Origin of the sequence: Photobacterium sanguinicancri (genome assembly GCF_024346675.1) — a bacterium.
In the GTDB taxonomy this organism is placed as follows: domain Bacteria; phylum Pseudomonadota; class Gammaproteobacteria; order Enterobacterales; family Vibrionaceae; genus Photobacterium; species Photobacterium sanguinicancri.
In genome coordinates, this window is record NZ_AP024850.1 from 1,211,102 (window position 1) to 1,268,772 (window position 57,671).

Consider the following 57,671-nt stretch of genomic DNA (forward strand, 5'->3'; position numbering starts at 1 on the left):
GCGTGCATCGTTGGCGCGTTTTACTACGTTTTCAATATTAATACGCAGCTGAATACCTTCAAGACGCGCATTTTCTGCTACAAAAGCTTGTGTCGCAAAGCGGCCCTTGCTGTGTTCGTTCTTCACTACTGTCTTCAAGCGCTTCACTAATTGCAGCATGCCTAACGCTTGCTTATCTGTCGTTGGCGTTTTGAATGGTGCTACATCAGCATTAGAGTAGTTTTGTTGAAGATGTTGTATTTGCTGAGTGACATTAGTGATACGTGAAGGGAGTGATTTATCTGAAGTATCGGCTTCATGCATACTTTGCAAAGCGTACATAATCCGTTGGTTCAAACAAACCAGTAGCTCTTTGCTATATGGCATATGATGAGCATTACCGATTAAGTCTTCGGTCGCATCAATAATGGCAATATGCTTGGCAAGCTCTTGGTGTTTTGCACTTTCAACACGTTGGCGATACTGAATGATGATGTTATACCCAACGATCAAAATCAGTAATAAGGAAACCAAGCCTATTACTAAAGGTAAGCTCATAAGATAATCAGTTTTCCGTTGCATTTATCATAAGGCTATAAGATACACCAAGTGGCAGTATGGTGATAGCGAGAAGCCTAAAAATGCGCGGTTTATATAACTAATTTAGGCTTTTTGGAAGTTGATCTATTGTGCCTGAAGATGAATGGTCGATTGGATGAAATTTTTGGGATGAATGACTTAATGATTTTTTACAAAAAGCACTATGTCAAATTACCAAAAGCTATAAGAAATGCTATGAAAACGTAACGAAACGATATATAACAATACGAAATGCATGGTTGCACTGATAAGATGTAACGGACTATAGGTTAGGCGGTACCATGAAATTACAACAACTACGCTACATTGTTGAAGTTGTGAATCACAATTTGAATGTGTCAGCAACAGCAGAAAATTTATATACCTCACAACCCGGTATCAGTAAGCAGGTTCGCTTGCTTGAAGATGAATTGGGTATTCAAATATTTGAACGCAGCGGTAAGCACCTTACAAAGGTGACAACGGCTGGTGAAGAAATTGTACGTATTTCACGCGATATTTTATCTCGGGTTGAGAGCATCAAAGCCGTGGCGGGTGAGCATACCCATCCTGAAATGGGGACGCTGAATATCGCTACAACGCATACACAAGCACGTTATGCGTTACCACAAGTTATTCAAGGCTTTACCGCACGTTACCCTAAAGTGTCTTTACATATGCACCAAGGGACGCCGTCGCAAATTGCCGATGCAGTTGGGAAAGGAACGACCGACTTTGCTATCGCTACCGAAGCACTTCATCTGTATCAGGATATGATCATGTTACCGTGCTACCACTGGAATCGCTCCATTGTGGTTAAAGCTGATCACCCTCTAGCTCAAAAAGACAATATCACTATTCATGATTTGGCCGCATACTCATTAGTGACTTATGTATTTGGTTTTACAGGCCGTTCTGAACTAGATAGCGCGTTTAATCGCTCTGGTCTAACACCACGTATCGTCTTTACGGCAACAGATGCTGATGTAATAAAAACATATGTTCGATTAGGTATTGGTGTTGGTGTGATTGCCAGTATGGCGATGGATCCTGTGACGGACACTGATTTGGTCGCTATTGATGCTAGCCACATCTTTGAAGCGAGTACCACCAAGATAGGTTTCAAGAAAGGCACTTTCCTTCGTTCTTACATGTACGATTTCGTGGAGCGCTTTGCCCCCCATTTAACGCGTAATGTCGTTGATCAAGCGGTGGCACTGAAAACGAATACTGAAATCGAAAGCATGTTTGCCACCATGGAATTACCGGTACGTTAGACTCCAGAGTCTGAAGAGCCAGAGGCTACTCACTATATAGTGCGTAGCCTTTTTTATTTCCATGGTTCAGGTAGACTATGCGCCCGGTGTTTTCCTCTAAAGAATTGCTTTATGCCTAGCTACTCCTCTTTGCTTCAACAGCTTGATACGGCGCTATCAAATACACGTACATTCTGGCAATTTATGCCATTTGCTGAAACAGAGTTAGCTTGGCAGCAATCTCACCCTGAGTTATGTCAATGGCTAATGTCGCTTAATGATGAGCAAATAGAGGCTCTGACACAAGATCCCATCGCTTTGGCGAACGCATTAGTACCTTGGATCCCACAAGCGCATCAATTGATCTCTGTGTCAGAAACCCACCCTTTAACGGTTAGAACCACAACAGCGCTGCCGAAAGGGCTTGATGTCGGTATTCCAGGTCGGAAGTGGACGCAAATTACCGCTTTCAATGCTGTGCTGCCACAGCATAATCTGCCTTGGTTAGAATGGTGTGCAGGTAAAGGCCATCTTGGTCGAGTGTTAGCAACGTCGCATCACACCCCTGTGGTGAGCCTAGAGTGGCAAGAGCAGTTATGTATTGATGGTGCAGCTGCTGTGAAGCAATTGGGTTTACCCATTTCATTTGTTCAAGGTGATGCTTTTTCGAGTGAGAGTGAACAGTATATTGAGGCAGAGCAGCATGCTGTTGCGCTTCATGCTTGCGGTGATTTACATGTATCGCTATTACAGCGAGTCGCTAATAAACAAGGCCGCGCGGTTAGCGTTTCACCGTGCTGCTATCACTTAATCCGTGATAAGTATTACCAAGCGTTATCGAAAATCGCTAAATGCAGTGATATCGAACTATCAAAACATGATCTCCGTTTGCCGCTACAAGAAACAGTTACAGCTGGACAGCGGGTACGCCGTCAACGATTTGTTGAAGTGAGCTATCGGCTAGGATTTGATTCATTACAGCGTCATGTATTAGGTAGTAATACGTATTTGCCTGTACCTAATATTCAAAAAGCATTATTGAATGAAGGTTTTATGGCATTTTGTATATGGGCTGCAGAAAAGAAAGGCGTGACTTTACCAAGTAATATCGATTTTAGTCATTGGCAAGCAGAAGGTGAGCAACGCTTCGCCAGCGTAGAACGTATGGAGTTAGTTCGTCAGCTATTTCGCCGCCCACTTGAGATGTGGCTGGTTTATGATCGTGCCTGTTTTATGGAGGAAGCTGGTTATCAAGTTAATGTAGGTACATTTTGTGATAAACCGACAACGCCGCGTAATTTATTGATTCATGCTGAGTATTTACGTTCAAAGGGCTGAATAGATTGCGACTGCGCCTGAAAGGGAGCACATGACTAAAGAAATGGTACGAATGGTTTGTTTATCGATTTTATCAACGTAAACCATCGCGCACTTATAACCGAGATAAGAGGCGGGAATAAATGGCAGTGATAAGTACAGGTGATGTAGGCTCATATGGCCAACCGGCACTTGAACTATCAAAGACAGTAGACTGCTGACTACAAAGAATGCGGAGAGGTTAGCTCGGATCAAATTGGCTTCTTGGTGCTGAAGTAGTAGCGCCATCGGTGGTCCGCCAATACCTGAACTGGTACCAAATAGGCCCGAAAAAAAACCAGCAATGGCGAGGCGCGTACTGTTAGGCTGAATACGGATTGGTAACAAGCTAATGATCACTGCAAGAATAACAATCCCACCAATCCATAACGATAAGACTTTTGGTTCAACAAAGTAGAGTAATGCACCACCGGCGATTGAACCTGGAATTCGTCCTATAAACGCCATCCATAACCCGTCTAACGAAATGTTTGCTTTAAACTTATAGGCATTCACTAAAGATAAGAATAAGGCGGTAAGGGTAATAGGGGCGGGGACATAGTCAGGTGAGATTTGAAATAGAATAGGGGCGGTAATAATCGCTAAACCAAAACCAATAGAGCTTTGCACAAACGACCCAATAAAAATCATGGTCAAGGCGAGTAACAGGCTGGTATCCATTTCAAATCCTACTCATAAGCACGCAAAAAGCACGATAGTACAGTGTGACATTCGATAAAAGAAAAGGCTCTAAAGAGCCTTTAGACTAAAGCATGATTCGTTTAATTGGAACGGCATTTAAGAGGCTGAAGTTTCGCGCTTCCAGTTCATGCGGTGGCATAGGTCTCCCTAAATAGTAACCCTGACAGTAATCGAAGTTACAGTTTTGCAGGTACTCTAGCTGAGATATGGTTTCAACCCCTTCAGCAACAACCTTTAAATCTAACTTTTCACAGATAGCCTGCGTTGCTTCAATAATGGCTTGGCTGCCTTTGTGTTCACCTTGAACAAAACTGCGGTCAAGTTTTACTGTGCTGATCGGTAGATCTTGCAGTTGGGAAAGTGATGAATAGCCTGTGCCAAAATCATCAAGATGAAGCTCGATCCCCAGTGCATCAAGATCTTCTAAGCATTGCTTAGCATCGTCATATTCTTGCAGCATGGTAGACTCTGTGAGCTCTAATGCCAACGATGATGGTTCAAGTTGATACAGTTCCAGCATTTCGGCAACATTGCCTGCTAGGCTGGCTTGCAGTTGAGCGCGTGATAAATTGACACTAATGATGAACTTGCGTTGGTATTTTTTCTGCCATGCAGCTAGCTGTTTGCAAGCGCTTTCTAAAATCCACCGTCCCATCGGAACAATTTGGCCAGTTTCTTCTGCTAAAGGGATAAATTCGGCAGGTGATACTTGTCCTAATTCTTCATCGTGCCAGCGAATTAAGGCTTCAAATCCTTTTAGGTGGCGGCTTTTTAAATCAACTATCGGTTGGTAGTAGAGCTCAAAGGCTTCTTCTTCCATTGCCACGGTTAAGTGGTGGCGCAGGGTCATTTTTCGGTATAGCGCATCGGCCATTTCTGGTGAAAAATGATGGCTGCGATTACGTCCACGTAATTTTGCACGGTGCATCGCCATATCAGCTTGTGTAACCAAGGTTTCAATGTCGATAGCATCGTCAGGGTAGTGGGTAATACCAATACTACAACCAATTGATAGTTCACCGACTTCTTTCAGATGGAAAGGTCGGTTGAGTACTGCGATTATCTCTTTTGCAAACAGGCTACTGTCCGTGATGAAACGGCGTTCCATTTGAATAATAAACTCATCGCCACCAAAGCGAGCCAATAAGCCTTTTTGCTGCAAAGTATCGTTTAAGCGAATTGCGATTGCGCGCAATAATTTATCACCAATAGCGTGGCCATAGGTGTCGTTAACCAGCTTGAATCCATCAATATCTAAAAAGAGTAAACTATAAGGTTGGCGATCATGATGGGATTTTTTTATAGCGTTAGTAATACCGCGCCGATTCAATAATCCGGTAAGGAAATCGTGTTCTGCGTTGTACTTAGCTTTACGTAATTTCTCTTTTTCAGGACTGATATTGGTAAGGTGCAACAACAGCTGTTGTTTATCTTGTAGCCATTTCCCCTCGATATCAAACCAAAGGTGCTGTTTACCTGTCCAACAAAGCTTTTGTCGGTGAATGACGCTGTTTGCTTGAGCCTCAGTCAACCAGGCATTTGCAAGTTGTCGGTCACCTAAAAAGTGCGCTAAATCTTGGAGTAGAGAACCAAATTCATGTGCGTACACATCGTTGGCACTGATTAAGTCGCCTTGGCACTCGAACAGTAGTGCAAGGTTTGAACATTCAGCAAAAGCGAGTTCACGACGTAACGTTGATTCATCGGCAATTACTTCGACTAACATCGCTGTTCTACCATCTTCTAATGTGAAGCCAGAGAAACAGCAAAGTGCTTTCTTTTGTTTTTGTTTAGGGTTGAAGTTCCACCATGTCTTTATATGTTCACCCCGATGAAAATGCTGTTGGTATTCATCAAGAATCGCGTGGACAGCTTGTGACATATCCTTCGCTAAGTCACGGGAGACTAACTCCTCGATCGACGAAGATTCCCATAATGGTAGTGAAGCCTGATTGGCCCAAATAATACGTTTATGATCAATGTCGAATATCCAGACTGGGGACTGAAGGCGATCAAAAAGAGAAAAATGTTGGCTCATTACCAAAGTTTATAATTAGTATCAAGGAATAAGACGTTCAGACTAGCCCAAAACACCTATTAACAATATGAATTTTATGAGGAATCGTGATATCTGTTCATTAATTACAATATCGTAAAGGTTAATTCATTGATTCTTTAGAAGAATTGTTGGTGAGAATGTACCGAAAACGGTTGTTTTTGACTAGAAGGGTTAAGATGCTAATTAAATGCAATTTAAGCGTGCCACGCCTAAGGGGGGGGCTTTTAGGATGAAGGGTTTAATAAAAAGCCACTCTAACTTATCGAAGCTAAAGTGGCTATGCATTTATTTATCCGACTGCTGGAATAACGCCTGCCATTTGGAGAAATTGAGCACTGATAATAATGATACCGCTCAGGGTAACGGCAGCAAGAGCAGGCTTACCACCGCGAACTTGGTAGCCGTTTAAGTCTTCATCCATTTCATGATGTTTTTTACGTTGTGCATTGACCATAGCAACGGGCAAGAACAGTGCTAATACAACCAGTGCAATCGCAGCATAACCGAGTGCCATAATAAAGCCTTGTGGGTAGAACAAGGCGAAGCATAGTGGTGGAACAAAGGTAATCAATGCGGTTTGCACTCGTCCGCCCACTTTATCACCACGGTTGAAGCTGTCTGATAGAAAATCAAAGAGCCCTAAGCTAACGCCTAGGAATGACGTCGCTAAGGCAAGATCAGCAAAGATTGAAACAGATTGGCTCACCATAGGGTTATGGAGCATGTCGCTAAGGCTGCTGATGAACATACCAAGGTTAGAGCTACTCATGAGATCAGGTTGGCTTAAAACGCCTTGGCTAGCGATTTGCCATAAAATGTATACTGTTAGCGGGACTGCAGAACCAATCACCATCACCTTTCGGAGCGAGCGAATATCAATGCCTACGTAGCGCACAATTGAAGGAATACTACCGTGAAAGCCAAATGAGGTAAAAACGACAGGCAGTGCTGAAATGACTAACCCTTTCTCTAACGGCATATTAATAAGGTGATCACCTTGTACATGTGGAACAAGCAGACCGAGCATTGTCGCCAAAGCCACAATTTTTAAGCTAAATAATATGCGGTTAATTATATCGACAGAGTGTGTACCAATCGATACCACTGCAGCAATTACCACGGTAAAGCCAATCGTACCGACTTGAGGTGCGACATCCAGATCAAACCAATGAACAAGTTTGTCGTTCATTTGCGCACCACCACCTGCTATGTAGGCTGCACACAGTGCGTAAAATAGAAATAGCATTGCAAAACTAGCAATCACTTGCCCTTTACGGCCGAGTAGGTCACGCGCGAGTGTATGTAAGGTTGCACTAGGACTTGCATATTGATGAACCTCTAGCATCAATAGCGCGGTGTAGGTCATTAGTGCCCAAATGCCCACCATAATCATAATTGCAGTAGAAAAGCCTAATCCCGCAGAAGCAAGGGGGAGGGCAAGCATGCCTGCGCCAATCGTGGTGCCAGCAATAATAAGCATACTGCCAAAGGTTTTGTTCATTGTCATTAGAGGGTCGCTCCCGAAAGTTATCTTGGCGATTTAACGTTTTAGTTATTTGCTAAATCAGTAGGTTGTCACGAGCTTTGCTGCATCGTGATAGCTTTGGGATGGCCACAGTAGAGTGTGTAATTTAATCTTTACACTTTCTGTTCTACTGCGGCTAGCGATAGTAAGTTGGCTGGTGGCGTGTTATCACAGTTTTGACTCTTTCATTGCTATTATTATTGGTATTCCAGTGTTTGACTAGAATATCTTGGCTGAAAGCTACCTTAAAGCTAGCGAGCTAAACTGTCAACGGTGAATTACTCAGTGTAAAGCAATCTTTACGGTTTATTTTGGGGGGATTCACTCAGTTTGGTATTTGACCTTTTATCTACTTTTTATCGCTATAGAGTGTTAGCGTTAGGTTTGATTATTTTTCAGTAGGTTGAGGCGTAGGCAAGCGACATAGAGCAAGCTAAGATACTCAATGAGCGTGGACTAACGGCGATGGCCGTTTGTTCTATGAATTAGAGATCACACAAGTGTAAAGGTGAACAGATGCTACACATCGCAATGATCAGTACAGGGGAAGAAGTGTTGCATGGCGACATCGTTGATACCAATGCTGCTTGGCTTTCTCGTTTGTTATTCGAGCAAGGGTTTGCTATGACTCGTAGAATAACTGTTGGTGATCAACTAGAGGTGTTGGCTGAAGAGTTAGTGAGTACGAGTTTACGTAACGACATTGTGATTGTGAATGGTGGGTTAGGGCCAACAACGGATGATTTGACTGCCCAAGCAGCTGCGGTTGCTGCCAACCTTGGCTTGGAGCAATCAGACTACTGGGTCGAACAGATGCTGTTGAAGTATCAAAAACTCGGTCGTGAGATGCCTCAATCAAACCTTAAGCAAGCCATGTTACCTGAAGGTGCCGAACTACTTGAAAACCCAGTTGGGACGGCGTGTGGCTTTGCGATGAAGCTCAATAGAGCTATTTTGTATTTTACTCCTGGTGTGCCGAGTGAGTTCAAGCAAATGATCCATGATGAAATTTTGCCAAGAATGAAGCAGCAATACCCTGAAAATACTGCGTTGCGTTGTCATCGTTTCCATACCTTTGGTTTATCTGAATCGGGTATAGGTGAGAGTTTAACTGCACTGAGTTTGCCTCAAGGATGTGAAATCGGTTATCGCTCGTCATTGCCGTTTATTGAAGTGAAGTTATTTGCAGAGAAAGCGCACCAGCAAGCACAGCACTTTCATCAGCAAATGATAGATGTGCTGGCTGATCATGTGGTATCGGTTGAACAGTCTCTGATAGAGAATATTGGCCAGCGTCTAGCTGCGGATAAGCTGACACTCACTGTGGCAGAGCAGTTTACCAGTGGTTATGTGACAAACTGGATGCAAGAAACGCCAGAGTCTCGTGCCCAGTGTCAGCAAGGTTGGGTATTGGCTGGTCAAGTTGATGAGAGTAATAGTGATCAGCTTGCTGCGGTGTTAGCGATGGCGTCAGGAGCACGTGAACGTAGCCAAACGAATGTCGCTCTAGCTTCTGGTATGTGTATCGATGGCAGTGTGGCTATTGCACTGGCGACCCCACAAGGTGACTGGGCACAAACCGTGAAAACGAAACGAGAATATAGCCATAATGCACATCGCACTATGATTGCGACTGTAATGCTAGACATGCTGCGCCGTTGGCTGGAACATAAAGATGTACTGGGTGAGTATGGTTCGTTGGAGCGAACGGGTGAGATCTTTCTTGCTGCGCATCATTAAATAACCACGATTTTCGTGGATGAATCAGTGGCAAAGAAGTGGTGTTGGTTCTAGTGAAGTAAGGGGGATGAGAGGTTAATGAAATAGCTAACCTTGAAATACAATGTTAGCTATTTGATACTTCTGCGAGTGTTTCTGGCACGACGTGATAATCAAATTCAACATTGATGTCTGATTTAGGCACAGAGCAACAACTCAGAATTTCATTCTGACCTACAAATGCCATTGAATCTTGCTGATCGACTGCACCGGTTTGAAGTTTGCAGCGACAAGCGCCACACATACCATTGCGGCATTGGTATTCTGGTTGAATTCCCACTTTTTCGAGCTGTACGAGTAAAGGTTCACGGCTATTGCCGTAAACCTTAATGCCGTTAACCATAATGGTTAATTGACTCATAGTTCAAAATCACCAAGATCGTCAGCGCTTACATCATTATCGATTTGGCCAACAAGGTATGAACTGATTTCCGCTTCTTGTGGAGCAACTTGCACGTTATCAGAAGATAACCATGAGTTAATCCAAGGAATTGGGTTTTGGGTCGCTTCAGGGTATGCCTGACCTAGACCAACAGTACTCATACGCAAGTTCGTAATGTACTCAACATATTGGCAAAGAATGTCTTTGTTCAAGCCAATCATAGAGCCATCTTTGAACAGGTATTCAGCCCATTCTTTTTCTTGTTCTGCAGCATCGTGGAAAATGTCGAAACATTCTTGCTGGCACTCTTTTGCAATCTCAGCCATTTCCGGATCATCTTGGCCTGTGCGTAGCAAGTTCAAAATATGCTGAGTACCCGTAAGGTGAAGTGCTTCATCACGGGCAATTAGCTTGATGATTTTCGCGTTACCTTCCATCAGTTCACGTTCAGCAAACGCAAATGAACAAGCAAAGCTCACGTAGAAACGAATCGCTTCTAGCGCGTTGACTGACATCATGCAAAGGTAAAGTGTTTTTTTGATTTCGCGAAGATTAACAACAACTTTTTCACCGTTAACAACATGTGTACCTTCGCCGAGGCGGTGGTAGTTGTTGGTTTGGTTGATCAGGTTATCGTAGTACTTAGAGATATCACCAGCACGCTTGATGATGTGCTCGTTATCCACGATGTCATCAAACACAATCGACGGGTCTTTTACGATATTACGGATAATATGCGTGTAAGAGCGAGAGTGGATTGTTTCAGAGAACGACCAAGTTTCAATCCAAGTTTCAAGCTCAGGAATGGAAACAATAGGCAGTAGCGCGACGTTAGGGCTTCGGCCTTGGATCGAATCAAGCAGCGTTTGATATTTCAAGTTGCTGATGAAAATGTGTTTCTCGTGCTCTGGCAGATTGTTGTAGTCGATACGATCGCCTGAGACATCCACTTCTTCAGGACGCCAGAAGAAAGAAAGTTGCTTTTCGATCAGTTTTTCAAAAATTTCGAATTTTTGTTGATCGTAACGGGCAACATTGACTGGCTGACCGAAAAACATCGGTTCTTTTAGTTGATCGTTATTTGTTTGACAAAAAGTGCTATATGCCATGATTTCCTCGACATTAAAGGGAGCCGAAGCTCCCATTCAATTCTTTAAATTTTACAACTTGTGCAATCGTCTGCACCTACATCGCCTTGAGCGTCTGAAGCACCATCGCGCGTATTATGGTAGTAAAGCGTTTTCACGCCGAGTTTATACGCGTTAAGCAGGTCTTTTAGCAAGAGTTTCATTGGAACTTTGCCACCAGCTTGCTTGCTTGGGTCGTAGTTAGTGTTCGCTGAAATCGCCTGATCGATGAATTTCTGCATAATACCAACAAGTTGTAAGTAGCCATCATTGCTACCGATGTTCCACAGTAGTTCGTAGTTATCTTTGTACTTACTGTATTCAGGAACAACTTGCTTCAAGATACCGTCTTTCGATGCTTTTACCGATACGAAGCCACGTGGTGGCTCGATGCCGTTAGTTGCATTCGAAATTTGTGAAGACGTCTCAGAAGGCATCAGTGCTGATAGCGTTGAGTTACGTAAACCGTGCGTTTTGATTTCTTCACGCAGTGTTTCCCAATCGTATTTCAGCTCTGCATCACAGATCTTATCGATGTCTTTTTTATAAGTATCGATAGGTAGAATGCCTTGTGCGTAAGTCGTTTCATTGAATGAAGGACATGCGCCTTGTTCTTTTGCTAAGCCAAGCGATGCTTTCAATAGGTAGTATTGAATCGCTTCAAATGCTTCATGCGTTAAGTTGTTTGCACTACCGTCAGAGTAACGAACACCATTTTTCGCTAAGTAGTAAGCAAAGTTGATTACACCAACACCCAGTGTACGACGGTTCATGGTTGAACGGCGTGCTGCTGGTAATGGGTAATCTTGGTAATCAAGTAGGGCATCAAGTGCACGTACTGTTAATTCTGCAAGTTCTTCAAGATCATCAAGTGACTCAATAGCACCAAGGTTAAACGCAGATAGCGTACATAGTGCAATCTCACCGTTTTCATCTTCAACGTTGTTTAGTGGCTTGGTTGGTAGGGCAATTTCAAGACACAAGTTTGATTGACGAATTGGTGCAACAGCTGGGTCAAATGGGCTATGCGTATTACAGTGGTCAACGTTCTGAATGTAGATACGGCCCGTTGATGCACGTTCTTGCATGAGTAGCGAGAATAGGTCGAGCGCTTTTACTGATGTTTTCTTAATGCTATCGTCTTGCTCGTATTTTACGTATAAACGTTCAAATTCAACTTGGTCTGCGAAGAATGCATCGTATAGCCCTGGTACGTCAGAAGGAGAGAATAAAGAAATATTCTCGCCCTTGATCAAACGGGTGTACATCAGTTTATTGAGTTGTACGCCGTAATCCATGTGACGAACACGGTTCTCTTCAACACCACGGTTGTTTTTCAGTACCAGTAAAGATTCTACTTCACCGTGCCACATTGGGTAGAACAATGTCGCAGCACCGCCACGCACCCCACCTTGTGAACAACACTTAACAGCAGTCTGGAAGTATTTGTAGAACGGAATACAACCAGTATGGAATGCTTCACCACCACGGATTTCAGAACCTAGCGCACGGATACGACCAGCATTGATACCAATACCTGCACGTTGAGAAACGTAACGTACGATTGCGCTTGATGTTGCATTGATTGAATCAAGGCTATCGTCACACTCGATCAATACACATGAGCTGAATTGACGGGTAGGGGTACGCACACCAGACATAATCGGTGTTGGTAGTGAAATTTTGAACTGTGATGACGCATCGTAGAAACGCTTGATGTAATCAAGGCGTGTTTCTTTTGGATATTTAGCGAACAAGCACGCAGCAATTAGTATGTATAGGAATTGCGCACTTTCAAAGATCTCACCGGATACTCGGTTTTGAACGAGGTATTTACCTTCAAGTTGCTTAACCGCAGCGTATGAGAAGTTCATATCGCGCCAGTGATCGATAAAGCCATCCATCACTGCAAATTCTTCAGGGGTGTAATCTTCGAGCAAATGTTGGTCGTACTTACCTTTTTCAATAAGGTTAGTTACGTGGTCATAAAGTGTTGGTGGCTCGAATTTACCATACGCTTTTTTACGTAGGTGGAAAATCGCAAGGCGTGCAGCCAGATATTGGTAATCTGGCGTTTCTTCCGAAATGAGATCAGCCGCTGATTTGATGATGGTTTCGTGGATATCTTCCGTTTTGATGCCATCGTAAAACTGGATGTGTGATTTCAATTCTACTTGAGAGACAGAAACGTTTTCCAGTCCTTCGGCAGCCCAAGTAATCACTCGGTGAAGTTTGTCCAGTTCGATAGTCTCTTTGCGGCCATCACGTTTAGTAACAGTTAGCTGTTGATTCATTTTTGGCTGTATTCCATTGAACCCCGTGTTTTTTGCAATTTTTAGTAATTTGCTAGCAAAGAGTGTGATCTTTGTAACAATTATGTGTTTGCACTGAAAACACTATATATTGGGGTGTTGAGCTTAATGCGTTACAAGATAGTGTTGATGGCGGCGTTTTGCAAGTTGACAAAAAACGACCATCTGTGGATAACTTGGGGATGTGTTATAAATAGTTAGTGCCTACTAACTCACTCAAGCAGATACATAAGTATTAAAGAAAATTGCAACTGATCTTGAGTGAGTTTTTTTGAAAAAAAAAATTTTTTTTACTTGATTTTTTAGTCAATAAAACCATGGTTGTCAGACGAAAAAGACGCTCAAAAAGTGTCTGTTTTGGTGGTATTTATTTAAGCAATAAAGTGAGTATATCTTGCGGAGTCGGCAGAATACCTGCCGCGTTCCATTGTTCAGGGAAATGGTGCTCTCCGATATAACCCCAACTTGCAACAAAGCCCTGCATGTTGGCGGCGTTGGCGGCAATCATGTCTTTTTCAATATCCCCGATATAAGCACACTGTGTATGAGGGGTTGCTATTAACTCGCTGGCGTACAGTAAGGGTTCTGGATGCGGTTTCGCAAGCGGGAGAGTATCGCCACAGACAACGGCCTTGGCGCGTTGAAGTAACGGGAAAAAGGGGAGTAACATCTCTGTTAGAAAGGCCGGTTTATTGGTCATGATGCCCCAAGGAATACCATGATGCTCCAAACTGCAAAGTAGATGTTCAATTCCATGATAAAAACGGGTGTTGATGCAAATGCTTTGCTGATAATAGTCGAGGAATTCTTGACGGAGCGAAAGGAAATCGAGGTGGTCAGGAATTCCATCAAATCCGGCTTCTAGCAGGCCTTTAGCACCGAAACTGGTGTTTGCTTGAATTTGATGATTACGGAGCGGAGGTATGCCATGCTTCGCAAGGACTTTATTGGCCGCAAGTGCCATATCTGGCGCGGTATCGAGTAATGTACCGTCAAGATCGAAGAGTACACCTTCAATAGGTTGGGGCATAGCAATATCCTTATCAAAGTAAACCAGCTACTCACCCTTATTCGCGTAATAGAAAAAGTAAGGCGCTAAGGGAGGCGAACCAACGCTGATAAACATGAAAGGCGTAAGTGAATAGGCAGCGTCGCTTTAATAAGAATAGCTAGCTTTAGAATAAGTGGGGTAAGTATCTGATCACTTTAACAATGATTAAGTGATCAGATAATGATCTTGTTATACTGAAACTACAGTGGTTTCACTGTATGCACGATGTAGTTCACATCGACATTACTGCCCAACCAATAGTTGTTGGTTAGTGGGTTATAGTGCAGGCCGATAATATGGCGATCTTGCAGCGGTGTTTGATCTATCATTGCCATCATTTCTGAAGGGCGAATGAATTTGCTGTGATCGTGTGTGCCTTTCGGAACAACCTTAAGTAACTGCTCTGCACCGACAATGGCAAACAAATATGATTTAGCATTACGGTTTAATGTCGAGAAAAAGACATGGCCGCCGGGTTTAACCATTTTTGCACAGGCTGCAATCACTGAGGCCGGATCTGGTACATGCTCTAACATTTCCATGCAAGTGACGACATCGTAAGTTTCTGGATTTTGTTCTGCATGTTCTTCTGCGGTGCATTGCACATACTCGAGCTTAGAGCCTGTTTCTAAGGCGTGCAGACGAGCAACAGTAAGCGGTTCTTTACCCATATCAAGGCCAGTAACCTCACCACCTTCGACAGCCATGCTCTCAGCTAAAATACCGCCACCGCAGCCAACATCGAGCACTTTCTTACCAAACAAGCCATCAGCGTGATCAATCACGTAATTTAATCGTAGTGGATTGATTTCGTGAAGGGGTTTGAATTCACCTTCCAGATCCCACCAGCGTGAGGCCATATCTTCAAATTTACTGATTTCTGCCGGATCGACATTTAACGGTTTGGTCATGCTTCGTGCCATTTGTCCATAATCGGTGGCCGCATTATAGCTAATTGTTAGCGACTTGAAATAGTTAGATGCGAGATGGGGGATAGAAGTGGAATTAAATAGGGGAAGTCACAATGTGGCTTCCCGATGAAGGTGAAACAGAAAGCAGAAACCGGCACTGATACCGATATAAAAATGGTTACTGCGATATTTCTGCCATAACAAATGAAAAGGCATCGGGATTGATCGATCCTGAAAATGCAGTCATAGCGGCAAGAATGAGCATTAAAATGTATTTACCACCAATGATGCAAAGCCCAATAGTATTAATTGCAGATCCCAACATAACAACCTCACTCAATAATTAACGTGAACATTACGTAGAGCACGCATTACCAGTCAGGCTGTATACCAACGGATTATGACTGGGTGATTATAACGAAGTGTTTCTCACCAAGTGACTATCGGGTTATTCACCTTGTTTGGTATTGCCTGGTTGATTCTACTGGGCTTAATTATTTTGATGGTGACAGCGATCTTATTTTTGCTTATTAAAAAAGTGACAAGTGAATGTTTTTGTATAAAAAGCGAGCGCATCTCAATTTTACAATTGGTATCACTTTCTTTTATATTTTGAGGTTGAGGTGGGTTTGTAAAATGTGTTTTTACGTTGAAGCATGAGTTTGTTAACTAATCGATTGATATTTACTCGCTCTTTTAGACTAAACTGCTCCATTACTCACAACATAAAGTGTGAAAGGTATGCCTATTTTTACGGAAATATGCTATATTCTCGCACCTTGCACGTATAAAAATACGACAGAAATTACCTGAGGGATATTGGCTCAATGAGCGATCTTGCAAAAGAGATCACGCCCGTAAACATTGAAGAGGAGCTGAAAGGCTCATACCTCGACTATGCGATGTCAGTTATCGTTGGTCGTGCTCTTCCGGATGTGCGTGATGGCCTAAAGCCTGTGCACCGTCGCGTATTATTCGCGATGAATGTGCTAGGCAATGACTGGAACAAAGCATATAAAAAATCTGCCCGTGTGGTAGGTGACGTAATCGGTAAATATCACCCACACGGTGATAGCGCTGTATACGACACTATCGTACGTATGGCTCAACCATTCTCACTGCGATACATGTTAGTCGACGGTCAAGGTAACTTCGGTTCCGTTGATGGTGACTCCGCAGCGGCAATGCGTTACACCGAAATTCGTATGGCAAAAATTGCCCACGAACTTTTGGCAGATCTAGATAAAGACACTGTTGACTATGTACCGAACTACGATGGTACAGAGCAAATCCCAGCTGTTCTTCCAACTCGAGTACCTAACTTATTGGTGAATGGTTCATCGGGTATTGCCGTGGGTATGGCTACAAACATACCACCGCATAATCTGGGTGAAGTGATCAACGGCTGTCTTGCTTATATCGATAATGAAGACATCACTATCGATCAGCTAATGGATTACATCCCTGGTCCTGATTTCCCAACAGCAGCATTGATTAATGGCCGTAAAGGCATTATCGATGGTTACCATACTGGCCGCGGTAAAGTTTACATGCGCGCCAAGGCTACAATCGAAGCTGAAAAGAACGGTAAAGAAACTATTATCGTTACTGAAATCCCTTATCAAGTTAACAAAGCACGTTTGATCGAAAAGATCGCAGAGCTTGTTAAAGATAAGAAGGTTGAAGGTATCAGCGCACTACGTGATGAGTCTGATAAAGACGGCATGCGTATTGTTATTGAATGTAAGCGCGATGCTGTGGGCGAAGTTATTTTGAATAACTTGTACTCACAAACTCAGCTACAAACAACATTCGGTATCAACATGGTTGCTCTAGACCATGGTCAGCCTAAGCTGTTTAACTTAAAAGATATGCTGAAGTGCTTCGTGAATCACCGCCGTGAAGTGGTGACACGCCGTACAATTTTTGAATTGCGTAAAGCGCGTGAGCGTGCCCACCTTCTTGAAGGTTTAGCTATTGCTTTGGTTAATATCGATGAAATTATTGAATTAATCAAAAAAGCACCAACACCACAAGTTGCACGTGAAGGCCTTCTGGCTCAACCTTGGCAGCTTGGTGATGTGTCTGCAATGCTTGAACGTGCTGGTAGTGATGCTGCACGTCCTGAGTGGTTAGCACCTCAGTATGGTATTCATGGTGGTCAATACTTCTTAACTGAACAGCAAGCACAAGCGATCCTTGAGCTTCGTCTGCACCGTTTGACCGGCCTTGAGCATGAGAAGATCCTTGATGAATACAAAGGTCTTCTAGACATTATTGAAGAACTACTCCTAATTTTGGGTAGCTCTGAACGTCTAATGGAAGTTATTCGTGAAGAACTACACGCTGTTAAAGAGCAGTTTAACGATGAACGTCGTACAGAAATTACAGCGGCAAGCCACGACATCGATCTTGAAGATTTAATTACACAAGAAGATGTAGTCGTAACACTATCTCACGAAGGTTACGTTAAGTACCAAGTGCTAAATGATTACGAAGCGCAACGTCGTGGTGGTAAAGGTAAAGCTGCAACACGCATGAAAGATGAAGATTTCATCGAGCGTCTTCTAGTAGCCAATACCCATGATACGATTCTGTGCTTCTCTAGCCGTGGTCGTATGTACTGGCTAAAAGTTTACCAGTTACCATTAGCGAGCCGTACTGCACGTGGTAAGCCAATTGTTAACATTCTTCCATTAGAAGAAGGTGAACGCATTACCGCTATCTTGCCTGTTAAAGAATACGAAGCTGATAAGTTTGTATTCATGGCAACAGCAGACGGTACAGTTAAGAAAACGCCACTGACTGACTTCAGTCGTCCTCGTAGTGCCGGCATCATTGCGGTTAACCTACGTGATGGTGATTCACTGATTGGCGTTGATGTAACTAACAGCACAGACCAAATCATGCTGTTCTCTGAAGCAGGCAAAGTTGTTCGCTTCTCTGAAGAACAAGTACGTGGTATGGGTCGTACAGCTGCGGGTGTTCGTGGTATGAAACTAGCGAATGGCGACAAAGTTGTCTCGCTAATCGTACCGCACAATGAAGGTGACGTATTAACAGTAACTGAAAACGGTTATGGTAAGCGTACTGCATTGGATGAATACCCAGCGAAGAGCCGTGCAACACAAGGTGTTGTATCGATTAAAGTCTCTGAGCGTAACGGTAAAGTAGTTGGTGCCGTTCAAGCTGAAGACGGTGATGAATTCATGATGATCACCAATGGTGGTACTCTGGTTCGTACACGTGTTTCTGAAGTGAGCCGTGTTGGCCGTAACACTCAAGGTGTAACGCTGATCCGAACTGCGGAAGATGAGCTTGTTGTTGGTCTACAACGTATCGATGAGCCTGAAGAAGTATTGCTGGATGACGACGCTGTTATTGACGGTGAAGCAACAGTGGTTGAAGGTGAAGTAGCAGCAGACCAAGCGTCTGATGCTGAACAGCCACAACAACCTGAATCTGATTCAGAGCAAGATGAATCAACTGACGAAGAGTAATCTTCTTAGTTCGAATCACTAATAAAAGCGCAGCCTACGGGTTGCGTTTTTTTATATCTAAATAAAATTCGCTATGAGATGAAAGGCTTATGGTGAGTTTTTTCGTGAAATTACTGGGGTAGGGCTTTTCAGCGCTGTCGCAAAGGTGTAAAACGAAGATATTGATCTTTATCACACTCAACCAAATCCTAGTGTGAGTAATAATATAACCGATAGCAGGAGCACACTTTTCATCATGGAAAAAGTCTATAACTTTTGCGCTGGCCCAGCGATGATCCCAGCGGAAGTTTTAAAAAAGGTTCAGGAAGAACTCATTAATTGGAATGGTTTAGGCACGTCTGTGATGGAGATTAGCCACCGCAGCAAAGAGTTTCTTGCTGTGGCGGAACAGTCAGAAAAAGATCTACGTGATTTACTAGCAATTCCTGCAAACTACCATGTGTTATTTTGCCATGGCGGTGCACGTGGTCAGTTTGCGGCGGTACCGATGAACTTGCTGGGTGATGCAACATCAGCAGACTATATGGATGGCGGCTATTGGGCTCACAGTGCTGTCGCTGAAGCAAAGAAATACTGCTCACCGAATAATGTTGATATCACGTGTGTGCGCGATGGTAAGAAAGCGATCTTACCAGCATCAGAGTGGCCAATGTCTGACGATGCTGCGTTTGTGCATTTCTGCCCGAATGAAACCATCGATGGGATTGAAATCCGTGACTTGCCTGAAACAGATAAGCCGATTGTCGCAGATATGTCATCTACCATTTTGTCTCGTGAAATCGACGTGTCCAAATACGGTGTGATTTACGCTGGCGCACAAAAGAATATTGGTCCCGCTGGATTAACACTGGTGATTGTGCGTGACGATTTACTGGGCAAGGCGAAAACAATTTTACCTAGCATTTTAGATTACTCGGTGCTGGTGGATAAAGAATCAATGTTTAATACTCCACCTACGTTTGCCTGGTATTTGGCAGGTGAAGTCTTCAAGTGGCTCAAAAGCATTGGCGGTGTAGCTGAAATGCAGCAGCGTAACGAAGCCAAAGCTAAAGTGCTGTATGGCTTTATTGATCACTCGGATTTCTACCGTAACGAGGTTCACGCCGATAACCGTTCTTTAATGAACGTGCCATTTCAGCTTAAGAATCCAGAACTGGATGCGCTATTTTTACAGCAAGCAGATGCGGCGGGTTTAGTGGCATTGAAAGGTCACCGTGCCGTGGGTGGCATGCGTGCTTCAATTTATAACGCAATGCCGATGGATGGTGTGCAAGCTCTTGTCGCTTTCATGACGAAATTTGAGCAAGAGAACGCTTAATTTCTATCGTCTACTCCTACTTGGTTGGTAATTTTGTTGTTCTCTAATGAGCCTGATAGATAAAACACAATGTAGACCGACCACTATTAAGGCAGCCTCGCTGCCTTTTTTATTGCCCTTACACCAAGCCTATTGGTTCTCGTTCTATGCGGTTGGTAAATTTCACACTGACGATAAAGTGATCTGGGCCATTTTTGATATCCAGTATCCAACCCATTCGTTCGCAAATACGACGAATGATGACCAAACCATAGCCATAGCTATTAGGCTGACTGCATTCTGACTCATTGGCTGCCTTCACGTTTTGTATGTTAAGTGTGTCATTATTGAGTGTAATGTCGACGGTTCCACTGCCATGTTCAAGAGCATTCTTAATCAGGTTATTCATAACAACAGTGACAAAGCTAGTTGGAGCATCGACTGTGTATTGGCTGTTCGATGTTAAGGTTAGCGCTGTTTGGTGTCGGCTGAATAAGGATGATAACAAATGCGCTTGTTTTTCGAGCGCTAGGGGTAATGACTGGGATTGATAATGGTGTGGCTCTATCTGTTTAACACCCAGCAACAGTAAGGTGTCCGTCATTAATTCCATATCATGGCTGGCTTGTTGAAGCCGAACGACGGCCTTTTGGCCAACGGTAGGGAGGACATCCATCCGAGCGAGTAACTCGATTGATCCCGACATAACCATTAACGGTGTTCGCAATTCGTGCGAAGCAAATTGATTGAACTCTTGCTCGCGTTTAAAGTAAGCGTCTGTAGTGAGCTGGCTTTGTAGCAGGCTTTCTTCGATTCGGCGTAACTCTTTATATCGAGCGGTTACGGTAACACCAGGGTTATCTGGGGTCAGGCGCTCAATTTTTTCTTCTATTTGACTCAAGGGTTTTGCGAGTAATCGAACAAAATATAAGCCGTAGCAAAGTGTTAATAGCGTGGCGACACCACCAAGAAGTAGCGTGTACAAGTGAAGGCTGTCTTCGTAATCATCGAGATAATCATCAGCATGATCATTGAATACGATATAATAATAACCCACACCAGATGGATGCTCGATCGCGACTAAGTGTTTATCATCATTCTCGATAAAGTGTTTAAAGTATCCTGGTTTTTGGTAACTATTGAGCCATGCAGGGTGCGGCCTTTCACTCCAGTAACTTGAAAACTCGGCTGTATTAGGTGGGATAGTTTCTTCACCAAAAAAGACGTAATCACGTTGATAACGTTTCGCTTCGGTATCGAGCCAATGATGTAGGCTAATAATTTCCATCTGCTCTTCAGCTTTATAAATAACAGTCCAAAAAATGGAAACGAGCACCAAGGTTAAGACGCTGAATGTCAGCACTAGCTTGCGATACAAACTTGGGTAAACCTTATGCTTTGAGTCGGTAGCCTTTGCCATGAATAGTCTCTAACCGCGAGGTTGAAAAGAGTTTGTCGATGGCATTACGGACACCATAAACATGGCTGCGCAGTGCATCGCTTGATGGTGGTTCATCGCCCCATACGGTATCGATGAGTTCTTGTTTACTGATGATTGTTGTGGCTTTTTTGACCAAAGCTTGCAAGATCAAAAATTGAATGCGGCTGAGCTTGATTGGGTGCGAATCCCGAGTAACGACTTGAGTCTGAGTATTGATGATGATATCAGCAAAGCATATCTCGCCAATATCCTGACGTGGCCCGCGATTGGCGAGTGCTTGAATACGTAGATAGAGCTCTTGTAAAGCAAAAGGTTTAACGAGGTAGTCATCACCACCTGCAGAGAACGCCGCGACTTTATCTTCCAGCGTGTCTTTGGCCGTTAGAAATAGGATCGGGGTATCGCAGTGGGCCTGTGTACGCAGGTAGCTTGCCGTTGAAATACCGTCCCGTTTAGGCATCATGATATCCATCACAATTACATCTTACTGCTGCGTTTTCAGTAGTGTTATCGCTCCCTCACCGTGATAAGCGCAGTCAACCGTAATGTTTTCCAAGCTTAAATAATCTGAAATTGTTTCGATTATCTGCGGATTGTCTTCAACAATAAGTATTTTCATAACATAAGGATAATACGGAATCAAAAATGTGACTGATACGAGCAGTTATTTAATCCGACAATCATACGCTAATTTTCACGAATCCTTCACGAATCAAAATCTATACTGCGCCAAAATTTTGTTACTTTTTATTAGTGGTAGGACATTATGAAGTTAAAAGCCCTTGTAACGGTTATTTCTTTAGCGCTTGTAGGCTGTGGTGGAAGTGATAGCTCAGACAGTTCGGTTAAAAAATAAGGTACGTTAGACGGTAAAATTCAATCTTTAAATGCACCTACGCAATCGTTGTCGTTATACGGCGAGCAGTTATCAGCTGCCAACGCAAAAATCTCTTATGAAGATAAAGCACTTCAGTTCAGTAATCTTGATGAGGGGATGCGTGTTAAGTTGACCGCGAACAACGGCGATACGAATGACATTAAACTTAACCCAACACTCGTGGGTAAAGTGACAAAAATCGATGGCACTAAAGTGACTGTTGACGGTGTGACGTTTGAATACAAACTTGATGACGATATCGAGGTTGGCGATTGGGTGTTGGTAACGGGTTATACCCAAGCGGATGGTTCAATCAAAATTGTATCGGTAAAAGAAATCGCTGATCTAGATGACGATCAGCATGAATTTGAAGGTGCTGTTACTGATCTTGATACTAATAACCAGACGTTCAAAATTGGCCCTGTAGAGGTTGCTTACAGCGGTGCTTCTATTGATAAAGATGATGACCAGACGCTCGAAAATGGTAGCTGGGTTGAAGTCTACGGTCGTTTTGAAAATTCTGTTTTCAATGCAGTGAAAGTAGAGCTTGAAGATGATAATGACTATAAAGATACCGAAGTTGAGGGTGTGCTGACTTGGGTAAACCAAGATAAGACTCAAATTGAAATCAATGGTCGTATTCGCGCTGAAGTGACCGCAAAGACTGAATTTGATGATGGTGAAAAATCAGATTTAAAAATGGGCCGTTGGGTCGAAGTTGATTTGCAGGCTCAAGGTGACACGCTGTGGGCGAAAGACATTGAGTTCGATGATGAGCAAGGTGAAAAGGCTGAAGATTTTGAATTAAAAGGCAATGCTTCCAGTGTTGACCAAGTAAAGAGCCAATTCGAACTTGATGGCAAAACAATTATTGTTAATGCAAAAACAGAGTTTGATGATGACTTAACGATGGATAAGCTTGATGGTGAAGCGATTGACGTTGAAGGCGTGATCATTAATAGTGAATACGTTGCGAAAGAAATCGAGCGACAAGACTAGTCTTCTGTGTTTTAAACGATCAAATAGAGCGCTTTAGGCGCTTTATTTGTTTTTGACGAACACGAATATCACTTTGTCTTAAGGGCGATAGCACATATACACAAAATGTTTATCTTCCCCTGTTTGAACAAAACCCATACGCTGGTAAAGCGTACCAACACGATTGCTTTGTAAGTAACTCAGGGTTAAAGGGAGTTGCTGTTGCTGGGCTTGTCTAATTGCCATATCCAGGATTTGAGAGCCAATACCGAACCCTTGATAGGACGGTAAAATAAAGAATCGGCAGAAATAGAGTTTATCGCCTTGGTGCTGCACTAAGTAACTACCAATCGCTTTGCCATTTGACTCAATGATTAAAGGGCGCTCTTCGAGCCACTCTTCTGCATGAATCTTTCGTTGTATAGATTCATCCCAGCCAAAGACTGCCTTAATAGGTTCGAACTCAGACTGTTTTTTTAAATCAAACAGGAATTCATAATCATCCTCAACGGCTGGACGAACCGTAAATTGGCGAGACGTTGGCATGGGCATTGTTTAGGCGCTGAGACAAATGACGTTATTTAAATAACAAGCGATAGACTGTTCGCTCGCATCGAAGTGAGGTTGGGGAAGGGCTGTAGGGTCCACCCAGATCCAACCATCGCACTTATCAGGCTCTTTTAATTCAGGATCGCCAGTATATTCAGTCGCTAATAAAGCGATACTGATGTAATGCAGTCCAGATTCTTGATAGGTCTTTAAGTTATTAGTGACCGCGATAACTTGTGGGTTGTGAATGTGAACGCCCGTTTCTTCAATCATCTCACGCGTGGCACATTGTTCAAAAGTTTCGCCTATTTCTAAGTGACCACCAGGAATAGAATAGTACGGTGAATGACTATTTTTGCGCTTACCAACCAGCACTTGCCCTTTATTATTTACCAGAATAATCCCTATGCCCACTTTAGGTGTTTCTGTTGTCATATAAAGCCTTTAACTCTAATAAGTGCGTTTTAAGAGTATATATACAATGAAGTTACTGAGGTGCCAATCTAATTCGTGAGCAATTGATTTAAAGAAGCGCTATTGCAATAAAAACTGCGATGAATGTTATTGTTAACTTCAATAATAGGCAGTAATGAATTGAATAAGCAGAGCAATAATAGGTTTAGAGGCTCTGCGATGAACGTTGTACTAGTTAGGTGATGCATTGGTGCTGGTATCTCGTCACATTATTCGCTAATCTGCAAGAACGCATAATATTTAGGATGATCAGAGAAGCAATGGAAAGTTTAACGTTACAGCCAATTCAACGGATTAATGGTGTAGTGAACCTACCTGGTTCTAAAAGTGTCTCGAACCGAGCTTTGTTATTGGCAGCGTTAGCACAGGGACAAACTCGCTTAACTAACTTGCTGGATAGCGATGACATTCGTCATATGCTTAATGCTCTTGAATCTCTGGGTGTGCAATATCAATTATCTGCAGATAAAACTGAATGTATTGTTGACGGCTTAGGTCACGCTTTTCAGCCAGAAAAAGCCCTTGAACTATATTTAGGCAATGCAGGTACAGCAATGCGACCATTAGCTGCTGCATTATGCTTAGGTGGCGGGGAGTTTGTTCTCACAGGTGAGCCCCGCATGAAAGAGCGTCCAATTGGTCACCTTGTTGATGCACTGCGTGCTGCTGGTGCTGATGTTCACTACTTGGAAAATGAAAATTACCCACCACTAGCCATTAAAGGTAGTGGCTTAAAGGGTGGAGAAGTTGAAATCGATGGTTCGATTTCTAGCCAGTTCTTAACTGCATTTTTAATGGCAGCACCAATGGCGGAACAAGACACGGTTATTCGTATTAAAGGTGATCTTGTTTCTAAGCCTTATATTGATATTACACTGCAAATTATGGCGCAATTTGGCGTGTCGGTTGAAAACCGCGATTATCAAGAATTTGTAGTGTCCGCAGGGCAGACTTATCAAGCACCTGGTGACTTTTTAGTTGAAGGTGATGCATCATCTGCTTCTTATTTTCTAGCTGCCGCTGCCATTAAAGGCGGTGAAGTTAAAGTGACAGGGATAGGTAAAAAAAGCATTCAAGGTGATGTGCAGTTTGCTGACGCACTTGCCGCAATGGGTGCTGAAATTGAGTGGGGTGATGACTATGTTATTGCTCGCCGCGGTGAACTTAAGGCTGTAGATCTTGATTTTAACCATATTCCAGATGCCGCGATGACGATTGCAATAGCCGCGCTATTTGCCGATGGCACAACGTCGATCCGTAATGTGTACAACTGGCGTGTGAAAGAGACTGACCGCTTAGCAGCAATGGCAACAGAACTCCGTAAAGTGGGTGCTGAAGTCGAAGAAGGGCATGATTACATTACTATTACGCCACCTCAGCAGTTGACCCATGCAACGATTGATACTTACGACGATCACCGCATGGCTATGTGTTTTTCATTGGTGGCACTAAGTGATACGGCAGTGACGATCAATGATCCTAAGTGCACATCTAAAACCTTCCCTGATTACTTTGATAAGTTAGAAGGTCTAGCCAATCAATAATTGCATAAAATAAGCATAAGAAAATAATCAATAATTACACCCATGCCGCAAGATATGGGTGTTTTTTCTTCAGCTGACATTTTCCTCTTCTAAAGCGACTGTTTTCTTCTGCCCCTTTACAAAAAAATCACGTATAATCTTCGCCCGTTTGATTGATGGCTTAACTTTGTTGTTGCTGCTTTTTTGCTATGCAAAATTAAGCGATTAATATTAACGATTGTGAAAATATTCGGAGATACTCTATGTCTACACATTCACCAGTAATCACGGTTGATGGCCCCAGCGGTGCAGGTAAAGGCACACTATGTATGCTTTTAGCTGACAAGTTAGGTTGGAATCTTTTAGATTCTGGCGCTATTTATCGCGTACTAGCGCTTGCTGCTCTGCACCATGGTGTTGATCTTGAGTCAGAAGAAGCGTTAGTTGTGCTGGCTGCCCACTTAGATGTGCAGTTTGTCGCTGAAGGTGACTTGGTGAAAGTGATCTTAGAAGGTGAGGATGTATCCCCCACTTTGCGCACGCAAGATGTTGCAAATGCAGCATCAAAAATTGCAGCACTTCCACGTGTACGTGAAGCATTGTTACGTCGCCAACGTGCATTTAGTGAAGCGCCAGGTCTAGTGGCTGATGGCCGCGATATGGGCACGGTTGTTTTCCCTCAAGCGGAGGTGAAAATCTTCCTTGATGCGAGTGCGGAAGAACGTGCTAATCGTCGTATGAATCAGTTGCAAAATAAAGGCATAGATGTTAACTTTGTCACCCTTTTAGGCGAGATTCAAGAACGCGATTATAGAGATCGTAACCGTGCGGTTGCTCCTCTGCGTCCCGCTGATGATGCTTTAGTGCTAGACTCTACTGAACTTTCGATAGAGGAAGTGACAGCACAAGCTCTCGCTTATATTGAACAAAAATTGTCTTGTTGAATAATCAGCAAGGCGGCGTCGGTGTCAAGGAAGATAACTGACTTTTATATCAACCCCATGCGGTAGGATACCCATGGTTGTTTATCAAATTGAAGATTAAATAATGACTGAATCTTTTGCTTTACTCTTTGAAGAGTCTCTAAACGAAATCGAAACACGCCCAGGCGCGATCGTTAAAGGTACTGTAGTAGCTATCGAGAACGGTTACGTTCTTGTTGATGCTGGCCTTAAGTCTGAGTCATCTATCCCTGCTGAAGAATTCAAGAACGCTGCTGGCGAACTTGAAATCGAAGTTGGCGCACAAGTAGATGTTGCTCTTGACGCGATCGAAGATGGTTTCGGTGAGACTAAACTTTCTCGTGAGAAAGCTAAGCGTCACGAAGCTTGGATCCAGCTTGAGAAAGCTTACGAAGAAGCTGAAACTGTTGTTGGTATCATCAACGGTAAAGTTAAGGGCGGCTTCACAGTTGAACTTAACGGCATCCGTGCGTTCCTACCAGGTTCTCTAGTAGACGTACGCCCAATTCGTGACACTGCTCACCTTGAAAACAAAGAGCTAGAGTTCAAAGTAATCAAGCTTGATCAGAAGCGCAACAACGTTGTTGTTTCTCGCCGCGCAGTTATCGAATCTGAAAACAGTGTTGAGCGTGATGAGCTACTTGCATCTCTACAAGAAGGCATGGAAGTTAAAGGTATCGTTAAGAACCTTACTGACTACGGTGCTTTCGTTGATCTTGGCGGTGTTGACGGTCTTCTACACATTACTGATATGGCTTGGAAACGCGTTAAGCACCCAAGTGAAATCGTTAATGTTGGTGACGAAATCAACGTTAAAGTTCTTAAGTTCGACCGTGAGCGTACTCGCGTATCACTAGGTCTTAAGCAACTTGGCGAAGATCCATGGGTTGCAATCGCTAAGCGTTACCCAGAAAGCACTAAGCTATCTGGTCGCGTAACTAACCTAACTGACTACGGCTGCTTCGTTGAAATCGAAGAAGGCGTTGAAGGTCTTGTACACGTTTCTGAGATGGATTGGACTAACAAAAACATCCACCCATCAAAAGTTGTTAACGTGGGCGACGAAGTTGAAGTTATGGTTCTTGATATCGACGAAGAACGTCGTCGTATCAGCCTAGGTCTTAAGCAGTGTAAAGCTAACCCATGGCAGTCATTTGCAGAAATGCAAGCTAAGGGCGATAAAGTAACTGGTAAGATCAAGTCTATCACTGATTTCGGTATCTTCATCGGTCTTGAAGGCGGCATCGACGGTCTAGTTCACCTATCTGACATTTCTTGGAATGTTTCTGGTGAAGACGCAGTTCGTGACTTCAAGAAAGGCGACGAAATTTCTGCAGTAGTTCTTGCAGTTGACGCAGAGCGTGAGCGTATCTCTCTAGGCGTTAAGCAAATCGAAGAAGACCCATTCAACGGCTACGTTGCAGTTAACAAGAAAGGTGCTCTAGTTACCGGTACTGTTACTGCAGTTGACGCGAAAGGCGCAACAGTTGAGCTAATTGAAGGCGTTGAAGGTTACCTACGTGCTTCTGAAGCATCTGTTGACCGTGTTGAAGACGCAACTCTAGTTCTTTCTGTTGGCGATTCTGTTGAAGCTAAATTCACAGGCGTTGACCGTAAGAACCGCGTAATCAACCTATCTGTACGCGCTAAAGATGTTGCTGAAGAGCAAGAAGCAATGGCTACTCTGAACAAGCAAGATGATGCTTCGTTCGGTAGCGCTATGGCTGATGCATTCAAAGCAGCTAAAGGCGAGTAATTGAGCTTAGGGAGAAAAAGCGTTTTAGCATTTTCTCCCTAAACGGTTATACTATTGAGAAACATACTAAAAACCGGAGTGTTTATGACAAAGTCTGAATTAATTGAAAGGCTATGTAGTCAACAAACACATCTTTCTGCCAAACAGGTAGAAGATGCAATCAAGGATATCCTTGAGCACATGGCGGGCACCCTCGAAGAGGGCGATCGTATTGAGATCCGTGGCTTTGGTAGCTTCTCGTTGCATTACCGTGCTCCCCGTGTAGGTCGCAACCCTAAAACTGGTGATAAGGTTGAGTTGGACGGCAAGTACGTTCCTCACTTTAAGCCAGGTAAAGAATTACGCGATCGTGTTAATTTGTCTCTGGCAGGTTAACCACGGTTCTGACAAAAACGGCATACATTGTATGCCGTTTTTTTATGCCTAAAATTTGAGTTCTACTGTTTGCTGACTGACAGCATATTCTAAAATGGCTTCACGGCATTATTTCTAATTGATAATTATTCCTAAGTTACTATTTCTTAAGTGAAAATTGTTTATTATTATGAATATATCAATATTGAGAGCTAAGTGTTCAGAGAACGTGCGGAATTGTGTCGTTACTTAATGATTTTGGTCGCGAGTTGCTGCATAATCATTGGATGTTCCGTTTGATATAATCGAACTTTGATGGATTAAGTGAGAGGATTCACGATGAAAATAATTGGCATTCTGCTACTCATAGTCTGCTTTCTGATCACCTTAGCGCTTGGGGCACAAAACCAAGAGCTGGTGAATTTCAATTACCTTGTTGCTCAAGGTGAGTTCCAGTTATCAACATTGCTTGGTATTGCATTCGGTGGTGGTTTTGCTATCGGTTGGTTGATTTGTGGCCTTCTATATTTAAAAGCGCGTGTTTCAAAAAATCTACTGACTAAAAAAGTTGCTAAGCAACAAAAAGAGTTGGAGCAGCTTCGTGCCGCACCAGCGAAGGACTAATTAATGCTTGAGTTGTTGTTCCTGTTATTACCCATTGCTGCCGCTTATGGCTGGTATATGGGTAACAGGAACGCACGTAACGATCGCCAAGAGCAGTCTCATCACATGTCACGTCAATACGTGACGGGTTTAAATCTATTACTCTCTGATCAATCAGACAAAGCCGTAGATTTATTTATTGAGCTGCTACAGGTTGATAGTGAAACAATCGACACTCACCTTGCACTCGGAAACCTTTTTCGTAGTCGAGGTGAAGTTGATCGCGCAATTCGCATTCACCAAAATCTTATCGCTCGCCCGAATCTAACAATTGATCAGCGTAATCTTGCGTTGCAACAATTAGCAAAAGATTACATGGCCGCAGGTTTTCTTGATCGCGCTGAAAAGATTTTTCAACAATTGCTTGATGAGCCCGATCATCGTAAAGCAGCCCTTCAACAATTACTTTCTATCTATCAGCAAACCCGTGAATGGGAACACGCGATAGAGATGGCGACGCAACTTGTTAAAATGGGTAAGACAAAGTTAAAGCACGATATTGCACATTATTGGTGTGAATTATCGATGTTAGAACTTGGTGCTCAAAACCCGGACAAGGCCAAGCAGCACCTTAAAAAAGCCTTATCAGCAGATAAAACCTGCGTACGTGCGACTATAGCGACCGCACGTATTATGATCTCTGAAAAAGAATATAAATCAGCTGCAAAACAGTTAGAACGTATTGCTGAACAAGATGTTGATTTTATAAGTGAAGGATTGCCGTTATTGCTTCAATGCTATGAAGCAATGGGGAATGAAACTGCATGGATTAAATACCTGCAAAATTCGGTCGATCACAAAGCTGGTGCTACCGCCGAGCTGATGTTGGCTGATGAGATCTTTAAGCATGATGGTGCTGCGCTCGCTCAGGCATTTATGACGCGTCAGCTCACTAAAAATCCGACCATGAAGGGTTTTTATCAGTTGATGGATTACCACCTTGATGAAGCCGAAGATGGTCGAGCTAAAGACAGTTTAACATCGCTGCGTAAGTTGGTGGGTGAGCAGCTTAAACTTAAGCCTCATTATCGTTGCCGCAACTGTGGTTTTGCTACCCACTCTTTATATTGGCAGTGCCCATCTTGTAAACGTTGGGGTACCGTTAAGCCAATCCGTGGTTTAGATGGTGAATAATGTTTGATTTGGTCAATGTTTTATAGCTTAGAGCCCACTTTTGATTTGAGTGGGCTTTTTTATAGGTAAAAGATGGTCTTTTTTGTTCTAAATTCATTACTTTATTTTTTATTGGATTTTTGATGCTGCATTTAGAGTGGTTGAAATTTTATTGACGATAACAAACGATTGGCTAATGATGAATGGTGCTGTTTTTGTCCTCTTTGTCGGCAAAAGCAATTAAATCTCGTAAAAAAACAATTTTCATGTACAATCCTGCCGCAGACAGGAAACTGTACGTGACTGATTTATTGATAAAGCAGGAGATGCAATGTTAGACCCAAAAGTGATTGTCGCTCTCGACTACCCAAACCAAGATGATGCGTTAGCTTTTGTTGACCGTATTGAACCGGGAAGTTGTCGACTTAAAGTTGGCAAAGAGATGTTTACTTATTTTGGCCCTGACTTTGTGCGTAAACTGCATGATCGGGGTCATTCTGTATTTCTAGACTTAAAGTTTCATGATATTCCCAATACATGTTCCCGCGCCGTAGCTGCTGCTGCTGATATGGGAGTGTGGATGGTGAATGTTCACGCGACAGGTGGTGAGCGCATGATGGCCGCATCACGTGAAATTCTGGAACCTTATGGTAAAGATCGCCCATTACTGATAGCAGTAACGGTACTGACAAGTATGGAAGCATCTGACTTAGCGGGTGTGGGTATCCAGTGTGCGCCACAAGAGCATGTATTAAACCTTGCCAACTTGACTAAGAACAGCGGCTTAGACGGTGTAGTTTGCTCAGCGCAAGAAGCATCAATGCTAAAAGCGCAGCTTGGCCAAGAATTTAAGCTAATTACCCCTGGGATTCGCCCTGCTGGTAGTGCTGCGGGTGATCAGCGTCGTGTGATGACACCGACTGAAGCAGTACAAGCGGGTTCTGATTACCTTGTCATTGGTCGTCCTATTACAAAAGCGATAGACCCAGCCGCTGTGTTAGCTGAGATTAATTCATCGTTAGTATAATTAGCCTTAGTCATAATTTTTAAAATAACGCCTCGCAGCAATGTGAGGCGTTTTTTTGTTGTTGATTAGCAATAATCGAAATTTATATTTGTCGAGTCATTATGCCATGTGTCAAAATGTCGTCATTCCCTCTGGCTATATAAGTAACTGGCAAATATGATTAAAAGTAGCGGTATTCGAGGTTTCACCTTGATTGAGCTAGTCATTGTTATTGTTATTCTCGGAATTTTAGCCGTTACGGCAGCACCGCGTTTTCTTGATTTGCAGCACGACGCCCGTAAAGCAACACTTGCTGGGATGAAAGCCGCTATGGCATCTGCATCAGAACAAGTTTACGCGAAATCGATAATCAGCGGGCTTGATCAGTCCGCATCTGGTGCTGTGGCCATGAATGGTCGTTCGATTATGGTAATTTATGGTTATCCTAAGAGTCGATATAAAGACGTTTGGAGCGAACTATTGGTGGGTGAGTTCGGGGAAGTGCCTTATGAGGATGCTAGTAAGTATGAGTGGATGTGGCATAACCCCTCTCCTGGCAAGGATGGGCTTTATATCATGCCGAGAAATTTCACTAATAAAAAGCAGAATTGCTATGTAATGTACCTGCCACCGAGTTCCAATTCTGTGGGGAATTACACCTTAGATATGGTTGATACGGGCTGCTAATTCAGCCCGTACCAAAACCTAATTTAGCAGCAAATCTTAGGTGTTGCGCCACTAATACGGCTACTGCGGTCGTGTGATGGCGCGGCAAAGTGACTATCTAACAGCTTCTGCGTTAAAGGATGCTGAGGGTTGCTGAATACATCGGCCGTTTTGCCTGATTCCACAACTTCACCTTCATGCATTACCATGACTTTGTCAGTAAAGTGCTTAATTACCCCCATGTGTTGTGATACATAAATGTACGACAATCCCATCTCTTCTTGCAGTTCAAATAATAAATTAATGATTTGCGAACGCATCGACATATCTAGGCCGTTCAAAGCTTCATCAGCCACGATAATACAAGGCTGAAGGATTAACGCACGGGCTAAAGATACACGCTGTTTTTGACCTGTTGCCAACATTTGCGGGTAGAAGTAAGCATGTTCAGGTAATAGGCCGACACGCTTTAAGGTCTCCATAATACGGCGTTCACGAGCTTGTGGCGTCATATTGGTATTTCGTTTTAGTGGACCTTCAAGGATCTTCCCGATCTGGATGCGCGGGTTAAGTGACGTGTTCGGATCCTGAAAAATCATTCGGATCAATTTACAACGTGTTTGAAAATCATTAGGCGACAAAGGATCACCGTTAACACGGATGATACCTTCTGTCGGTTCTACCACACCGGCTAACATTTTAGCGAGTGTTGATTTTCCTGAACCGTTCTCGCCCATAAAAGCCATGGTTTCACCTGCTTCTAAAGAGAAAGAAATCGGCTTAACGGCTTCAATAGTACGGCGGCGAAATAACCCCGAACGGTAGTGATAATCTTTTTTTAAGTTCTCGACTTCAAGTAAAGCACTCATTTGTTACCGTCCTCCATGTTTAGCGGGAAATGGCAGCTAAACTTATGGTTTTTAATTTTCCGTCGCTTAGGTACTTCTACACATTTGCGTTGTGCGTGTGGGCAACGTGGTCCAAGGCGACAGCCTATTGGCAAATGCTGTAGCGGTGGGATAGAGCCAGCCAAGGTTTCTAACTTACTTTTGTGCGGAATATCTTTACTAAAATCAGGCATCGCTCGTAATAATGCTTCGGTATACGGGTGATGTGGCGATTCTATTAATTGCTTTCGGTTACCAGACTCGACGGATTGACCACAGTACATCACTGTAATTTTGTCAGCCCATTGAGTGACCGTTGTTAAGTCATGGCTAACTAATAGAATCGTTGTGTTGCCCAGTTGATTCATTCGGCTCAGTAAGCGGAAAATTTGCGCTTGAGTGATTGGATCAAGATCATTAGTGGGTTCATCGGCTATCAGTAGGCGAGGGCGGTTTGCAATTGCCATCGCAATCATCACTTTTTGGCACTCACCATCCGTTAATTCATACGGGTAGCTATTCATCACACGGCGGTGTTCTTTGATACCGACTTTATGCAATAGCGCAATGGCTTGCTTTTGACGCCAACGAAAACGTTGCCACCATTTTCCGTTAAACGACGACGACGGGATCGCTTCTTCTAGCTGATCGCCTACACGTTCTGATGGATCCAGACACGATGACGGTTCTTGGAAAATCATCGCTATTTCACGACCAACTATTTTACGACGTTCACGTGGTGATAAAGTAAGAAGATCTATATTACCAAGACGTAAACGGTCAGCACTGATACGCCAGTTATCTTTGCTAACCCCTGCAATGGCTTTTGCAACCAAGCTTTTACCAGAGCCTGATTCCCCAACAAGGCCACGAATTTCACCTTCATTAAGCGTTAAGCTCATGCGATCGACGGCTTTAACCATACCTTGAGGGGTATCGATTTCGATCGTTAGGTTACGTATATCCAGTAATGGCATTAGTCTATTCCCGCATTCAAGGCTTGGCGGAGTCCTTCACCAACTAAGTTAATAATTAATACGCTGAACATAATGGCAAGGCCTGGCAATGTGACGGTCCAAGGTGCAAGGTAAATCAACTCAACGGAGTCGCCTAGCATTGCTCCCCACTCTGGAGATGGAGCTTGTGCGCCTAAACCAAGGAATCCAAGTGCTGCAATATCTAAAATTGCAATGGAAATAGCACGAGTGAGCTCTGTAGTAATTGTGGTTAAAATGTTGGGTAAAATCGAGTGATACAGCAGATAGAAATCGTTAGCACCATCTAAGCGGGCAGCAATGATGTAATCTTTTTCGACTTCGTTGTGTACCGCAGTATAAATAGCGCGAATAAAACGAGGGATCAAGGCTAACCAAATCGCAAACAAGATATTGGTTTCCCCTGGCCCCATATAAGCCACGACGATAATCGCCAGCAGTAGGGAAGGAATCGATAATACCGTATCAAGGATGTGGTTGAGAAAGCTCGATTTAAGCCCACGCGTCATTCCTGCTAACACACCAATAAAGATACCAATCACACTAGAGGCAAACGCGATTAGTAAGGCATAGCCAAACGTTAGCTGAGAGCCTAATAGTAAACGGCTAAGAATATCACGGCCAAGATCATCCGTGCCGAAGAAAAACTCCACATGGCCAGATTGGTCCCACGATGGTGGCATTAATAATTCGCCCACTTGAATATGCGGCAAATAAGGGGCTAGCCAGTGTGCACTTAGCGTCAGTAATAGCGTTAAGCATAAGCACCATAAACCAAACATCGCGAGAGAGTTGCTACGAAAGTCTTGGCGAGAACGCTCCCATTGTGTCGGGATTTTCTGTTCCTGATAAATATTATTTGATGGCATACCATTCCTTCCGTACTAGGGGGTTTATTGCCGCGCCCGTTAAGTCAGAGAAGATGTTGGCAATAAGAGTAAAGCTCGCCACCGTAATAACACCAGCTTGAATAGCCACATAGTTTTGATCTGAGATTGCATCCAGTAACCAACGGCCAATACCCGGCCAGTTGAAAATAGACTCCGTCAGCATCGCGAAAGTCATCATGGTTGAAAATTGCATACCAAGTTTTGGAATAATCGGTGGAATAGCATTTTTTCTCACGTGACGGATAATAATTTCAAAAGTAGACAGCCCTTTGGTATGAGCTACTTTGATGTAGTTTTGGGTCATTACTTCAGCGACAGATGCACGGGTCAAGCGGATCACTTCGGTTGTTGGTGCTGTTGCTAAAACTAAAGTGGGTAAAATCAGATGATGGATAACATCGATTAACGCTTCTGCGCGATACGGCTTTTCTGATAACAAGACATCGATAATTGCAAACCCCGTGACATGCTGAATTTCATACAACAAGCTGTAGCGCCCAGCGACAGGTAGCCAGCCTAAATTTAATGAAAAAAGCAATATAAGCAGCATCGCGAGCCAAAATAGCGGGATCGAATAACCCACTAATGCCAGTGATGAAATGATTGTGTCGATAGGACGACCTTGGCGAACACCTGCTAAAGTACCTAGTGGAATACCAATAATCAGGGATAAACCAAACGCAAAGAAGCACAGTTCTAGTGTCGCGGGGAATACCGTTAGCACTTCTTGTAAAATAGGCGAACCATCTTGATTGAGGCCTAAATTACCGGCAAGCAGGTTTTCGATATAAATAAGCCAACCACTCCAAAAGGGTTGATTGCTCCAAAGCGATGTTTGGTCGAGGCGCAGAATACTGAACCCGATCATTGTGAGTATCGCGAGCGTAATAATAAAAAGATTAAGCCGGCGGATAGTATAAATAAACATGGTAATTACTCGCTTCGGTACACGCTAGAAAAAGATCGTGTACCGAATGGACTCATTTGTAGGCCACCAAGAGAACGATGGTGAACTTGGAAATGCACGCCATGTGCCAACGGAACAATGGGTACTTCTTGGTCGATAACATCTTGAGCGTGGTGGTAATAGCTGACACGTTGATCAAGCTTATTGGTGCGAGAAGCAAGCTCTAACAAATTATCGAACGAAAGATTACACCAGTTTGCGACATTCAAACCGGCTTGTTTTGCGTCACACGATAGCAAAGGTCGTAAGAAGTTATCAGGATCGCCGCTATCCGCAATCCAACCTGTTAATACCATATCAAAGTCATTACTTATGGCGCTCAGGCGATCTTGCTTTTCAATCGTGACATTGAGAATAATGCCAACCGCAGCAAGATCAGCTTGAATCAGTTCTGCTGTTTTCTTCGGGCTCGGGTTATAAGGACGAGGAGCGAGCGGAACTAACAAGCTTAGTGTCATGCCCGGTTCAATACCGGCTTTTTTTAATAGTTCACGAGCGAGTTCAGGATTGTAACCTTGAGCTTTACTGGTGTGGTTATATGCCCATGACATAGGGGGAAGCAGGCTTTTTGCTTCAGTCCCTGTACCGTAATATACCGAATTAAGTAGATTCTCGCGGTTAATTGCAGCATTAATTGCTTGGCGAACCGTGATGTTTTTTACGGAATTTTTGTCATTATTGAATGCAAGAAAAGCGACATTCATACCCGTTTGCGCCAGTAGTTCAAACTCTGGGTCATCCGAAATGACGGGTAGCTGGCTGGCCACGGGCGAGGATAAAACATCACACTCTTTGCTCAGTAACTTTGCTAGGTCTCCCGTGCCATGGGATGCAATATCAAAGATAACTTGCTCCATGGGGGCTGCACCACGCCAATATCCCCAATGGCGTTTTAGGCGGATCACATTATTAGGTACGTAAGAGTCTAAATAAAATGGTCCAGAACCGATTGGCTTCATGTCTAGTTGGTCAAGTTGACCTGATTTTAGTAGTTGTTGACCATACTCCTGAGAATAAATCACAGCGTATGTTGTCGCTAAGTTTGATAAAAATGCATTATCAGGGCGATTCAGCGTAAAGGTGACAGTGTTAGTGTCTACAACTTCAATATCTTTAATCAAGTGGCTAAAGCCGATACTTTCAAACCATGGGTAACGACCACCAGATGCCTGGTAAAAAGGATGGTTAGGTTCTATCACTCGCTTAAAGCTGAAGACAACATCTTGCGCATTAAGCGGCCGTGAGGGTTTGAACCAAGAGGTCGTCTGGAATTCAACGCCAGTGCGCAAGTGGAAGGTATAGACTAAGCCATCGGCACTGATATCCCAGCTACGCGCGAGCCCTGGCAGCGGTTGGTGGCTGACAGAATCAAGTTGTAGTAAGCGGTCAAAAAGTTGAGCGGCTAAGGTGTCGGCAGTGAGCCCACTATCGGTTAGCTGAGGGTTAAATGTGGCTGGCGTATTTTGCCCACAATAAATAAAACCTCGGCTGCGCGTATTGCTGTCTTGGGGAGGTTCTTGGCAGCCAACTAAGCTAACCAGCCCCCAACAAGCGAGCAGGCAACGACTAAAGACGTTCATAAGGAAAGGGTATTTGTGAAAATAAGCATACAAATTTATCACTTTCTCTCCTAAGCACCAAGTCAGCAGTGATAATAACCATTGAAAATATCGTGTTTTAGCAATATTAGCTGTTAAACCGTAGGCATATTGTTCAACCGTACTATCCTAAAGTGGTGGTCGGGAACGGTTTACGGCACATTCGAAAGCCCATCTTGGATACACAATGACAAAACTTTATTTGCTGAAGAGCGATAGAGGGTGCTGAGCTCTTTTCTAAAATCGACGTTGGACATTGTCGACCACCTAATTAAACGTAAACGAGAGAAGTTTTCACCGCTGACACTAATGACTTGGATCGCTACCAACAAGTTGATATTTCCTAAGTAGTCCTCTTAATTGATGGTAGCTCAATCCTAACTGATCAGCGGCTCGGCGTTGATTGAATTGAGATTGCTTTAATGCATGCTGAATTACACTGATTTCTTGTTGTTGTTGCCACTGTCGAAAATCAATGGGCAAGGTTGGCAGTATACGGTCAGTATGTGGTAGCGGCTCTACAGCGTCATTTGCTGGTGGAGTAATGGGGGAGTGGCTGTCATTTTTCTTAAGTGTATTTTCTTGCCAAGGTGGAGTAAATGGGTCAGTAATAATGTCATCGATTGGGATATCTTCTTGGCTATGACGAAAGACAGAACGTTCAACGACATTTTTTAATTCCCGAATATTTCCCGGCCACTGGTAATCTAATAAAGCACGGCGTGCATCATAAGAGAATCCAGCGAAATAGCCGTAGCCCATCTCTCGACACATTCTCACCGCGTAGTATTCAGCTAAGGGTAATATGTCTTCTTGTCGTTCGCGCAGTGGCGGTAAATGAATAATATCGAATGCTAAGCGGTCTAAGAGGTCTGATCGAAATTTTCCATCGCGAGCGAGTTGCGGTAAATCCGCATTGGTTGCACAAATCAAACGGACATTGGCTTGGCAGGTTTTACTGCCACCAACCCGTTCGTATTCACCATACTCAATGACGCGTAATAGTTTTTCTTGTACGCCAAGCGGAGCGGTGGCGAGTTCGTCGAGGAAAAGTGTCCCTTCTTCTGCTCGCTCAAAGCGCCCTTGGTGGCGACCTTTAGCCCCAGTGAATGCCCCTGCTTCATGGCCAAATAATTCAGAATCAATCACGCCTTCACTAAGCGCTGCGCAGTTTAGCGTGATTAATGGCTGATCCCAACGTTTTGATAAGTAATGTATTCGTTGTGCGATCAACTCTTTACCTGTGCCTCGTTCCCCAAGGATCAATAATGGTCGATTAAGGGAAGCTAGCCGAGATGCTGTATCTAGCACACTGAGAAAGGCTTCAGACTCACCAATTAAATTATCCTGTTTTTGCATGGTTAATCTCGCTAATTGTTGGCGTAATATTCCACACACTAGCAGTGTGTTAAATAAAAGGCAAAGTTAAGTGTCTGATTAATAATAAATTAAAAGTTGGCATGAAGCTTGATATATCTATAAGCATGACAAGTGAGTCAGCTGATTAATTAGACCAGATTTACACTCAGCTTGTTGAATATCTTTTAGATACACAGTTTTTGATGGGTGCACACCAAACGGTAATTCGCACTCGTCCATTCAACGAGGAGAGACATTATGGGTATTTTTTCACGCTTTGCAGATATCGTGAACGCGAACGTTAATTCACTGCTTGATAAAGCGGAAGATCCACAAAAAATGATCCGCCTGATTATTCAGGAAATGGAAGACACATTAGTCGAAGTACGTACATCGTCTGCACGCGCTTTAGCTGATAAGAAAGAACTACACCGCCGTATTGAATCACTGCAAGCACAAGCGGATGATTGGCAGCAAAAAGCGAGCCTAGCGTTACAAAAAGGCCGTGACGACTTGGCACGTGCAGCTTTGATTGAAAAGCAAAAACTGAGCGATGTGGTGTTAACGCTGAACGAAGAGTACAAGCTGGTTGAAGACACAATCAATAAACTCTCTGGCGAAGTGGCAGAACTTGAGCGTAAGTTACAAGAAACGCGAGCTCGTCAACAAGCATTAGTGATGCGTCATAAAACAGCGGGTAACCGTCGCGATGTCCGTCGCCAACTTGATACCGGTAAAGTTGACGAGGCAATGTCGAAGTTTGAACAATATGAACGTCGTATCGATGAAATGGAAGCCGAAGCAGACAGCTATAACCTTGGCCGTGGTAAAAACCTAGAACAAGAGTTTGCGGATCTACAAGCGCAAGACGAAATTGAAAAAGAGTTAGAGCGCCTCAAAGCAAATATTAAGGATAAAGAGTAAGATAGCCTTTATATTGATTGGGATGTGTTTTGCTGCGCGAATAGGAGATAACGAATGTCGATGGGATTTATTGTTGGTCCATTAATTGTGTTCATGGTGATTGTTGCCCCTTTGTGGTTGATATTACACTATCGGAGTAAGCGCCATGCGTCGCAAGGTTTATCCAGTGAGGATCAGGAAAAGCTACAGGCGCTCGTTGTTCGTGCAGAACATATGCAAACGCGTATTGTAACACTGGAAAAAATCCTGGATGCAGAGGCACCACAGTGGAGGCATAAGCAATGAGCAAGATGCTTTATCGTGACCCCAAAAATGGCAAGCTGGGTGGTGTGTGTGCAGGTGTGGCAGAATACTTTGGCCTAGAAGTTTGGCTTGTGCGTATTCTTACCGTTTCTGCATTCTTATTAGGATTGGGTTTTGTTGTTCTGGTGGGGTATGTCGCTGCATGCCTTATTCTCGATAAGATGCCAGATGAACGTAGCCAACAGCAGTATGTTTATAAAGAACATAATGTGAAACAGAAATCATGGCAGGCGGGCTTACCGCCAGAGCAAGTGCTTCGCAACGTCGAACTAGAGTTGGATCACATAGAAAAGGATGTGCGTGACATTGAAGCATATGTCACTTCTTCCACCTTCAACGTACAACGTGAATTTAAGAACTTGTAAGTGTTTCGTTCATTATTGAAAGCAGGCTTCGGCCTGCTTTTCGCATTTTCATCTCGCCATGTTGTATTTCAATCACGATGCTTTTACTTATTAACGCTGCATTTATACTTTAGTTTCAGTGAATAGGTTTATTCATCCAAGGTTAATTTTCACTACAGTAAAGTGGCTAACATAGGCTGGTAACGATTTTTGACGTTCATTTTTATGCTTATGTTTTTTTCGCAGGAATTGCTATGAACCGAATTGGTAATGAATTTAATAAATTGGTGAACCGCAGCCTTGATCGCCATGTTCGTTTGGCTGTCACTGGGTTATCTCGTGCGGGTAAAACAGCATTTATCACCTCGTTAATTAATCAGTTGATGCATGTCAGTACTAACCCACGCTTGCCGCTATTTACGGCAGTACGTGATGGGCACTTACTAGGTGCAAAGCGTGTACCACAGCTTGATTTACACGTGCCTAAGTTTGCTTACGATGAAGGGATGAACTCTCTTCTTGCTACACCGTCAGCATGGCCTGAGCCCACTAAAGATGTGAGCCAAACACGGTTAGCATTGCGCTATAAACCGCAAAAAGGGCCAATGAAACTGCTGCAAGATACTGCAACTTTATACTTAGATATTGTTGATTACCCAGGAGAGTGGCTGCTGGATTTACCGCTGCTTGATATGAGCTTTACGGAGTGGTCAGCACAACAAGCCAAATTAATGAAAGGGCAGCGTGAAGCTCTTGCTCAGAAGTGGTTAGCTTTAGGTGCAGAATTGGACCCTTTTGCACCTGCTGACGAAGCGCAAATAGAAGCCATTTCTAAAGCCTTCACAGATTACCTCTACGCGTGTAAATCGGAAGGGGGATTGCATTGGGTACAGCCTGGTCGTTTTGTATTACCAGGTGAATTAGCGGGTGCACCTGTATTACAGTTTTTCCCTTTTGCATGGCTTAAACATCACAGTGAAGCTGAGTTAGCTCAGGCTGATGAACACAGTAATTTTGCCATGTTAGAACAGCGCTATAAGTATTATCAGCAACATGTCGTGAAAGCCTTTTACCGCGATCATTTCTCAAAGTTTGATCGCCAAATTATCTTGGTGGATTGCTTAGCGCCATTAAATACCGGTCCAGAATCGTTTAACGATATGCGTCAAGCCCTCGATCAATTGATGCAAAGTTTTAAATATGGCCGAAGTTCTTTAATGCGCCGTTTGTTTTCGCCACGGATTGATAAAGTCTTGTTTGCGGCGACCAAAGCTGATCATGTAACGCCAGAGCAGCACCCTAACTTAGTGAGTTTACTGCAACAGATGGTCAATGAAGCATGGCAGACAGCGTCGTTTGAAGGCATAAAAATGGATTGTGTGAGTCTATCGTCTATTCAAGCAACAGAGCCTGGCTTTGTGTCCTATCACGGCCAGCAGATGCCCGCATTACGTGGGAATGACATGGATGATCAGCCACAAACGATTTATCCAGGAGAAGTGCCGCGCCGCTTACCCAATGACACCTATTGGGAACAAAACGGGTTTGATTTTGTGAACTTCAGGCCATTAGCACAACAAAGTGATGAACCATTGCCACATATCCGTATGGATAAGGCATTGGAATATTTATTGGGGGACAAATTAAAATGAGCCAACAACCTCAAGAATTAAAAAGAAAAGTGGTATTTGATGAGCCAAAAGAGGCGGAGCCTGATCTTGAGCTAAACACGCAACTCAAGTTTGCGGGTGACGATACCTTTTTACCTGAAACAACATCGAATACTGATGCAGAAACAGACCTTGAAAATGATTTAGAAAGAAGTCTAGCTAAACCAAAGAAAGGCAGTGGCTGGTTTAAAGGCCTATTGGTTGCTGGTGCTGCGATGGTGGGCTGGCAAACAGTCGATTATGTGGTTACTGCTTACCAAGGCGGTGACTGGCTAGCATTGGGGTGGAGCGGCATTACTGCGGCAATCGCCACTATGGGGATCACAGCTTTAGGGCGCGAATTGTTTAAGTTACGTCGCTTAAAACAGCGACAAAGTGAACGCGATCAAGCTCAAGCATTATTGGATACTGATGGTATGGGGCAGGGTAAAGCATTCTGTACCAAACTGGCTAAACAAAGCGGGATTCATAATGAACATGCGGGTTATGATCGCTGGCAACAATCATTAGCGGCAACGCATAATGACCGTGAAGTGATTGTACTTTATGATCAAATGGTTATGTCACAACAGGATAAGTTGGCGCGACGCTTGGTGAGCAAATATTCAAGCGAAGCGGCACTCATGGTGGCACTAAGCCCTCTGGCGATTGCAGATATGCTGCTGGTGGCTTGGCGCAACTTCAGATTGATCGAGCAAATCTCGGTAGTCTACGGGGTTGAACTGGGTTACTGGTCTCGCATTCGTTTGGTGAAACTGGTACTCGCTAATATGGCGTTAGCGGGGGCGAGCGAAGTCGTTGCTGATACAGGCATGAATATGTTGTCGATGGACATTGCAGGTCGTGTATCTACCCGTGTGGCACAGGGTGTCGGTGTTGGATTGCTGACTGCAAGGTTAGGCTTAAAAGCAATGGCAATAATGCGTCCATTACCATGGCAAGAGGGAACTCAACCTAAGTTGGGTGAAATTCGCCGTGATTTATTGTCTCAATTAACCAAAAAGCAAGATGAGTCGTAACTACCAGCTTGTTTAACGCTTTCCAATATATCGCAGAAAAAGGCAACGTTTTGTTGCCTTTATTTTAAGCTTATCTCCCCCCTCGCTTACTTTTAAGTCGATGTTAGTGTCATGCTCGCTGAATCGATAAATTCGATAATGTGACTACAACATAAACTCAGTCTAATTTTGATGCGCTTAGCTGATCTTGAGCACATTTAAACAGATATTTTGTCTTGGGTATCAGGCACTACTTGACTCAAATTGCGCATCAACGCACACTTCAACTGTCAGGAAAAGTTGACACTTCTGGAGTGGAAAATATGAGGCTACAAGTCTTTTGTGAAGATCGTTTAGGAATAACCCGTGAATTACTGGATATTCTGACCAACCAACAAATCGATCTTCGTGGAATTGAAATTGATCGCATCGGTATTATTTATTTGAATTGTCCTGAGATTGAATTTGATCTATTCAGTCAATTGATGTCACAAATACGCCAACTTGATGGCGTGACAGATGTGCGAAAAATTCAGTTCATGCCCAGTGAACGAGAGCATAAAGAGCTAAGTGCCCTATTGGAAACTCTGCCTGATCCTGTTTTCTCTATTAACCTGCACGGTAAAATTGATCTCGCCAATGAATCCGCTGAACGCTTGATTGGTAAACCGAGAGAAGAGATTTTAGGCGAGACTATCCAAACGATTCTGGGCTTTAACTTTCAGCAGTGGTTAGAAAATCAAGCTGGAGAGCACCGCAGTGAAATGGCTGTGATTTCAGGCTTAGATTACATGATGGAAATTATGCCTGTGTTTGTGGCAGACGATAATGAAGAGTCAGTCATGGCCAGTGCTGTAGTACTGCTTAAATCGTTATCTGAAGCTAAAATGCCGATTGCCATGCGTAAAATCAGCGGCGATAACGGTTTTGAACACCTCATCGGTCAGTCATCGCGCTTTAAACATTTACTGTCGCAGGCTAAAAAGCTCGCATTGCTTGATGCACCGTTGTTGATCCAAGGTGAAACAGGAACTGGTAAAGAAATGCTAGCGCGTGCCTGTCACCAGCGGTCTGTTAGGCGTGATCAGCCATTCATGGTCGTGAACTGTGTATCGATGCCAGATAATGCTGCAGAAACCGAGTTATTTGGTTTTGCAGGCAGTGCGACAGAGCCAAGTAAAAAAGGGATATTTGAACAAGCGGATGGTGGCACTGTTTTCTTGTACGAAATCGGTGAAATGTCGGCTCACCTTCAAATTAAGCTATTGCGCTTTTTACAAGATGGTACTTTCCGGCGTGTGGGTGAAGAGCATGAAATCAAAGTTGATTTGCGTGTTATTTGCTCAACACAAAAGAAGTTGCCTGATTTGATCACTGCTGGGCAGTTCCGTGAAGATTTATATTATCGTTTAAATGTTCTGGCGTTAGTCGTGCCACCGCTGCGTGAACGTACCGCAGATATCGTACCGTTAGCCGATTTATTTCTATCACAATTTGCTCAAGAACTTCAGCAACCTAAACCGAGTATTCCCGATAAATTGGCCCAATACCTAAGCCAATATGCGTGGCCAGGTAATATCCGTCAGCTAAGAAACGTGTTGTTCCGTGCCATGACACAGGTTGATGGTGGTGAGCTAGAAATTGAAGATATTCAATTACCTGAAAATGAAACAACCAGTATTATTAGTGATGAAATTCTTGATGGGTCATTAGATGACATTATGAAAAGGTATGAGTCAGGTATTCTTACCAACTTATACCGCAGTTATCCATCGACGCGTAAATTAGCGAAAAGGCTTGGGGTTTCCCATACCGCTGTTGCCAATAAGCTACGTGAGTATCAAATTAATAAGTAGCCGCGCTGAAGGGCGGCTGCTTAGCATCACCTCTGCGACTTATGTGCAGAAATTAAGGCAAGTTGCCCTGTTTCAAGCGCGTGTAATTGCTGAATAACGTCATCACCGAAGTGATAGCGAGACGAAATATTTTTCTCAACACGGTGGCAGGGGATGACGATGGGAATCGGGTTTACATTTCTCGCCATGCCGACAGCACTGGCGGCATGGGGTAACCCAATACGTTGGGCTATCTGCTGGTAGGTCTGCTGGTGATTAAACGGAATATGGCGCAGTGCTTGCCATACTTTAATTTGAAAATCTGTACCTTGTGGGGCAATCGAAAACGTGAATTTTTTCCGTTTACCTTCAAAATACTCAGTTAACTCATGAGTATAAGGCTGCATTTTTGTTGGCTCATGCTCCCAACGCTTGTCGGGACTGAAACCAGGGCTGCAAATGGTGAGTTGGCGGAGACCTTGTGAGTCTGCCAGCAAGAAAATTCTACCAATATCAGTATCAAGATAGTCGAAATACATAGTTACGGCTTAAGGGACTAATTTGTTTAATTCTATTATAAACCGTTCATCAAATTTAGCAGTTGATGATCTGAAAATTCGTCTAATTGGTAACAAAGATGCGGAACTGATTACAGCTTATTACCAAAAAAACCGAGCTTACCTTCAACCTTGGGAACCTTTACGGGAAGAGCATTTCTACACGTTAGAGGGCTGGGAAAAGCGCTTAATTCAACTGACTGAACTACAGAAGCACCACCTTGCTTATTATTTCATTATCTTCAAAGCAGGAAGCGAAGAAATTTGTGGTGTTGTCAATTTTAGTAATTTAGTGAAGCATCCTTTTCATGCTTGCCATGTTGGCTATTCACTTGCTGAACACTCTCTAGGGCTCGGCATTATGCGTCGTGCTGTGGCTGCAACAGTGCAATGGATATTTGAAGAGCATAATTTCCATCGGGTGATGGCGGGTTATATGCCACGTAATGACAGAAGTGCCAAGGTACTATCGTCGTTAGGCTTTGAAAAAGAAGGCTATGCGAAAGACTATTTATTGATTAATGGAGCGTGGGAAGACCACATCCTTACATCAAAAATCAACCCGAACTGGAAAGTGTTGTGATCGCAGAGATTGCCATATTGTAATCATTGGGTGCGTATCTATCACCGCCGGTTTCAACGTGACCTTGTGACCATATTTTGTAGAAAGTATAAAAAGGGCTTGCGCAGTGCAAGCCCTTTGGCATTTTTAACGGTGCAATTGCTAGCAGCGCGTATTACTCAACAGTAAGGATACGCATGTTGTTGGTTGAACCAACGGTATCCATAACATCACCTTGAGTGATGATCACGAGATCACCCGTTGCTAGGTAGTGTTGTTCTTTTAGCACAGCTACTGCGTGTTTAGCTGCGTCTAGGCCTGCATCGCTTTCACGATCGAAGAAGATCGGTGTTACACCACGGAATAGTGCAGCTCGGTTTAGCGTGCTTTCGTTACGTGACATAGCGAAAACCGGTAAACCAGATGAGATACGAGACATCATTAGCGGTGTACGACCAGATTCAGTCATTGTTACCATCGCTTTAACGCCTTCCATGTGGTTAGCTGCGTACATGGTAGACATTGCAATCGTTTCTTCTGGAGATTCAAACGTACGTGCTAGACGGTGGTTTGAAACATTGATGCTTGGCTCTTTTTCAGCACCCAGACAGACACTTGCCATTGCTGTTACTGTTTCAACAGGGAAGTCACCTGCAGCTGTTTCAGCTGATAGCATTACTGCATCTGTACCATCAAGAACCGCATTTGCTACGTCCATGACTTCTGCACGAGTTGGCATTGGGCTAGTGATCATTGATTCCATCATTTGTGTCGCAGTAATAACCGTACGGTTTAGACTGCGTGCACGACGGATCAGTTTCTTTTGAACACCAACAAGCTCAGGGTCACCAATTTCAACACCAAGATCACCACGAGCAACCATCACAACGTCAGATGCAAGGATGATGTCGTCCATTGCTTCTGTCGATGCTACAGACTCTGCACGTTCAACTTTAGCAACTAGTTTAGCTTCAAGGCCTGCATCAACGGCTAGACGGCGTGCGTACTTCATATCTTCGCCGTTACGCGGGAACGAAACAGCAAGGTAATCAACTTTCATTGCAGCCGCGGTTAAGATGTCTGCTTTATCTTTATCAGTCAGTGCTTCGGCTGATAGGCCGCCACCTTGTTTGTTGATGCCTTTATTGTTTGATAAAGGGCCTCCAACAGTGACTTCAGTGTGAACTTTATTACCTTCAACAGCGACAACACGCAGTTGCACGCGGCCATCGTCAAGTAATAGCACATCACCAGTCGTTACATCTTTTGGCAGCTCTTTGTAATCAAGACCAACGGCGTCTTGATGACCTTCGCCTTTTGGCAGATCGCTATCAAGTGTGAATTTGTCACCAATAGCGAGTTGAATTTTGTTGTCTTTAAACGTTGAGACACGAATTTTAGGACCTTGCAAGTCACCAAGAATAGCAACGTGCTTGCCAAGTTTAGCGGCAATTTCACGGACTTCTTTGGTACGTTTGATATGGTCTTCAGGGCTACCATGGGAGAAATTCATACGAACAACGTTAGCGCCAGCTGCGATAATCTTTTCAAGATTGTTATCACGATCGGTCGCTGGACCCAGAGTAGTAACGATTTTAGTGCGTCTTAGTCTTTCAGACATTGGGAACTCCATTTATGATTCATAAATAATAATAGGCTGGTTAGGAACGGGCCAGTTGAATCTATTATCTGTTTGAAATATTACTACATGATGAGGGAAATGATCGTTGTTATTCATCAATAAACTGTAAGAAATATACATGTAATAGGTGAAATAAAAATGAATGTGAGTGCGGATTTATGCTGTATAGGCAAGGGAAGTATAAGAAAACAAAAAAAGGCATGAATATAAATTCATGCCTTTCGGTACGGTGCGACTGGTTTTAATCGTATCTTAGATAAGATCTTGTTTAGAGAAACGGGAGTCTTTCAGAGAGTCTTTCACTCGCTTTAAATTCTCACGAAAACCAGCGCCACGGCGCAGTGTAAAGCCCGTTGCTAGTACATCGATAACTGTCATTTGAACGACGCGGCTCGCCATTGGCATATAAATATCCGTGTCTTCAGGTACATCCAAGCAGATAGACAGTGAGCACTCATTATCTAACGGTGAATCTTTTTCGGTGATACCAATAACAGTGGCACCGTTTTCACGTGCCATGCGAGCGATCTCAACCAAGCTCTTAGTACGACCCGTGTGAGAGATAACCACCACGACATCACCATCACTGCAGTTAATCACACTCATACGTTGCATCACGATATCGTCAAAACAAACGACCGGGATGTTAAAGCGGAAAAACTTGTTCTGTGCATCATGTGCAACAGAAGCTGATGCGCCAAGACCAAAAAACGAGATTTTCTTTGCCTGAGTAAGTAGATCAACCGCGCGATTTACTTGCAAAGGTTCTAGGCTATTTTTTGCTACATCTAGACAAGCCATCGTTGATTCGAAGATTTTTGACGTGTAAGCGTCAGGGCCATCATTTTCTTCAACATTGCGGTTCACATAAGGTGTACCATTTGCAAGGCTCTGTGCTAAATGCAATTTAAAATCGGGAAAGCCTTTCGTGTCTAATCGGCGACAAAAGCGGTTTACCGTTGGTTCACTCACATCAGCCATTTTAGCCAATGTTGCAATGCTAGAGTGAATAGCTGTTTGCGGGGAAGCAATGATAACTTCTGCAACTTTACGTTCAGACTTACTGAAGTTATCTAAATTTTTCTGAATTTTTTCTAGGGTATTCATCGAGATTACCGCGCTTCGTTACTGAATTTCAAAAGACTACATAGTTAGCCAATATAGTGAAACTATACTACCTCTGTGATTGTTACTCCTAGTGAATCGATCAATATCGTCATTCCTTTTTATTATAATTTGACAGGGATCGAGTTTTCCCTTTCAGAATTGAAAATAAAATGCGTAAAATCATCAAAAATACGCGCAGTTTGGCACTTATTCTGTTATTTAATTTCATATTATGGGAATTAATTTACAGCTTGAAATAAATGGTGCGGAAATAATGTTTATTACAGACTGAAAGGAAATAGCATGAAAGTCAGTATTTGTGGGTGTGGTTGGTTAGGATTACCGTTGGCACGTCACCTAAAGAAAGCTGGGTTTACGGTGCAGGGAACCAAGCGGACTGAAGCGGCAGCTCAGGCACTCTGTGATGAAGGCATTCGTGGTTTTCCACTGATCTTGCCGCTAACTAACGAACAACTGCCAGTTGTGAGTGATTTTTTTGATTGTGATGTGATGGTGCTGAATGTTCCTCCTGGTCGTCAAACAGCACTGTCCATGCAGTACGCCAGCACGATGTTAACCTTATGTGGTGAGGCAAAGAGGCGAGGAGTCCAGCAACTTGTCTTTATTAGTACGACCGCGGTTTATGGTGATGTGAAAGGTGTAATAACAGAAGTGACAACACCTGACCCGATTACTGAGTCGGGTAAAGCTCATTATGAGATAGAGCAAGGCTTGATAGCATCGTGGAGTGATCGGGTTACCATTCTCAGGTTAGCTGGCTTGTTTGGTCCAAATAGGCATCCGATTAAATTTTTATCAGGGCGTAAAGGTATTCAGCAAGGAGGGGCTCCAGTTAATCTTATTCATAAGTATGATTGTATTAGAGCAATTACTGCGATTATTACTGCTCAGCCTAAACAGAATGTTTTCCACTTAGCTTCAAGTCAGCACCCTTCACGATCAGAGTATTACACTACGATGGCAAAAAAAGTGGGGTTAGCTATACCTGAATTTAGTGATAACGAAGGTGGTAGTGCAAAGAAAATTGATGCGTCGTTTAGTTGTGATCAACTAAATCTGGTGTTGGATCAAGACGACTTATTAGCGATAGTCCCTGAATTAGATGATGCCAAGTGCTAATTTTGAGATAAAAAAACGCTGAGCAAAAAGGCTCAGCGTGAATATCCAAAAAATTAGGAGTTTAAGCAGCAGTGGCAGTTTAAGATTAAATGCATAAGGACTCAGTAGCACTTACCCAGAACGAAATAACATATTAATAAATCAGTCAGTGGGTAAAAAGTTAATCTCAATCTATATAGTATGACTTTACGAAATCAGGTTGGTTCAAATTAATTTCAAAAAAGTGTTATTTTAATGCTTCGATGCGTTTTTAACGGTGAACGGAACTTTTTCAAGTTTGGCACATAAAAAAATCCCGCTGAACCTTCAGCGGGATTACCAAACGGTATAAATCATTTACACAAAATAAGGAGTTTTAGCAGCAGTGGCATCAATGTTTAATGATGAAAACACTCTTTTTTCATCACCATTAATTTGAATGTCATATATTCAGACTGGCTGTTTTCATAAAGGTTCAAAGAAATTCAAAAAAAGATTAAATAAAATTAAACCCCTTTAAAAATCAGTATGTTGACGTCTGGTGAATTTGGGGCAAAAAAAAGCCCACTAACAATGAGTGGGCGAAGCTCTATTTACACAATTAGGAGTTTAAGCAGCAGTGGCATTGTCGATTGAAGAGGATAATGCGTGTTGGCGGCCTGCGAACAATTCATATATCGTCAATCTTAATGTCACTATATATGACTGGCATTTATCGACTTAGTTCAAAGAAATTATGAATTTTCGTTGTTTTGTTTTTAACTTCATGATTTTAAATTAAATTTAAATCGGATTTATTTCGGTCATTCAAAAAATGATATAAATCAGGGTTTATCCTGCTGTGCTCTGCCACTATGCCAGCTCATATTGTTGTAAAGACAGTCTCTATGTCGTTAAAGGAGAACGCGATGACTCAGAGTTTTTCGCTGAATACGTACCTTGAGCAATTAGCACAATTGGTCAATATTGATTGTGGTAGCCACACCCCAGAGGGGATTGCGAAAGTAGCAGATGTGCTTACCCCTATGTTTGAAGCTATTGGTTTTACCGTTACTCGTCATCAACCCCACCCAGAGTCTGGGCCATGTTTGGCTATTACTAATAAACCCGACGCAGAGCATTATGATGTGATGCTAAGTGGCCATATGGACACGGTATTTCCAGTCGGTACTGTTGCTGAGCGCCCGATGACTTTTGATCAAGAAAAAGTCTATGGCCCCGGCGCGACAGATATGAAGTCAGGCATTCTGAGCGCACTTTATGCATTACAAGCGCTAACTGACGATGAACGTTCCCGCCTTGCAATTGTAGTTGTCTTAAACTGCGATGAAGAAATTGGTTCTATCTATTCGCGTGAGTGGCTTGAAGGTTTTGCACGTAAGAGCCGCCAAGTGCTTGTTTGTGAGGCATCGCGCCCGACAGGTAACTTGATCCGTTCGCGTAAGGGTAATGCTAAGTACGAAATTGAATTCCACGGTGTCGCTTCCCATGCTGGCTCTGCATTGGCTGAAGGCGTGAATGCAATTTATGAACTTAGCCATTGGTCATTAGCGATTAAAGGCATGGTTAACCTTGAAACGGGCACCACGATGAATGTGGGTGTCATTGAAGGTGGTATGGCTGTCAATGTCGTGCCAGATTACGCAAAAGCGACGGTTGACCTGCGTTTCTGGAACACTGATGAAGCAGAGGCGATCCACGAGAAGCTATTAGCCATGGCTGAAACGCCGTTTGAAGCTGGTGCGAGTGTGACGGTTAATCGCGTTACCTTTAAACCATCTATGCAGCCTTCAGATTACACAGAAGCCCTGATCAAGCTTGTAAGTGAAGAAGCAGAGAAACTGAACATTGTTTATGGGTGGGAAGATGCGGGCGGTGGTTCTGATGGTAACTTCACCGCAGCGCTTGGCACGCCAACACTTGATGGTTTTGGCCCTATGGGCGCAGGTTTTCACAGTGACAAAGAATACCTTCTGATCGACTCAATTGAGCCGCGTATTAAACTGTTAGCGAATACGCTACGCTGTTTGTAGATTTACTCAACCAGATTTACTCACCTACAGCTAAAAGCCAAAACTGAAAAGTTTTGGCTTTTTTATTGTTTGCAGCTTGACCTTAGACTTAGCTCCAAGGTTTATATTTATTGCCAGAACAGTCATTCATACCGTCAGCATTGTTTATTACGGTATGAAAGCATTAAGGAGATGCGCTATGTGTGCTCAATGCAACAGTAAAAAAACTCATATTCACACAACGAAAGCAACGGCGGGTAATGCAACCACAGTGAAAGTTGAAAGTGCCGCCGTAACTGATTGTTGTACGACAACAACGGACAGCTCTGCAAGTTGTTGTGGTTCTTCTGATTCAACTGATGGCGATGATGGTGGCGATGTAGCCTCTTCAGGCTCCATAACTTCTCTATCTTCGGCAGGTAAATCGATGGCTAAATTTAAAGTGTTCACAGCAGTTGAACATGCGGACTCGTCCTCAGCGTTAAATGCACATTCTCGTTCAACAGAACAACATAGCCATACGACTGAATTGTCACAGAATCATAAGACAGAAACGCAACAAAACAGTGACGCCTCTGGTTGCTGTAGTGCTGGGCAATGTTCAGCGAATGAAAGTGTGCTGAATGATGAAAGCTTTGAGGCTGGAATCGCTAAGGAGTCAGGGCACACACAGCGTTGGAATATTTTAGGGATGGATTGCCCAAGCTGTGCCGCTAAACTTGAAAAAGCGGTTACAAGTCTTGCTGGTGTCGAGCAAGCCAAAGTGATGTTTGCCACTGAAAAGCTAGTGGTAAGCAGCGCGTCTCCAATGGCGGATAAAATTGAAGCCAAAGCCAAAGAAGTCGGTTTTCGCTTAGTCGGTTCTAAATCCTCGGCCAAAGAGGAACAGCCTAGTTTTATTCAGCAACATTTCCCAGTGATTGCGATTGCATTAATGATGGCCGCTTCATTTGCGATCGATAGTCAGTCTGAATTTTATGGCTTGATTGCTTTTTCTATTACCACAATGTTGGGATTAATCCCGATCCTGAAAAAGGCGATTAGCTTAGCGAAAACAGGTTCTCCATTCTCTATCGAAACCTTGATGTCTATTGCGGCACTCGGTGCGCTTTATTTGGGCGAAACCGCTGAAGCTGCAATGGTGTTATTACTCTTCTTATTAGGTGAACAGCTTGAAGGCTATGCTGCTTCTCGTGCCCGAAGCGGTGTGAAAGCGCTAATGGATCTTGTGCCTGAAGAAGCGACGATTGTAAAACCTAACGGTGAGCGTTCGAAAGTTGCAGTGGATAGCCTAAAGAAAGGTGATGTAATTGAAGTAGCGCCAGGTGCACGTTTACCGGCTGATGGTATTGTGCTGGATATAGCGGCCAGTTTTGATGAAAGTGCATTAACGGGTGAGTCTGTTCCTGTCGAGCGCCTACCGGGTGATAAAGTCATGGCGGGTTCATTGGTTGCAGATAAGGTTGTTCAAGTCACCATTGAATCAGAACAAGGTGACAATGCTATCGATCGTATTCTTCATTTGATTGAAGATGCTGAATCTCGTAAAGCACCGTTAGAGCGTTTTCTTGATAAGTTTAGCCGTTGGTATACACCAGCAATGATAATACTTGCGGCCTTGGTGATTGTTATTCCACCTATGTTATTTGGTCAGTCATGGGATGAGTGGTTATATAAAGGCTTAACCTTGCTGCTTATTGCTTGTCCGTGTGCTCTGGTTATTTCAACGCCTGCTGCTATAACTTCGGGCTTAGCCGCTGCAGCTAAACGAGGTGCATTAATCAAGGGTGGTGCAGCGCTTGAACAGCTTGGACATATTAAAACGGTCGCGTTTGATAAAACCGGTACATTAACCGAAGGTAAGCCAGTGATGACAGATTTGGTGAGCTGGGAAGGTGATGAAACAAGATTATTACGCCAAGCTGCGGCTATCGAAGCTGGCTCGCTTCATCCACTCGCAATGGCGGTAATCAAAGCCGCTGAGCAAAAGGGCATTGCTATTCCTGAAGCGAAACACCGTGAAGCATTGGTGGGCAAGGGGATTCAAGGTGAAGTCGATGGCACGACGATCTTATTGTGTGCTGCCGATCGCTTACCTGAGAGTGTGTTACTTAATGCAGATCAGCAACAGGCCGTTGATGCACTAGAAGCGCAAGGCAAAACGCTGGTGGTTGCAATGCGTGATGGTGTCCCTGTTGGTGTTATCGCATGGCGTGATAATTTACGGGAAGATGCTGCCAAAGCAATTCAAGCCTTAAAAGGCATCGGTGTTGGTGCTGTGATGTTAACAGGTGATAACCAACGAGCAGCAAGTGCCATTGCTGCTGATATTGGTATCGACTTCCGTGCGGGTCTATTACCAGCAGATAAAGTGTCTGCAGTACGCGAGATGAACGACATACATAATGTTGCCATGGTGGGTGATGGCATTAATGATGCACCAGCAATGAAAACGGCTTCTATTGGTATTGCGATGGGCGGTGGTACCGACGTGGCGTTAGAAACTGCAGATGCAGCGTTAACACATAACCGCGTATCTGAACTGCCGAACATGATCATGCTTTCACGTGCAACCTTAGCGAATATTCGCCAAAATATCGTGTTAGCCTTAGGGTTGAAAGGTGTTTTCTTGGTAACGACCTTGCTGGGTATGACAGGTTTATGGGTGGCTGTTTTAGCGGACAGTGGCGCGACAGCACTCGTGACATTAAATGCTTTAAGGTTACTTCGTTTTAATCCGGATAAATAAAGCCACTAACAATCGATATTTGTTGGTTAAATTATCAGCGTTATTGGTGATTGATTGACTAAAATAAACCGCAGATTACAGAAATGTAACTGCGGTTTTTTTGTGATCTTTGCCATCCGCAAACGATTTTAGGTGATCTTCGTCACTTTATTGTGAGAAATGAAAACGAAGCGATTTCACTTAACGTGACTGTTATCACTAAAAAGTGTGATTTGATGGGCTATCGTAAGAACATGCTTTTGAGAGTGAAACTCGCTGAGTATGACTCTTAACGTACCCTATGATTAAAGTGCTCTGGTTACCTTACCTAGAGCGCAATAACGATGAAAAAGGATATCAATATGTCTGACAATAATGTTTTCCATTTAGGTGTTAACAAAGCGGATCTTAACGGTGCTGAATTAGCGATCATTCCTGGTGATCCTGCTCGCGTAGAAAAGATTGCAAACCTAATGGATAACCCTGAGTTTCTAGCAAGCTCTCGTGAGTACACTGTATTTCGCGCGAAACTTGATGGCAAATCAGTCGTAATTTGTTCGACAGGTATTGGTGGTCCATCTACATCGATTGCTGTTGAAGAGCTAGCGCAACTTGGTGTGCGTACTTTCTTACGTGTTGGTACAACAGGCGCTATCCAGCCACACATCAACCCTGGTGACATGATTGTTACGACTGGTTCAGTTCGTCTTGATGGTGCTAGCCTTCACTTTGCACCTATGGAATTCCCAGCAGTTGCAGACTTTAATGTTGCAACAGCAATGAAAGCCGCATGTGATGCAGACAATGCAACAGTACACACTGGTGTTACCGCTTCTAGCGACACCTTCTACCCAGGCCAAGAGCGCTACGATACATTCACAGGCCGTGTTGTTCGTCGTTTCCAAGGCTCTATGGATGAGTGGCAGCAAATGGGCGTGCTTAACTTTGAAATGGAATCTGCAACATTATTAACTATGTGTGCAAGTTCTGGTTTACGTGCTGGTTGTGTTGCGGGTGTTATCATCAACCGTACGCAAAAAGAGATCCCAGATCACGCAACATTGAAAGCGACAGAGACTCGCTCAATCAAAGTTGTTGTTGATGCTGCACGTCGCATGCTTGCTGAATAATATCTGCAAAATGTAGTTTTAGTTTCTACATGTTTAAAACCACCTTCGGGTGGTTTTTTTATGGCTGGGATTCGGCAGTAGATACAGTATTGACTGAATGAGTGGCAAGATGTTGGTATTTCTAGATACGTTAGAGAGCACAGTGTAAAGGTGCATATTTATCTATAAAATTACGTTTTTTACACTTGGTAACATTTGCTGGTGGCCGTTAATTGCTCTTTATATTTACTTAAATCAAAAAAGTTGAATGTTTTTCTCTTTTTGCCGCATTTTTCAACGTTTATTGGATTGATCTTGCCGTGATCATCCATTAGAATTCGCCGCGCATTACAGATGCACACATTTTTTAATATTTATTACTTTTTTTGAACTACTCCTGTAGGGGAACTCAATGTCTACAAAACTAGCTAACCCAGCGCCTTTAGGTTTGATGGGCTTTGGTATGACTACCATCCTTTTAAACATCCACAACGCGGGTTTCTTCCCTATTGATTCAATGATCCTAGCAATGGGTATCTTCTACGGCGGTCTTGGTCAAGTGCTAGTAGGCATGATGTGTTTCAAACGTGGTGATACGTTTGGTACAACAGCATTCACTTCTTACGGTCTATTTTGGTTAACGCTTGTTGGTATTCTAGTTATGCCAAAAATGGGTCTAGCTGCAAGCCCTGCACCTTTCATGGGTTGGTACCTACTACTATGGGGCATTTTCACTGGCTTCATGTTTATCGGTTCACTATGCTACCCACGTGCTAAGCAATTTGTATTTGGTTCATTAACAGTATTGTTCTTCCTTCTTGCAGCTCGTGATTTCACAGGTAGCGCACTGATCGGCACAATCGCTGGTTTTGAAGGTATTATCTGTGGTGCAAGTGCAATTTACTTTGCAATGGCACAAGTACTAAATAATGAGTACGGCCGCACAATCCTTCCAGTCGGTGAGAAAAAAGCAGTTAAAGCGACACCGCTAAAAGCTGCAGCTTAATCCCACCTGATTGACGAAAAAACCTCGCTTAGGCGAGGTTTTTTTGATCGTCTAGAATAGTAGTGTTTCGGCATCGTTATTCTAGACTATAAGGAAATCAGCATGGCACAGCGATATGCAGCGATTATGGGCGCACTCATAGCAGATGCTGCGAGCATGGGTACCCATTGGATTTATTCCCCCGAGCGAGTGAAATCGCTTTTATCTCTTCCTAATTTTCCTTTTATTGAGCCTAACCCTGAACACTACCAAGGGGTTGATAGCTACTATGCGCACGATAAACTCGTTGCGGGTCAATCGACTATTTACGGTGAATGGTTAGCATTATATGTCCGCTTATTAAGTAACCCTGCAATTAGTACTCATCAGATCCAGCAGCACATTTTAGAATGCTTTGGTCCGGGGGGAGAATTCATTGGTTATGTGGATAGCCCGACTAAAGCATTAGTCTTATCTCTATCATCGCAAGACCCTGACGATTGGCCTGAAGACTCAGGCAGTGACGATGATCAAAACCCCGCCTTGTGTGCGATCCCTGCTTTAGTCGCCTTAAAATACCCATCAGAAAAGCTGGAACAAGAAATCGACAGGATTGTGGGTATCACTCATCAAGATGATGTGGCTATCAGGTGTGCAAAAGCCTTTGCTTGTGCCTTGAATGAAGCACTTCGTTCTCGTCGTATTGATCCTGTTTTGAATATACTTAAGATTAAATCGCCGGAAGCAATAAAAGAAAAAATCGAGCAGGTGAGGGTACTGAATGATGATGTTAACGACTTAAATCATGTACTCACGATAGTTAATCAAGCCTGCCATTTAGGCGATAGCTTACCGTTGGCGGCATGGGTACTAAAAAACAGTGATAGCTATACAGAAGCGGTG

The 57,671-nt window shown here is 43.4% G+C and carries 48 protein-coding genes and 2 pseudogenes (2 of these 50 running past the window's edge); 27 read left to right on the forward strand and 23 right to left on the reverse strand.

All coding sequences use genetic code 11. From position 1 onward, the window contains the following. On the reverse strand, window positions 1–537 hold the 5' portion of the coding sequence (locus OCU87_RS05920) for a hypothetical protein (protein WP_062688603.1). Its footprint begins 225 nt before the window's first position; only the first 537 of its 762 coding nucleotides appear in the window; the start codon lies at window positions 535–537; the stop codon falls past the left edge of the window. A 323-nt stretch (window positions 538–860) separates the two neighbouring features. On the opposite strand from OCU87_RS05920, the gene cysB reads away from it, so the two are divergent. Together cysB and OCU87_RS05930 are read left to right on the forward strand one after the other, a co-directional pair. Then, a complete protein-coding gene (gene cysB / locus OCU87_RS05925; protein ID WP_062688605.1) occupies window positions 861–1,835 on the forward strand; it encodes an HTH-type transcriptional regulator CysB in 975 nt (324 codons plus the stop codon). 111 nt (window positions 1,836–1,946) lie between these two features. After that, entirely contained in the window at window positions 1,947–3,152 is a 1,206-nt protein-coding gene (locus OCU87_RS05930) for an SAM-dependent methyltransferase (RefSeq protein ID WP_261857992.1), read from the forward strand. Here the strand turns inward: OCU87_RS05930 and OCU87_RS05935 are convergent. The 3 genes from OCU87_RS05935 to tyrP form a co-directional block, all read right to left on the reverse strand. Continuing rightward, the gene (locus OCU87_RS05935; protein ID WP_261857993.1) at window positions 3,141–3,851 is read right to left on the reverse strand and encodes a sulfite exporter TauE/SafE family protein; all 711 of its coding nucleotides are present in this window, start codon (window positions 3,849–3,851) and stop codon (window positions 3,141–3,143) included. The two genes, OCU87_RS05930 and OCU87_RS05935, sit on opposite strands and share 12 nt — an antisense overlap. Before the next feature lie 85 nt (window positions 3,852–3,936). After that, window positions 3,937–5,910: a putative bifunctional diguanylate cyclase/phosphodiesterase gene (locus OCU87_RS05940; RefSeq protein ID WP_261857994.1), complete on the reverse strand. Its 1,974-nt coding sequence runs from the start codon at window positions 5,908–5,910 to the stop codon at window positions 3,937–3,939. Window positions 5,911–6,220: 310 nt separating this feature from the next. Continuing rightward, entirely contained in the window at window positions 6,221–7,438 is a 1,218-nt protein-coding gene (tyrP, locus tag OCU87_RS05945) for a tyrosine transporter TyrP (protein ID WP_261857995.1), read from the reverse strand. Between the two features lie 534 nt (window positions 7,439–7,972). Here tyrP and OCU87_RS05950 point away from each other — a divergent pair. Next, window positions 7,973–9,196: a CinA family nicotinamide mononucleotide deamidase-related protein gene (locus tag OCU87_RS05950; protein WP_062688609.1), complete on the forward strand. Its 1,224-nt coding sequence runs from the start codon at window positions 7,973–7,975 to the stop codon at window positions 9,194–9,196. Between the two features lie 106 nt (window positions 9,197–9,302). Here the strand turns inward: OCU87_RS05950 and yfaE are convergent, their stop codons facing one another. The 6 genes from yfaE to OCU87_RS05980 all read right to left on the reverse strand — a co-directional run bounded on the left by yfaE (window position 9,303) and on the right by OCU87_RS05980 (window position 15,343). Then, window positions 9,303–9,596, reverse strand: coding sequence for a class I ribonucleotide reductase maintenance protein YfaE (gene yfaE, locus OCU87_RS05955; protein WP_094957980.1), 294 nt, complete (start codon window positions 9,594–9,596; stop codon window positions 9,303–9,305). Next, window positions 9,593–10,726 carry a class Ia ribonucleoside-diphosphate reductase subunit beta gene (gene nrdB, locus OCU87_RS05960; RefSeq protein ID WP_062688612.1) on the reverse strand — a complete coding sequence of 378 codons (1,134 nt, stop codon included), beginning with the start codon at window positions 10,724–10,726 and terminating at the stop codon, window positions 9,593–9,595. Before nrdB ends, yfaE begins: the two co-directional genes overlap by 4 nt. 44 nt (window positions 10,727–10,770) lie before the next feature. Next, window positions 10,771–13,038: a class 1a ribonucleoside-diphosphate reductase subunit alpha gene (gene nrdA, locus OCU87_RS05965; protein WP_261857996.1), complete on the reverse strand. Its 2,268-nt coding sequence runs from the start codon at window positions 13,036–13,038 to the stop codon at window positions 10,771–10,773. Between the two features lie 385 nt (window positions 13,039–13,423). Then, on the reverse strand, window positions 13,424–14,086 hold the full coding sequence (locus OCU87_RS05970) for an HAD family hydrolase (RefSeq protein WP_261857997.1): 663 nt from the start codon (window positions 14,084–14,086) through the stop codon (window positions 13,424–13,426). Between the two features lie 221 nt (window positions 14,087–14,307). After that, window positions 14,308–15,018 (reverse strand): bifunctional 2-polyprenyl-6-hydroxyphenol methylase/3-demethylubiquinol 3-O-methyltransferase UbiG, encoded by a 711-nt coding sequence (gene ubiG / locus OCU87_RS05975; RefSeq protein ID WP_261857998.1) that lies wholly within the window; start codon window positions 15,016–15,018, stop codon window positions 14,308–14,310. Between the two features lie 178 nt (window positions 15,019–15,196). After that, entirely contained in the window at window positions 15,197–15,343 is a 147-nt protein-coding gene (locus OCU87_RS05980) for a hypothetical protein (RefSeq protein WP_164488542.1), read from the reverse strand. 502 nt (window positions 15,344–15,845) lie between these two features. Here OCU87_RS05980 and gyrA point away from each other — a divergent pair. Both gyrA and serC read left to right on the forward strand, forming a co-directional pair. Then, window positions 15,846–18,518 carry a DNA topoisomerase (ATP-hydrolyzing) subunit A gene (gene gyrA, locus OCU87_RS05985; protein ID WP_261857999.1) on the forward strand — a complete coding sequence of 891 codons (2,673 nt, stop codon included), beginning with the start codon at window positions 15,846–15,848 and terminating at the stop codon, window positions 18,516–18,518. Window positions 18,519–18,753: 235 nt separating this feature from the next. Beyond that, window positions 18,754–19,836 carry a 3-phosphoserine/phosphohydroxythreonine transaminase gene (serC, locus tag OCU87_RS05990; RefSeq protein WP_062688619.1) on the forward strand — a complete coding sequence of 361 codons (1,083 nt, stop codon included), beginning with the start codon at window positions 18,754–18,756 and terminating at the stop codon, window positions 19,834–19,836. Window positions 19,837–19,954: 118 nt separating this feature from the next. Here serC and OCU87_RS05995 read toward each other — a convergent pair whose 3' ends face one another. Next, window positions 19,955–21,235: a sensor histidine kinase gene (locus OCU87_RS05995; RefSeq protein ID WP_261858000.1), complete on the reverse strand. Its 1,281-nt coding sequence runs from the start codon at window positions 21,233–21,235 to the stop codon at window positions 19,955–19,957. Further along, window positions 21,207–21,875 (reverse strand): annotated as a pseudogene (locus OCU87_RS06000) (response regulator transcription factor). The gene OCU87_RS05995 and the pseudogene OCU87_RS06000 overlap by 29 nt, the downstream one beginning before the upstream one ends. A gap of 285 nt (window positions 21,876–22,160) precedes the next feature. Between OCU87_RS06000 and OCU87_RS06005 the strand changes: the two are divergent. Beyond that, entirely contained in the window at window positions 22,161–23,132 is a 972-nt protein-coding gene (locus OCU87_RS06005) for a DUF5666 domain-containing protein (RefSeq protein ID WP_261858001.1), read from the forward strand. Between the two features lie 78 nt (window positions 23,133–23,210). Here OCU87_RS06005 and OCU87_RS06010 read toward each other — a convergent pair whose 3' ends face one another. Further along, the gene (locus OCU87_RS06010) at window positions 23,211–23,657 is read right to left on the reverse strand and encodes a GNAT family N-acetyltransferase (RefSeq protein ID WP_157072547.1); all 447 of its coding nucleotides are present in this window, start codon (window positions 23,655–23,657) and stop codon (window positions 23,211–23,213) included. Window positions 23,658–23,666: 9 nt separating this feature from the next. Continuing rightward, window positions 23,667–24,095, reverse strand: a complete 429-nt coding sequence (locus tag OCU87_RS06015; protein ID WP_062688628.1) for a nucleotide triphosphate diphosphatase NUDT15 — start codon at window positions 24,093–24,095, stop codon at window positions 23,667–23,669. A gap of 299 nt (window positions 24,096–24,394) precedes the next feature. Between OCU87_RS06015 and aroA the strand changes: the two genes are divergently transcribed. The 8 genes and pseudogenes from aroA to OCU87_RS25035 all read left to right on the forward strand — a co-directional run. Next, window positions 24,395–25,678, forward strand: coding sequence for a 3-phosphoshikimate 1-carboxyvinyltransferase (aroA, locus tag OCU87_RS06020; protein ID WP_062688630.1), 1,284 nt, complete (start codon window positions 24,395–24,397; stop codon window positions 25,676–25,678). A gap of 242 nt (window positions 25,679–25,920) precedes the next feature. Beyond that, on the forward strand, window positions 25,921–26,601 hold the full coding sequence (gene cmk, locus OCU87_RS06025) for a (d)CMP kinase (protein WP_062688632.1): 681 nt from the start codon (window positions 25,921–25,923) through the stop codon (window positions 26,599–26,601). A gap of 103 nt (window positions 26,602–26,704) precedes the next feature. Beyond that, complete coding sequence (gene rpsA / locus OCU87_RS06030) at window positions 26,705–28,375, forward strand: 30S ribosomal protein S1 (protein ID WP_062688634.1); 1,671 nt, start codon at window positions 26,705–26,707, stop codon at window positions 28,373–28,375. Between the two features lie 84 nt (window positions 28,376–28,459). Next, on the forward strand, window positions 28,460–28,750 hold the full coding sequence (gene ihfB / locus OCU87_RS06035; protein ID WP_062688635.1) for an integration host factor subunit beta: 291 nt from the start codon (window positions 28,460–28,462) through the stop codon (window positions 28,748–28,750). A 318-nt stretch (window positions 28,751–29,068) separates the two neighbouring features. Then, window positions 29,069–29,353, forward strand: coding sequence for a LapA family protein (locus OCU87_RS06040; protein ID WP_048897053.1), 285 nt, complete (start codon window positions 29,069–29,071; stop codon window positions 29,351–29,353). A gap of 3 nt (window positions 29,354–29,356) precedes the next feature. Beyond that, window positions 29,357–30,526 carry a lipopolysaccharide assembly protein LapB gene (gene lapB, locus OCU87_RS06045; RefSeq protein WP_062688637.1) on the forward strand — a complete coding sequence of 390 codons (1,170 nt, stop codon included), beginning with the start codon at window positions 29,357–29,359 and terminating at the stop codon, window positions 30,524–30,526. 310 nt (window positions 30,527–30,836) lie between these two features. Further along, complete coding sequence (pyrF, locus tag OCU87_RS06050; RefSeq protein WP_062688639.1) at window positions 30,837–31,532, forward strand: orotidine-5'-phosphate decarboxylase; 696 nt, start codon at window positions 30,837–30,839, stop codon at window positions 31,530–31,532. A 156-nt stretch (window positions 31,533–31,688) separates the two neighbouring features. After that, window positions 31,689–31,800 (forward strand): annotated as a pseudogene (locus OCU87_RS25035) (type IV pilin protein); the annotation flags it as partial. Between the two features lie 421 nt (window positions 31,801–32,221). On the opposite strand, the gene OCU87_RS06060 reads toward OCU87_RS25035, so the two are convergent. From OCU87_RS06060 to pspF, 6 genes are all read right to left on the reverse strand, one after another. After that, complete coding sequence (locus OCU87_RS06060; protein ID WP_062688643.1) at window positions 32,222–33,046, reverse strand: peptide ABC transporter ATP-binding protein; 825 nt, start codon at window positions 33,044–33,046, stop codon at window positions 32,222–32,224. Next, the gene (locus tag OCU87_RS06065; RefSeq protein ID WP_062688645.1) at window positions 33,043–34,041 is read right to left on the reverse strand and encodes a peptide ABC transporter ATP-binding protein; all 999 of its coding nucleotides are present in this window, start codon (window positions 34,039–34,041) and stop codon (window positions 33,043–33,045) included. The genes OCU87_RS06060 and OCU87_RS06065 overlap by 4 nt, the downstream gene beginning before the upstream one ends. Continuing rightward, complete coding sequence (gene sapC / locus OCU87_RS06070) at window positions 34,041–34,928, reverse strand: putrescine export ABC transporter permease SapC (protein WP_094957363.1); 888 nt, start codon at window positions 34,926–34,928, stop codon at window positions 34,041–34,043. Before sapC ends, OCU87_RS06065 begins: the two co-directional genes overlap by 1 nt. Continuing rightward, a complete protein-coding gene (locus OCU87_RS06075; protein WP_094957364.1) occupies window positions 34,915–35,877 on the reverse strand; it encodes an ABC transporter permease in 963 nt (320 codons plus the stop codon). The genes sapC and OCU87_RS06075 overlap by 14 nt, the downstream gene beginning before the upstream one ends. Window positions 35,878–35,882: 5 nt before the next feature. Continuing rightward, the gene (sapA, locus tag OCU87_RS06080) at window positions 35,883–37,496 is read right to left on the reverse strand and encodes an ABC transporter substrate-binding protein SapA (RefSeq protein ID WP_261858347.1); all 1,614 of its coding nucleotides are present in this window, start codon (window positions 37,494–37,496) and stop codon (window positions 35,883–35,885) included. 324 nt (window positions 37,497–37,820) lie between these two features. Continuing rightward, on the reverse strand, window positions 37,821–38,873 hold the full coding sequence (gene pspF, locus OCU87_RS06085) for a phage shock protein operon transcriptional activator (protein WP_261858002.1): 1,053 nt from the start codon (window positions 38,871–38,873) through the stop codon (window positions 37,821–37,823). Window positions 38,874–39,131: 258 nt separating this feature from the next. On the opposite strand from pspF, the gene pspA reads away from it, so the two are divergent. The 6 genes from pspA to tyrR all read left to right on the forward strand — a co-directional run bounded on the left by pspA (window position 39,132) and on the right by tyrR (window position 44,968). Then, on the forward strand, window positions 39,132–39,797 hold the full coding sequence (gene pspA, locus OCU87_RS06090; protein ID WP_048897063.1) for a phage shock protein PspA: 666 nt from the start codon (window positions 39,132–39,134) through the stop codon (window positions 39,795–39,797). A gap of 54 nt (window positions 39,798–39,851) precedes the next feature. Next, the gene (gene pspB, locus OCU87_RS06095; RefSeq protein WP_094957366.1) at window positions 39,852–40,082 is read left to right on the forward strand and encodes an envelope stress response membrane protein PspB; all 231 of its coding nucleotides are present in this window, start codon (window positions 39,852–39,854) and stop codon (window positions 40,080–40,082) included. Then, entirely contained in the window at window positions 40,079–40,465 is a 387-nt protein-coding gene (gene pspC / locus OCU87_RS06100) for an envelope stress response membrane protein PspC (protein WP_062688648.1), read from the forward strand. Before pspB ends, pspC begins: the two co-directional genes overlap by 4 nt. Before the next feature lie 233 nt (window positions 40,466–40,698). Further along, the gene (locus OCU87_RS06105; protein ID WP_261858003.1) at window positions 40,699–42,096 is read left to right on the forward strand and encodes a YcjX family GTP-binding protein; all 1,398 of its coding nucleotides are present in this window, start codon (window positions 40,699–40,701) and stop codon (window positions 42,094–42,096) included. Continuing rightward, a complete protein-coding gene (locus tag OCU87_RS06110) occupies window positions 42,093–43,133 on the forward strand; it encodes a YcjF family protein (RefSeq protein ID WP_261858004.1) in 1,041 nt (346 codons plus the stop codon). The genes OCU87_RS06105 and OCU87_RS06110 overlap by 4 nt, the downstream gene beginning before the upstream one ends. Window positions 43,134–43,435: 302 nt before the next feature. Continuing rightward, window positions 43,436–44,968, forward strand: a complete 1,533-nt coding sequence (tyrR, locus tag OCU87_RS06115) for a transcriptional regulator TyrR (RefSeq protein WP_261858005.1) — start codon at window positions 43,436–43,438, stop codon at window positions 44,966–44,968. A 26-nt stretch (window positions 44,969–44,994) separates the two neighbouring features. Here tyrR and OCU87_RS06120 read toward each other — a convergent pair whose 3' ends face one another. After that, window positions 44,995–45,486, reverse strand: a complete 492-nt coding sequence (locus tag OCU87_RS06120) for a methylated-DNA--[protein]-cysteine S-methyltransferase (RefSeq protein WP_062688651.1) — start codon at window positions 45,484–45,486, stop codon at window positions 44,995–44,997. A gap of 22 nt (window positions 45,487–45,508) precedes the next feature. Between OCU87_RS06120 and rimJ the strand changes: the two genes are divergently transcribed. After that, entirely contained in the window at window positions 45,509–46,087 is a 579-nt protein-coding gene (rimJ, locus tag OCU87_RS06125; protein ID WP_261858006.1) for a ribosomal protein S5-alanine N-acetyltransferase, read from the forward strand. A gap of 154 nt (window positions 46,088–46,241) precedes the next feature. Here the strand turns inward: rimJ and pyk are convergent, their stop codons facing one another. Together pyk and OCU87_RS06135 are read right to left on the reverse strand one after the other, a co-directional pair. Further along, window positions 46,242–47,687: a pyruvate kinase gene (gene pyk / locus OCU87_RS06130; RefSeq protein ID WP_094957371.1), complete on the reverse strand. Its 1,446-nt coding sequence runs from the start codon at window positions 47,685–47,687 to the stop codon at window positions 46,242–46,244. A gap of 273 nt (window positions 47,688–47,960) precedes the next feature. Beyond that, window positions 47,961–48,815, reverse strand: coding sequence for a MurR/RpiR family transcriptional regulator (locus OCU87_RS06135; protein ID WP_062688656.1), 855 nt, complete (start codon window positions 48,813–48,815; stop codon window positions 47,961–47,963). 303 nt (window positions 48,816–49,118) lie between these two features. On the opposite strand from OCU87_RS06135, the gene OCU87_RS06140 reads away from it, so the two are divergent. From OCU87_RS06140 to OCU87_RS06165, 6 genes are all read left to right on the forward strand, one after another. Beyond that, window positions 49,119–49,955, forward strand: coding sequence for an SDR family oxidoreductase (locus OCU87_RS06140; RefSeq protein WP_261858007.1), 837 nt, complete (start codon window positions 49,119–49,121; stop codon window positions 49,953–49,955). A gap of 887 nt (window positions 49,956–50,842) precedes the next feature. Further along, window positions 50,843–51,967 carry a M20 family metallopeptidase gene (locus OCU87_RS06145; RefSeq protein WP_261858008.1) on the forward strand — a complete coding sequence of 375 codons (1,125 nt, stop codon included), beginning with the start codon at window positions 50,843–50,845 and terminating at the stop codon, window positions 51,965–51,967. 178 nt (window positions 51,968–52,145) lie between these two features. Further along, window positions 52,146–54,695 (forward strand): zinc/cadmium/mercury/lead-transporting ATPase, encoded by a 2,550-nt coding sequence (locus tag OCU87_RS06150; RefSeq protein WP_261858009.1) that lies wholly within the window; start codon window positions 52,146–52,148, stop codon window positions 54,693–54,695. Window positions 54,696–55,036: 341 nt separating this feature from the next. Next, window positions 55,037–55,804: a uridine phosphorylase gene (udp, locus tag OCU87_RS06155; RefSeq protein ID WP_261858010.1), complete on the forward strand. Its 768-nt coding sequence runs from the start codon at window positions 55,037–55,039 to the stop codon at window positions 55,802–55,804. Between the two features lie 391 nt (window positions 55,805–56,195). Beyond that, window positions 56,196–56,789, forward strand: coding sequence for an acetate uptake transporter (locus tag OCU87_RS06160; protein ID WP_094958405.1), 594 nt, complete (start codon window positions 56,196–56,198; stop codon window positions 56,787–56,789). 102 nt (window positions 56,790–56,891) lie between these two features. Further along, window positions 56,892–57,671: the 5' portion of an ADP-ribosylglycohydrolase family protein gene (locus OCU87_RS06165; RefSeq protein ID WP_261858011.1), read on the forward strand. The gene runs 189 nt beyond the window's last position; 780 of the gene's 969 nt are visible here — the first part of the coding sequence; its start codon is at window positions 56,892–56,894; its stop codon lies beyond the right edge, outside the window.

What these genes read in the sequence shown, in the direction of transcription:
- cysB (WP_062688605.1), top strand. Translation starts at nt 861, where the DNA reads ATGAAATTACAACAACTACGCTACATTGTTGAAGTTGTGAATCACAAT.
- OCU87_RS05930 (WP_261857992.1), top strand. Translation starts at nt 1,947, where the DNA reads ATGCCTAGCTACTCCTCTTTGCTTCAACAGCTTGATACGGCGCTATCA.
- OCU87_RS05935 (WP_261857993.1), bottom strand. Translation starts at nt 3,851, where the DNA reads ATGGATACCAGCCTGTTACTCGCCTTGACCATGATTTTTATTGGGTCG.
- OCU87_RS05940 (WP_261857994.1), bottom strand. Translation starts at nt 5,910, where the DNA reads ATGAGCCAACATTTTTCTCTTTTTGATCGCCTTCAGTCCCCAGTCTGG.
- tyrP (WP_261857995.1), bottom strand. Translation starts at nt 7,438, where the DNA reads ATGACAATGAACAAAACCTTTGGCAGTATGCTTATTATTGCTGGCACC.
- OCU87_RS05950 (WP_062688609.1), top strand. Translation starts at nt 7,973, where the DNA reads ATGCTACACATCGCAATGATCAGTACAGGGGAAGAAGTGTTGCATGGC.
- yfaE (WP_094957980.1), bottom strand. Translation starts at nt 9,596, where the DNA reads ATGAGTCAATTAACCATTATGGTTAACGGCATTAAGGTTTACGGCAAT.
- nrdB (WP_062688612.1), bottom strand. Translation starts at nt 10,726, where the DNA reads ATGGCATATAGCACTTTTTGTCAAACAAATAACGATCAACTAAAAGAA.
- nrdA (WP_261857996.1), bottom strand. Translation starts at nt 13,038, where the DNA reads ATGAATCAACAGCTAACTGTTACTAAACGTGATGGCCGCAAAGAGACT.
- OCU87_RS05970 (WP_261857997.1), bottom strand. Translation starts at nt 14,086, where the DNA reads ATGCCCCAACCTATTGAAGGTGTACTCTTCGATCTTGACGGTACATTA.
- ubiG (WP_261857998.1), bottom strand. Translation starts at nt 15,018, where the DNA reads ATGACCAAACCGTTAAATGTCGATCCGGCAGAAATCAGTAAATTTGAA.
- OCU87_RS05980 (WP_164488542.1), bottom strand. Translation starts at nt 15,343, where the DNA reads ATGTTGGGATCTGCAATTAATACTATTGGGCTTTGCATCATTGGTGGT.
- gyrA (WP_261857999.1), top strand. Translation starts at nt 15,846, where the DNA reads ATGAGCGATCTTGCAAAAGAGATCACGCCCGTAAACATTGAAGAGGAG.
- serC (WP_062688619.1), top strand. Translation starts at nt 18,754, where the DNA reads ATGGAAAAAGTCTATAACTTTTGCGCTGGCCCAGCGATGATCCCAGCG.
- OCU87_RS05995 (WP_261858000.1), bottom strand. Translation starts at nt 21,235, where the DNA reads ATGGCAAAGGCTACCGACTCAAAGCATAAGGTTTACCCAAGTTTGTAT.
- OCU87_RS06010 (WP_157072547.1), bottom strand. Translation starts at nt 23,657, where the DNA reads ATGCCAACGTCTCGCCAATTTACGGTTCGTCCAGCCGTTGAGGATGAT.
- OCU87_RS06015 (WP_062688628.1), bottom strand. Translation starts at nt 24,095, where the DNA reads ATGACAACAGAAACACCTAAAGTGGGCATAGGGATTATTCTGGTAAAT.
- aroA (WP_062688630.1), top strand. Translation starts at nt 24,395, where the DNA reads ATGGAAAGTTTAACGTTACAGCCAATTCAACGGATTAATGGTGTAGTG.
- cmk (WP_062688632.1), top strand. Translation starts at nt 25,921, where the DNA reads ATGTCTACACATTCACCAGTAATCACGGTTGATGGCCCCAGCGGTGCA.
- rpsA (WP_062688634.1), top strand. Translation starts at nt 26,705, where the DNA reads ATGACTGAATCTTTTGCTTTACTCTTTGAAGAGTCTCTAAACGAAATC.
- ihfB (WP_062688635.1), top strand. Translation starts at nt 28,460, where the DNA reads ATGACAAAGTCTGAATTAATTGAAAGGCTATGTAGTCAACAAACACAT.
- OCU87_RS06040 (WP_048897053.1), top strand. Translation starts at nt 29,069, where the DNA reads ATGAAAATAATTGGCATTCTGCTACTCATAGTCTGCTTTCTGATCACC.
- lapB (WP_062688637.1), top strand. Translation starts at nt 29,357, where the DNA reads ATGCTTGAGTTGTTGTTCCTGTTATTACCCATTGCTGCCGCTTATGGC.
- pyrF (WP_062688639.1), top strand. Translation starts at nt 30,837, where the DNA reads ATGTTAGACCCAAAAGTGATTGTCGCTCTCGACTACCCAAACCAAGAT.
- OCU87_RS06060 (WP_062688643.1), bottom strand. Translation starts at nt 33,046, where the DNA reads ATGAGTGCTTTACTTGAAGTCGAGAACTTAAAAAAAGATTATCACTAC.
- OCU87_RS06065 (WP_062688645.1), bottom strand. Translation starts at nt 34,041, where the DNA reads ATGCCATTACTGGATATACGTAACCTAACGATCGAAATCGATACCCCT.
- sapC (WP_094957363.1), bottom strand. Translation starts at nt 34,928, where the DNA reads ATGCCATCAAATAATATTTATCAGGAACAGAAAATCCCGACACAATGG.
- OCU87_RS06075 (WP_094957364.1), bottom strand. Translation starts at nt 35,877, where the DNA reads ATGTTTATTTATACTATCCGCCGGCTTAATCTTTTTATTATTACGCTC.
- sapA (WP_261858347.1), bottom strand. Translation starts at nt 37,496, where the DNA reads ATGAACGTCTTTAGTCGTTGCCTGCTCGCTTGTTGGGGGCTGGTTAGC.
- pspF (WP_261858002.1), bottom strand. Translation starts at nt 38,873, where the DNA reads ATGCAAAAACAGGATAATTTAATTGGTGAGTCTGAAGCCTTTCTCAGT.
- pspA (WP_048897063.1), top strand. Translation starts at nt 39,132, where the DNA reads ATGGGTATTTTTTCACGCTTTGCAGATATCGTGAACGCGAACGTTAAT.
- pspB (WP_094957366.1), top strand. Translation starts at nt 39,852, where the DNA reads ATGTCGATGGGATTTATTGTTGGTCCATTAATTGTGTTCATGGTGATT.
- pspC (WP_062688648.1), top strand. Translation starts at nt 40,079, where the DNA reads ATGAGCAAGATGCTTTATCGTGACCCCAAAAATGGCAAGCTGGGTGGT.
- OCU87_RS06105 (WP_261858003.1), top strand. Translation starts at nt 40,699, where the DNA reads ATGAACCGAATTGGTAATGAATTTAATAAATTGGTGAACCGCAGCCTT.
- OCU87_RS06110 (WP_261858004.1), top strand. Translation starts at nt 42,093, where the DNA reads ATGAGCCAACAACCTCAAGAATTAAAAAGAAAAGTGGTATTTGATGAG.
- tyrR (WP_261858005.1), top strand. Translation starts at nt 43,436, where the DNA reads ATGAGGCTACAAGTCTTTTGTGAAGATCGTTTAGGAATAACCCGTGAA.
- OCU87_RS06120 (WP_062688651.1), bottom strand. Translation starts at nt 45,486, where the DNA reads ATGTATTTCGACTATCTTGATACTGATATTGGTAGAATTTTCTTGCTG.
- pyk (WP_094957371.1), bottom strand. Translation starts at nt 47,687, where the DNA reads ATGTCTGAAAGACTAAGACGCACTAAAATCGTTACTACTCTGGGTCCA.
- OCU87_RS06135 (WP_062688656.1), bottom strand. Translation starts at nt 48,815, where the DNA reads ATGAATACCCTAGAAAAAATTCAGAAAAATTTAGATAACTTCAGTAAG.
- OCU87_RS06140 (WP_261858007.1), top strand. Translation starts at nt 49,119, where the DNA reads ATGAAAGTCAGTATTTGTGGGTGTGGTTGGTTAGGATTACCGTTGGCA.
- OCU87_RS06145 (WP_261858008.1), top strand. Translation starts at nt 50,843, where the DNA reads ATGACTCAGAGTTTTTCGCTGAATACGTACCTTGAGCAATTAGCACAA.
- OCU87_RS06150 (WP_261858009.1), top strand. Translation starts at nt 52,146, where the DNA reads ATGTGTGCTCAATGCAACAGTAAAAAAACTCATATTCACACAACGAAA.
- udp (WP_261858010.1), top strand. Translation starts at nt 55,037, where the DNA reads ATGTCTGACAATAATGTTTTCCATTTAGGTGTTAACAAAGCGGATCTT.
- OCU87_RS06160 (WP_094958405.1), top strand. Translation starts at nt 56,196, where the DNA reads ATGTCTACAAAACTAGCTAACCCAGCGCCTTTAGGTTTGATGGGCTTT.